A 55,449-nucleotide genomic window follows, 5' to 3' on the forward strand; every position below is an offset into this window, starting at 1 on the left:
CCGAACCAGCGCCAGAAAGTCCCATACGACCTGCCAGAGCATAAGACAAAGTCGGTCATGCGAACCCAGACCCACAAGGCCGACGGTTTCAATGAACTCAGGTTCGAAGATCAGGCGGGCGAGGAGGAGATCTTCGTGCATGCCCAGAAAGACAGAAATGAGAAGGTACTGCACAATCACACCGAGCGGATAGATAACAATTGGATCCAGTCCGTCGGTCACAATCGGGCTATGGAGGTGGACAACAATCGTGACGAGGTCGTTGGTGGAAACATGACTGTCAGCGTTGGCTCGCAATATCGTGGTGATGTTGTTGGCAGAGCGTCGCTTACCAACTGGCAGGGCATCACCAGGGTCGGCATGGACTATGGTGAACGGGGCCTCGCGCCGATGGGAGAAGGCAACCTTTCGTTCCGTGTACAAAGTAGCTGGGCCGCACAGGTTGATCGTCATGTGCTGTATTCCGTTGGCGGGCGCTGGGATCAGCAAATTACCAAGGATATGTCGCTGGATGTCGGAACCCATCTGGACGTCGCTGTGGCGGGCAACCACGTTGACAGTGCGGGCGAGCGCCGGGTTATCCAAGCGGCTCGCAAAGTGGAGCTCATTTGCGGAGAAGCCCGAATTTCCCTGCATTCCGATGGTCGCATCCAGCTTAGTGGCGAGACGATGAACCTGTCTTTCAGAAAACGGATTACGGCATTTACGGATGCAGTCAAGATAACAGCAAAGTCCGCATACAAAGTGGTTGCTGCTCGTATTGATTTGAATTGAGGGAAAGATGCCGCAGGATGGAATAGCATATAACGGCGATGTTTTGACCGGAGCCGGAGGTGGCGAGGACGAGGCGTTGGAGATCGAGATTCCTGACGACGATCCAAACTTCCTTGTTCAAGCTGCAAACAAAAACCCTCCATCGGCGTGGGAGCGGTTTAGGGCAATAGTTGGAGGTGCTGCAGAAGGTGCCTATTCATGGCCCTTCGACTATACTCTTTGTGTTCACTGGATAGTCGGCATGGCCGGCTTTTATGGACCACGCGTGCAACAAAACTGCATTTACCATCGAGACAGGATACTTGACGTACTCGATGCAGGGATTCGCCTGATCTACTATCTTGTTTTCCGAGGCTTGCTATGGCGTCTGTTAACAAACGAAACTGCACAAAATATCGCACGAGATCAACTCTCACAGTCTGACAGAGAAGCGTTTGACCAAGCGCTTGATCGTGCCATGCCCAATGAAGAAAGACGGGCTCAAATAGCTGGCCGTTTTGCATCTGGTCACTTCTTTACACGATGGATGAGAAGCAGGATTCGGCGGCGCGGTGGAGGTCAAATTGAGCAGAGAGGTATCGGGTGGACGAACTTCATAATGCTAACGTGGGGCTCTGCTATACATGCCTCGCATAATCATCCGTCGAACTTTGGTATCATTGAAATTTTCATTGCATGGATAACAGGTGACGCCGATGCAGGGTTGGACAACGAAACTTATGTGGCGCTCTTCCGCGCGGCCCAAACGTTGACAGAGAACGCAGCATTCATTGATGAGCTTGGTCCAGATTTTGAACTGTATCGAGAGTTTATACAAGCTTTGTTAGACTTTGGTTTAGGAGGAGGGCAAAACTAGTGGGTTTTTTGAAGTTCCTTTTTAACTCCTTGGTCAACATCCTTGCTGAAATCGTTACCGGTGTTGGTTTTATTTTTCTTTTGGGAGGAGTCGTATCACAAATATGGGTTATTGCATTGGCTGGTGCCGCAATGATGATTGTGGGTTTCTTTCTTATTAGAACTAGAGATTAACAGCTTCACCATTTCAACGGCATCATGAAAATATCAAATAGATTCGACGCCAATCTGGCATGGGTTGTGAAAAAGACGATGGGATTCAGGATATATGAATTGATCGCGGTGAAATCACCGAAGAAACTTGGAATGTTTTTATCCGGCAGATGGCTCAGCAATGAACTGGTTTAGTTCACTTTAATACGTTGGAGTGGCATCTCAGCTTGTCGCCGCTCGTATCGCTATATTCGATCTGAGCCGAGGATCAGGATCCGAAAGCTACAACATAGAGATGGAGGGCGCTACCTCTACTGGAACTGCCCCGCTTGCCCCGCAGATGCAGGATCAGATCAGAACCGGATTTGGCCGGTTCCAAAATCTTTGTTCACTACCGCAATCGCTGTCCTCAATATCCATGGACACTGAGGATGCCCAAGGAGCGACTGTAACAATGGAGGATATCGCCGACTATCTTCTTTTTGAATGTCGTTTGAGCCGGCTGAGCATTGATTGCTGCAATCGCCTTGATAGCTTACCTGACTACGGCGAGGTAACCGGTTTTACCGTTGATCAGTTTAGCAACGAGCTTATTGAGCGGTATTTCTGAAAATGGGTGAGCCTAGCACATCAACTGCGAAATGGATTATCATTTTATGGAGTATATGGCATTGCGTCATCCTTGGGGCTGTCACGGAACTGACCTTTACACAGATGGGCAATCTTGCAGTTGAGGTTGCGGTTTTTGTTGCGGTTATCGGCCTGGCAGCTGGCGCGCAGATGTTTGTGGGAGCCAAGGTTGAAAGCTTGACCCGTGTGCTGGGCGCGACATGGACACTGTTGCTGCCGCACATGCTCCTCAGAATGCCGACTTCCTATTTCTTATCGCATTTTCTCTCGATCATCGCCTTACTGGTTCTCATGGGGGCCTTCCTGTATGCTCCTACTGGCTGGTTTCTGGCTGCGGGATATCTTCCGCATACCATCCTGAGTATAGTTTCTTTAAGCTTGCTGATCCGGTCCATCGGGAGATAACAATCCCCGCTACGCCCCGCAAATCCGACAGCTGCTCCGGCCACAGCTGCTTTCCTTCTTCCCCGGCCTTCGGTGGCAGTCCAAATGTCGCGATCAACTGCATCCCCGCGCTTCGACAGGGCGACACAGTTGCACCCCGTGGCTGCGGCAAGTGCAAGCCACATGGTCGCAGTGTATTCGGCGGATCGCCGACCGTGTATGTGAACGGATGCCCTCTCGCGCGGATCGGCGACGGGATGAACGCTGCTCGGCGCCGCGGCCTTGTCGTGGTGCGCCGGTGCCGATCTCGGCCAGGTCCGCCGTCACTAGGAAAGCATTGCGCCTGTCCTTGAGGTCGACGCAGCGCAATGTCGCCCGGCCTGGCTGCCCTCGCCGGCGATACTGGTGACACCACGCAAGGGCTGCCGTCGATTGTCTGATATGGCCCCGTCAGGTGAAGGAAATAACTTGCAAATGTGCCTCCAGATCGCACACAAGCCAGCCGCCGTGCTGATCGAGCTGCCCGACGGCACCCTCGCCACTGCAGACCTCCATCTCACCCGCCACTTCCTGCATGCGGCCGAAACCGGCGCCGAACCAAAGGAACGCGCAGACGAGATCGTCAAAGCGCTTACAAAAGCAGTTGGTTGATCGAGGTTGATATTGATGATGAGGTTTCTCCTTCGGATCAGTCGGCAACTAACGACATGCCCGCCAAAGCAACTGGCTCCGGAGCCCTCGAGAGCTTTCGCCGGAAACCTACGTTGGAGGATGGTCAAGGACTCGTCTAGACTCAAGCCAGGAGCGTGAACGTATCAGATCCGAAGCTGATTTGGCAGCGAGGTTACAAGCAGAGTTCTTCTTTCCAACGGAGGACTATTGTAAGTTTCGCAAGCGCGTGTTCCGCGTTTTGGAACAGCGCGAAGCACTTATGTCGCGCGGCGTCTTGAAAGCTCAGGGCGCTGCCATCGTCGGAGCTTCGGGGCCGGGAAATTCCGTTTGGTCAAAGAAATTGCCAAGGATTTCGAAGACGTTGTCGGTGCAACCGGAGAGCGGGAATATGGACATACTATTTTCACTGCAGTCATCCCCGGCCGTGCATCGAAAAAAGCGAACCTCAAAGAGATACTGAAACAATTGGGTCATCCAATCAGGGGCAACCCAAGTCAACCAGACCTTCAAGCGCGGCTTCAATTCTAATTGGTGGAGCAACGTATCGCAGCCATCCATCTTGATGAGATCCAAGATGTTGGTCGCTACAAAACGGATGACTCTAACGAGCAATTCGCGAAGAAATTCCGAAACCTGATGCATGACTCTGTCTGGCCAGTTTGCCTTATTTTGGCTGGTACACGGGACGCCAAGTGTTGGCTGAAAAGTGATAAAACTCTCCACAGTCCGTTAAAATCGTGCGAGATGTGTCCTGCCAAGTTAGAAAAGCCTGACAGGTTGGGCAAAGCAGTGCGTATATTGGCTTCCGTGGCTGGTTTGTCGGATAACGGGCTATTCGAGGTCGATAAGTTTTTCATGATCCTTATCCACGCCAGTGCAGACTGTTTCGGGCCAGCGATTGAATTCGTTATTCAAGCGGTATCGGAAGCAAAGGCGAATGGTGACACAGTGGTTTATCCCGATCACTTCGCAGATGTCTTTGAAGACCGGATCGACTGTGCGGAGGACCAGAATCCGTTCCTTGTTACGGAATGGCACCTGATCGACACCAAAAAAATGATGACGCGAGCCCGCAAGGAACAAGGCGCTCCGAACAGACTCACTGGCTAAAAAACGACTGAAACGACCTAGACTGAACGCTGTCCGGCTTAGGCGGCATTTTTTGCAGCAAGTCGCAGTGAGGAACCAGTTTGACACTTCGTGAGACCAGTTTGATGCTTCTGCAGGTCATTCTCAGGTTTCGTTGAAGATTTTCAGTGCTCTGATAACAAGAGATAACGTTTTGATTTAGGACCAGAGTTCGGTTTTGGTCACCAGTAAATCAACGGCCGTGTTTGACGACAATACGACTGTGCCCATCACTCGTGTGGAATGCTGCCATGTCGAAGAAGTTGATCGCCGGGTTTTCGGGCGCGATGGCGTCCAATGATTTCACGTATGCAAGCATGTGGCTGCATCCCGATTTTGAGTACTACATGCCGCAGACGGGTGAGTATTTGCGAGGGCGCGAAGGCTTTGCTGCCATGAATAACGCTTACTCGACTGAGGGCACATGGGCTTTTTCGGTCCGCTCTATCATTGGGGATGATGACGCGGTCGTATCCGATGTGGAAGTGATGGATGGTACACTCGAGGCACGCGCCATCACGTTTCACACCATCAAGGACGATTTGATTTTGCGGCAAAAGGAGTTTTGGCCGGACAGCTATCCCGCGCCGACCTGGCGGGCGCCGTGGCGGCGTATCTTGGATGCGCCGCCGTTCTAGCAGACAAGACGCTTCATACTTCGAAAACCCGTTGCAACGGCCGCATCTTTGGGCTGTGCGCGTAACTGTCGCCGTCTGCGTACGCTTTTTTACGGCCTCAGCTTGGTTTTATTGGAGTGCTGAAAGACGGTTACTTGGAGGACGTCCAGAGGTCGTAGAAGTGGTGCACTGGACCGTGGCCGTGGCCGACGGATAGCATATCTGCGGCTGCGATTGCTCCGGTGACATACGTCTTTGCAGCGGCTATAGCGTCTGGCAAGGCAACGCCATGCGCCAGTTGTGCGGCCAAAGCTGACGATAGCGTGCACCCGGTGCCGTGCGTGTTTTTGCCGGGGGTTCGGGCACTGTTGAACCAGTGCTGTTCGCCGTGCACGCACAGCACGTCCGGACTGTCCAAACCATCAAGATGCCCGCCTTTGATCAATGCCGCCTTCGGTCCCAGGTCGGTCAGGGCTTTCGCCTGGGCCGCCATCTCGTCCCGCGTGGTTGCCACTGGCTGGTCGAGCAGATGGGCCGCTTCGGGCAGGTTGGGCGTGATGACCGTGGCGCGTGGCACCAGCTTGGTCCGGAGCGTGTCCATGGCGTCTGGCTGCAAAAGCGGCGCGCCGCCCTTGGCGATCATCACGGGGTCGAGGACCACGGGGGTATCCGGGTGCTTTTCCAACGCGTCCGCCACCGCGTCCGCAATCTTGGCATTGGCGATCATGCCGATCTTCACCGCGTCGACACGGACGTCGGCAAAGACTGCCTTGATCTGGGCTGTCACAAAGGCGGGCGAGATGGTTTCCACACCGGTGACGCCTTGCGTGTTCTGCGCGGTGAGTGCGGTGAGGGCCGCCATGCCGTAGGCGCGGTTGGCGGCAATGGCCTTGAGATCGGCCTGAATACCAGCCCCGCCGGACGGGTCGGAGCCTGCGATGGACAAGACATTGGGGATCATTGGATTTCCTTCAGTTCGGTGCGCAACGCGCGGACAGCAACACATGGGTCAGGCTGGCCGCAGATGGCAGAGACGACGGCGATGCCGTCGCAACCCGCCGCCAGAACATCGGCGCACTGTCCCGGTTTCAGACCGCGGATGGCGACGGTTGGGCAAGGGGCGAGGGCCGTGAGTTGTGCAAGGGCGTCAAAGCCGATGGCCGGTTTGTGGTTGGATGTGGTGTCAGTCCGGGATATGCCGCGCTGGCCAATATGCAGCCCGTCCACATCCGCGGCGCAGGCCGAGTCGAGATCGTAGGCGCTTGTCAGCGTGGTTAGCGAACAGCCGAGGGCAGAAACGCCGTGCACGCGCTGGGTCTTTTGGCGCAAGGCATCAAGGGTAGGATTTGGCGTCATCGCGTCGGTCCACTTCTAGCGAGGACAGGACGCACCAAAGTGTTTCTCTTCGGTTCAACCTCCCTCCGCCAGCATTATCCGGGTCAGGTTCGAAGGGTACGTCTCAGCCTTGCGGCGCCCCTGGCTATGCGCAACAGATAGGGAAGATGTCGCTGCTGTCCAAGTGGAAAATTCCGCTGGTCTAAAGCCCATCCTTAGCAATGCGTGTTGCGAGGTCCACCAGCAGTTGCGCACGGGCCTGCGCGACGGAGGTCGGAGCGCCATCCGTCACTGGTGTGGACAATTCAAACAGATACGCGTGATCGCGGCCTCGCCCGTCGAGGTCCACAACGTAGTACTGACCCGACATACGCAGCCGGTCTGCGACGACGCTCAGATCCTCAACCCGCACCTCGACCCGCCCCGATGCGAAACCGTCAAAGGGCCAGGGTTCGGACGCCACACGCCTGCCAGTGATTTCCGACAGGTGCCGGGTCAGCGCAAGCGTCATGGCGCGCGTCGGTGTATCCGCCCAAAGCGTGTCGGACAGGACCAGCAGGTCGCCTTCATTCGCCGTGATTTCGTCTCGCGCGGCGTATGCGGGCAGCGAGATGTCAGCCACTTCGATGCTGGCAAAGCGGGATGGGATACGGTCCTGTGCCACCAGTTTGGGCGAGGCTACGAACTGATCCGGCGTGCCGCAGGCCCACAGGAGGCTCAGGGCGAGAAAGGCAAAGGCGTGGCGCATGGGTTACCGTCCAAGGATCAGGGAATTGGGATTGCGTTGAATAGTGCGTGCCAGGTCGGTCAGGGCCTTGGCTGCCCGCTCGATCTCATTCAGAGCGCGGAGTGTTTCGCGTGAGAATGCAGAGCCTTCCTCGTACCCGCGCAGCGTGCCCTGCGCTTGTGCCAATGTGCTGTTCAGGCGACCTGCGAGAGCGGGCAGTTCGTCGGCTGCCGTTTCGATGGCTGCGGCCGCCTCGCGCGCGGATGTCATGGTGGCGTTTGCGCTGTTGATCAGCCCGCCTGCGCGCAGTTCGGCCAAGGCAGCCTCCGCTTCTTCCAGGGCGCCCGCCAGGGCGTCCGGCAGATTTGCATCGCTTGCGTCGCCAAACAGGCGGCTGGCGGTGGCCAGAACGCTCTCAAGCTCGGCGGCAAGTGTGTCGAGTTCGACGTCTTCCGCGCCTGCCGCGATGCGGTCCAGCCGCTCAACCACCGACGGTAGGCCTGCCACTGCCTCTTCGACGGCGGTTGCGGCGTCGCTGGCGTCGGTAAGCGCGGCGCTGAGTTGGTCGGCGGTGTTTGCTTCGGTGATGTCGTTAAGAACCACGGAAAGCTCGTCAAAGGCTTGGACAACTGCGCCCGGCGCTGCACGGATGTCGTCAGAACTCAGCAGGCTTTGCGCTTCGCGGGCGAAATCCATGGCTTGCGCGACCAGATCGTCAAGCGGCAGCGCGTTGGCGCCATCAACAAAGGTTGCGATCCGCCCTGTCAGGTCCGGCACCTCCGCCAATGCTGTATCCGCCCGCTCGGCGGCAAGGCCGACCCGGTCCACGGCGGCGAGCAAGCGGTCCACGGCTTGCGCGTCGCGGACATCGGACAACAGGCCGCGCACATCGGCGCTGGCGGATTGCAGGTCTTCGATCAGGATGCGCAGGTCTTCTGGCAGGGCCTGTACCTCGTCTGAACCGATCACACCGCGCGCGTCCGACAAAAGGCCGAGGATCTCGCCCGGCGTTTCGCGGATTTCCTCGCTCGCAACGAGGGCGGAGGCGTTGTCGAGAAAGCGGATCGCACTGTCGAGCAGTTCTTCGACCGGAAGGGCGTTGACGCGCTCCAATACGCCTTCGGCGGACACGGCGACATCGGATACCTCGCTGTCGGTGGCGGGGAAAATGGGAAACGGGTCGCCATCGCGGTCGATGGTGGCCGCCGGTGCATCGGTGTCCGTGATCAGTTCAATCTTCAGCCCACCGGCCAGCAGGGACGCCGACACCAGCCGCGCCCGAAGGCCTTCAGCCACCCGCGCGTCCAGAAAATCGACGACTTCTGCACGGCTCAGATCATCGTCGATGCCAAGGCGGGAGGTGTTGATTTCTATCGTGGACAAGAGCCGCACGCGGGAATCGCCAAATGCGTCCGGGTCCACGATGCCCGATACGTTTGCCACGCGCCCGATGCGCAGGCCGCGCCACTCGACATCGGCGTCTGCCGTCAGTCCGCTGACATTGTCATCAAAGATCACGGTTAGGCGCACAATTGCCCCGCCGCTGCCTTCAAACACGGAATTGCGGGCAGCGGCCTCATTCGGGTGCACTTCATAGACCAGACCGGCGCGCAGTGGTTCGCCCCCCGACACAAGGGTGCGGAACGTGATGCCGCCCGAGATAAGCGAGGCCAGCGAGGAAAAATCCAGCGATGCGCCGGATGCACCCACGGACAGGCTGAAGCCGGAGGTGTCCCAGAACCGCGTCGCGGTGGTCACCAACTGGTCGTGCGGTTCATAGATGATGGCAGGCGCTGACACCCATTGACCGTTGACGGAGATTGCAGGCTTGCCGAGGCGGCCCACCTCGATCCCTTTGAATAGGATCGGCGTGTTTTCGGACAGCCCCGCGGCGCGGGTCGATCGCAACTCGATCACCGTGCCCTGCTGGTAGGTCGTGATCAGGGGCGCGCGTTCATTGGCCTGATGTTCATTGACCAACCCGCCCGGAACGCTGTCCCATGTCCCTTCGATGTAGACCCCCGACAGCACGGTCTCGAGCCCGGTGACGCCGCTGGTTGTCACTTGCGGGCGGACGATCCAGAAGACAGCTTCGGTGTCCACGAACGGCGCCACCGTCTTGTCGAGGCGCACGTCCACCAGAACTTGCGACAGATCCTCGTTGAACTGCACATCCTCGACAATCCCAACGGGCACGTTGCGAAAGCGCAGTTCGGTTTCGTTGGGCAGAATGCCCGCCGCGTCGTCAAAGGTGATCTGCACCAGCGGACCCTGATCGTTGTAGGCCTGCAAGGTCACCCAAACTGCCGTCAGGACGGCCGCAATGGGCACCAGCCAGACCCAGTGGGCCCCGGCAAAGAATCCACGTCGCGGCTCCTGGTGTTGCGAGATGTCGGGGATGTCTGAACTCACACCGGGTCTTTCGTGTCTTTTGTCTCAATCCGGTCCCAGATCAGGCGCGGGTCCAGACTTTGTGCGGATAGCATGGTGAAAATCACGGAAAGTGCAAATGTCAGCGCCGCGATGCCGGGCGTGATGGAGGCTGCGACGTTCAGTTGCACCAGCGAGCAGAGGATCGCCACGACAAAGACGTCGATCATGGACCAGCGACCGATGTATTCGACCACTTCGTATAGGATGTATTGCCGCCCCGGCGGCCAGGTCGCGCCGCTTCGCACAGCGAGGGCGAGATAGGCAATGGCAAAGAACTTGCCTAGCGGGATTGCGACGGATGCAATCAGGATGATTATGGCGACACTCCAGGACCCGTGCGACGCCAACTCAAGTGCGCCTGCGATGATCGTGTCTTCGGAGGTTTGGAAAAGGGTGCGCGTTTTCAGCATCGGGTACAGGTTGGCGGGGATGTAGGCGAGGACACCCGCAATCCACCATGCCCAGACCTTTTGCAGGCTTTGCGTGTCGCGGGACCGGATGGTGTTGCCGCAAACGCTGCAATGCGTGTGATCCGCTGGCCAGACCCGCGCGCATTCACGGCAGGCCACCAAACCCTTTTCCCTTGCGGTGACCGTCACCTGTCCAGCGCCTTCCAAACGGACCAGCGGCACATCACGACGTTCTGCACTGCCATCAGCACCACCACAGCCACGAACATCCAGAAGGCGGGTCCAATCTCGACCCGCGCCAGATCGGTCAGCTTGATGAGCGATACCGCACACCCCACGACAAAGATCTCGGCCATGGACCAGGGCCGCATCGCCTCGCTGAAGCGAAAGGCGCGCTTTGCGCCGGGCCATGGTTTGCGGTCAAGCACCAGCGGTGTCAGCGTGTAGATGGTGAGCACAAGTCGGGCCAGCGGCAGCGCGATGATCAGCGCCAGCACGGCCAGGGACAGGGCAAAGAGTGGTCCACCATAGAACGCAAGTGCGGCGTCAACGATGGTGGCGGCGTTGCTGAAGCCAAGGCGCCGGATCTCGATGAACGGCAGGAACAGCGCAGCGATGACCAGAACTGTGGATGCAAAGGCCGTCGCGATGATGACCAGCCCTGCGTCCCGCCGTCTCGTGAATAACCGGGTGTGGCACCTTTCGCATCTGCCCTGATCCCCCTTGTTCACCACGCCCACACGATAGAGTGCGTCGCATTTCGGGCATGCGATCAGGGTGTCGAGGTCAAGCTGCGCCACATCTTTCATGACGCAAGAATAGGGAAGACGTCCCTCGCGGCAACTGGATATCCTGGATCAAGCTTTTGCTTCAGTCGGGTGTCATACGGTTCGGTGTTCGCACCGCCCCCGCGCCCGTCCGGGTTTTCGATGGGTGATCCTTGAGCGGAAACGGATCGCGCGCGACGGCGTCGCGGCTCCACTCACGACCTGAGCCTGCCGCATCGCCGATTGCTGATGCAGCGAGTCTGGCGACCTGTGGGCTGGCGACGCTGGTGCCTGCGAGGCGCACCCAGGACCCGCTGCGCGACCCGGCTGATATGACGCCACGGCGCACAAAGCTGTCGTCGCCTCTGGCTGCGAGGTCGGGACCATCGCGCGGCGGCTGAGGACCTTGGGGCGACGGGGCCAGAGGACCTGCGGCTGAATAGTCGGACAATACGGCTTCCTGTTCCGTGCAGGCTGCCACGACAATGGGTGCCGGGTCGCAGGCAAAGCCGCTGAGCGTTCCCGCCCGTTGGACTGGGCAGGTCGTATCTCGCGGGTCTACGGGGAGCGGAGCACCGTAGCGGTCGAACCGTTTGTAATGCAGATTGTCAAAAAACGCCTGTCGCCCACCCGAGGTTTGGCCTGGCAACGTCTCGTCCCGGCGCACCCACAGATGGATGGGTTCCTTGGACGCGCCAGCGTTCCGTCGGATCGTCACGGTCCATTGGCCTGCAGGCCCCAGGTCAGAGGTTTCAAGCAGATTGGCCGTTGGGTTGCTCGATAGCGTGACAAGACCGCGCTGTGTCTGGCCGCCGATGTACTGATAGGCGAGCCATGCAATCTGTTCGCCCGCCTTGTTGACGAGGGCCGCGTGCTGACCGGGTTGGGTCACGATGGTCCCTTCGTCCATGCCAAACGGTGTGCGCACCGAAATCGTAGCGATGTTCGGTTGTTCATCTTCGGGGCTGACCGGCAGCCAGATTTGCAGATGCGTCGGTGTGCGGTCGTCCGGCAGGACAGTCAGATCAAGGGTCGTGGTCCCGTCAACCTCTGTCCGTTCGTCGGACACCGCATGCAGCCGTTCAAGATTGGCATTGCCTGCTGGAAGGGTGAGCCATGCTTTCTGCTCTGTTTCGGCGTCTTTTCCGAAATAGTGGTCAAACAGCCGCGCAAAGATCCCGGTCCCGTCATGTGGGCCGCCCGTATTGCCGTAGGAAAAGTTGAAGACGACCGGAACGGGAGCGCCAGCGCGCGTGCGAAAACGGCGCGCCTGCTTCACCAGGATGTGGAAGGCCAGATACAGCACCGGCACCATTTCAAGCCCGGTTGTGTCGTTGACGATACGCGACGGAAGGGCCGCGCAGATGATCGGGTGTTTTTGCGCCGCATCGCTCATTGGCTCACCAGCGGCGAGGGCCATGATGTGCGTCCCGTGTGATCGGCGCAGCGCAACGGTCGAAAAGACCCCCTTGCCAAAGTCCACCTGACCCGAGCGGGCATAAAACAGATCCTCGTCCAACATGTCGTCGAATGCGCAGTTCTGCAGAAGTCCGTCGATATCTGCACGGTCCAGCCCGCGGCCCACGCTGGTCTTGCCGTCGGCAAGCGGCTCGGCCTCGAATATGCGGGCGTGGTGGATGCGTGTTGCCGTGGCGCTGCTGCGGAAGAGTTCGTGCGCAATGCCGATGCCATCATCGATGATCGCCTGAAGCACCGCGTCATCGTCCACGATCACCTCGGGAAGCTCGCGCGGCTGCGCATCGCGGTCAAGAAACCTGTCCGGAGCTGATGCGCCAAGCAGGACAGTTGCGACCCCTACTTCGCTGCGACGGTCATTGATATGCCGGATCAGCGGCGCGCGGGCATAGATCGCGATGGGTTGTCGCCCGTGGACTGCGCGGCGGTCCGCTGCGTCGTAGGCTGCTGGGATCAGCAAGTCGTCGGCGAAAGCTGCGACGCGGTCCTGGAACTGGTCGATGCTGATGCCTTCAACTTCCACGAGGACCGACCACCAGACCGCGTCAGGATCATCTGCATAGTGATGATCCGCCCGTGACAGCCGGAAAAAGGTCACATGATCAACGACATGTATCGCATCAGGGTCGGGATTGGGGAGCCACTTTTCCATTCGCTCCGCCCTCAGTTGTCGCAATCGTCGCCGAGGTCGCGCCACTCTGCCAGGGCTTTCGTCCAAAGCCAGGAGAGAGCGGGGGCAGGCGTGTCATCGCCACGTTCTTTGTGTTGCCTCGTCTTGGCCCAGGTGCCGCGATCTGATTGGGCCTTGCGCCTCATGTCGTCGCCTTCGGCGTTGTACAGCTTATGCCAGTCGAAATCCTCTTCCGGGTCGAATTTGGGCGCATCGAACATGGCAGATGTCCAGGTCCCGCCGCGACACATCGCGTGCAAGTGGTCGGCCAGTGTGAGTCCCAACATCGCCCCCGCCACGCTGTCGATTGGGAAGTGCACACCTGCAACCGTCCGGTTCGTGGCAATTCGCGACGCCTGCCGCATCAACATCGCGCCCCAATAGGCCCGATCATTGTACTGCGGCGCCTTGCTTTCGATCAGCAGTTTCCACAGCAGACGCCCGATGAGAAAGGCTTCGGTCGCGTGTCCGCTGGGCAGCGAGCCGTGCGTCGGTGTTTCGATCATCGGCTGCACCTGAGGCGAAAATTCGATGGGCCGTTTGACGGCCAGCGCGTATTTCGTCCGCTGGATCAGCAGTGAAGAGAAGTTGAGCGCGGTGTAGATCAGTTCGATCGTGTGCGGCGTCCGGGCCGGGTCCATAAACCCGATGGAGGCGAAGAAAGCGGTTGGCACGCCCACCTGCGTCGTGATTTCGGCGGCGCGATCCGGGCGGATGCGGGCATACCCCGCCACGTGTTTGAGCTGCGTGGCGAGTTGGTCGGTTGTCGGGCCGGTCATCTCCACCATTTCGTGGAAAGACACCTTGCGCGCCCGTCCATCCCGTTCCGACGTTCGGCGCCACAGGGTGGCCACAGGCAGACCGGCATCGCTGTCGACAGTGATGTCCACACTTGAGCCAAGTTCCGCCTGAAAGATCGCCGCGCGCACCTGCAGCGCGAGGCGAGGCAGGTTGTGGGGGCTATCTGGTACGCCCGGCGCGACGTCGGCGATATGGTCGATATGCGTGCCGACAATCCCGTCTCGGTTGGTGATCAGGGCTTCGGTCAGCATTGGATTTAGGCCGTTTGGCACACCGTACGAACTGTAGGAACTGTACGAGCTATATGAGCTGTAAGAGCTGTAGGAACTATAAGAGCTTTCCGGACCAATGCTCATCGTGATCTCCCCGATTTATTTGTGTTGATGTTTACTTCGGTATGCCTGCGGCACGTAGCAGCTCGGCGAAACGCCGACCGTTTTGGAAGTTGGCGCTGGGTGCCGAACGGAGCCATTTGCTCACGCGCAAGTCGGGCTGAAGTCGCATCAGTTCACCTGATGTCTGCCGCGCATCCTCAAGCATTCCAGCGGCTTGCTGCGCCGCAGCCAGTACGCGCAGGGTTGATGCATGTGTCCGATTGAGACGCCAAGACTCCTTGGCCAGTGCAACGGCACGCGGGTAGTCTTCTGCCGAAAGGTTCGCGCCTGCGGCGAGCGCCAAGTAGAAGAAGCGATGAGGATCGTTTGGCGTAAGGTGAAGCGCACGCTCCGTGTCACGTTTGCCTTCGGCGCCGCGATCCTGAAAAGACGCAAGCGTGCCGCGCAATGCGCGCCCCTGTGCGTCACTGGGATTTATGGCAAGCGCTGCGTCATATCTTGACCCGGCCTCGTCTAGACGGTGCGCGAGATGCGCAAGCACCTGTCCCTCGCACACAAGGGCAAGCGTATGGTCCGGGTCAATGTCCAGTGCGCGGCTCGTCAAATTCAACGCTGCTTGTGCCTCGATTTGCGCATCGTCGGCCCAACCTTGCACAGTGCGCAGGACATGCCAGCGCGCCATCCATGCCAACGGTGTCGGGTGGTCGGGGACCTTGGACGTCACATACTCAAGATAGTTCCGCGCGAGGTTGAAGTCCCGCGGCGCAAACCTGTGCATCAGGCCGACTGCGCCGTGCAGCACGCTGAACAGTTTAAGGTCTGTCAGTGGCCTTGAGCGGGCGCGCTGCACCTCGTTCACCATAATGGCGCGCCTGATATGGGTGATAATCTGATCGACGCACTCTGTTTCGTGCATCCAGCCGCTCGCTGACAGACCGATCCGATCTGACCACAACACCAGTTGCGTGTCGGTCTCTGAAAACTCAACAAGCAGCAATACGGTGTCGTCCCGCTCAAAGATGCTGCCAGACACGATGAAGTCTGCGTTCAGCATCCGCCCGAAATCCTGCATGGAGCCGTGGCTTTGCCCCGGGTCCATGGTTGAGAGGCGCGAGATAACGTTCATGTCTTCGGAGTGGCTTATGGCCGTCGCGATTTCATCGCCCAAAAAGGTGCTGATCAAGGCACCAGTTCCGCTGTCCCGTTGGGAGCGGAATGGCAAAACCGCGAGTGTCGGCAAGACATCACGCGGGTCAAGTTGCGGTGCGATGTTGTGCGGAGCCCGATCATCCGAGGGCGGCAGGGCCACTGCTGCGTTGCGCACTGGCGGGGTGAGGACTTCAATACGCGCGCTTGTGTGTTCGGTGTTTACTTGCGTTCCGTACAGAACGAACCCGCGTTTCGGAACGGTTTTGAGAACGGCCCTGTCCCGATCCCCGATCGCGCGTCTGATGTCGAGAATGCACTGCGTGAGGCTGTCGTCTGTCACCATGACATCGGGCCAGACAATCTCGACCAGTTCTTCCCGGGATGTCAGTATGCCCAGCCGCGATACAAGGTGCCGAAGTACGAGGGCGGATTGCGACCGGAGCATAATTTCATCACCGGAGGCCGTCGCAATACGGTCCGTCGCCACGCAATAGGTCGCGTCGCCAAGTCGAATATGCCCCGACGGTGCATTCATGTAACGTTTCGCCGACGACGTCCCCCAGATGCCGCCAGCCGCCAGCCTGTTCACCGCTCTGCGCCGGTAACGCGCGTTTGCGGCGTTGGTATAGCGCGTGTCCCATGGCGTTCGGTCACTGAACACCTGACGGTCCACAGGCAAAGGCTGCGACTGGTTGCGTAACCTACAGTAGTGGTCAATCGGCGTTTGGGATAGACTAAACATCAGTCGTCCAACCGCAAAAACAGTGCCTCGTCACTGGTGCTTATGCACGTCAGCGCGTCGAGAGAGATCGATTGAGTTGTTCGAACAGAGCGTGCGGACAGGACAATGTCCCTCGATCCTTGCGTTATCCCCGATGGCAGGATGGGCGCCTTCACCAGAATGCCGATCATGTGTGGGCATCCGATGCGCGTCATGACCAGCCAACCGGTCCTACCGATCTGCGCCTGTGAAAGACTGGTTGAGCCTGCGGCGCTCGGGAACACGGCAACGATGTCGGTCAGCTCTTCGAGATGGACCAGTATCGTATCCATGTCGGGCAACACGGCGAAAAAGCTGTTCGGGTTGCTCCAGTGCTTGCTGATCCCGAACTTTGGTGACGGCGCCAGAGCAGTGCAGAACAGCCAGTGCGTCTTCAGAGGACGTTTGTCTGGCCCGATGGCAGTGCAGGTGTATGTCGCGCCGACATGCAGATCATGCGCAGCCAATGGTTCGATCAGATCGAGCGTGTAGTAGGATTGACCGGCAATAAAGCCGGACACGTAGGATCCCCTGCGAGCCTGCGCCACGGCATCAACCTCAAGCGGAACCCCACGGTAGTACGGGTATATGCTGATGTCTTCGAGGGTCTCGGTCTGCGCCATCATCATTCTATTGTTTTGCGCTTTCCTGTTGTGGTCGTGACGCGGGCCCGCATCGTCGGGGAGGCATCCGCAGATTGTCCAAGCGCGTTCGGAAAAGACTGAAATTCTTCCGAAATCTTTCCGAAATCGGCGGTCAAGCAAATCTCGGTTCTTTTTCAGATGGGTTTCAGGACTTTGACGGCCCCGGACTGCGAGCCTGTCCTCGGCACTTCTGCCAACCAAGACATGCTTCCGGGGGAAACTGATCAACCAAGCATGTGAGTCTGATAGGATCAAGAGGATAGCAACATGACCCAAGATATCGCACCAATCAAAAAGGCCTACTACGACAGTCTGGCCAAAAAGGCGGACGGCCCCGTTCAAAAGGCCCTGAACATCCAGAACTGGAGCCCGGTGGACAGCGCCGGCATGGGTGATCTGTTCTGGTACTGGAACAACGCCGCGATCTTCAACACGGACACGTGGAACCAGTTCAACAACGTGATGCAGTACAATGAAGACGGCTACCTGCAGACCACGGACGGTGCCGCGCTGAACACGGGCCTGTTCAACCTGTATATGGCCATGGCCTACAAACTGACGGACGCGGATCAGGCGACGCTGAACAAGGCCAACATGAACGCCGCCGGTATTCTGAACACCGTGGTGGGTGACTACACATCCATGTTCGGCGCAATTCCGGCCGACCACAGCGCCACGGCCACAGCCAAGCTGATCTATATCACAGAACAGATCCTGGGGTGGGGCGCGGATGGCTTGACCCTGGCGGAGTTCCGGACTTCGACGAACCCCACATCGCTTTTGCCCAACGCGCCTTTGGGGTCGGCCAAGCTGATCAGCGACTTTATGACATATCTGTCCCAGACGGATGCCGCTGCAACGGTTCAGAACGCCGTCAACAGCTACAACAGCCAGATCGCTCAATGTGCCAAGAACCTGAGCCCGACACCGGCGCAGGTGAAACCCGGCTGGATGTCGGCGGCGGACGTGACGGGTAAGACGGCGATCCTGCCGTACCTCAACATCGCCGAACCGACGAGCACCATCCAGAATGGCCTGAACGGCAGTCAGGGTTTTGACATCGCCATGTCAGTGACCAAGGTCGACCAGTCGACGTCCCAGGTCTCTGTCGAAGGGGGTGCGGGTGTGTCCGGCTGGATTGACTGGTTCCATATCGGTGCGGGCGCCAGCGCAAGCTACAATGCGTTCTCGTTCGACAGCAACGTGACGCAGGTTGATCTGAGCCTGAGCTTCAAGGGTGTGACCAAGTTTACCCCGCAGCTGTCGGCCAGTGCCTACAACATCGGTACCGGTACGGGCTGGTGGAACCCGACGCTGATCAAGTCGGCCGCCAACCACGATCCGAGCGTGAGCGGTGTCGCATTCACCACACCCCAGTCCTACAATTTTGCCGAGGATGGCAACTTCGGTGTGCTGGATGTGCTGGCGATCTGTGACCTGCCGACCATAACTATGGTGTTCCACAACGCGAGCGAGCAGGAGTTCAAGTCGCACTTCTCGCAAGAAGCGCATTGGAGCGTCAGCTTCCTCGGCATTCCGCTCGGCGGCGGATCTGAAAGCTACGAGAGCTCGGTCTACAAGTACGACGCGACCAGCGGTACCGTGACTGTCACCATGACACCCCCGCCCGCTGTGATCCCGGGCAACATCCTGACTTCGCAGGCCTACGTCATCGGCGCAGACTGCGCATGGCCGGGCGCGAAGTAAGGGCGCCAGCTACGGTTCCACCCGGCGATCAGTGATGATTGCCGGGTGGTTTTTTTTGACGCTATTCGTGGTTCCAATGATTTCGTAACGCGAGGTGGGCAGATGCATGACCCGTACAACGCTTTGCGGCGGCCTCTTGCTTTATCCTTGAGGCTTTCGTCACCGGCGGCCCAACACATCCAAGGCGGTCCGCAGAATGGCAAACAGAAAAAAACGGCCCCGACACCGCCCGAGTTCATGCCCGTCGATACCTCAGGTGTTGGAGAATTCCCCTGGCAATGGAACAACATGGGCACCTTCAATGCCCAGACATGGGCGTTTCTGAACACCTTTGCAGCGCGCGCGCCCAGCGGCATGCTGCGCCTGATCCCGGGGTTGACGACCTGGTACTACAACCTGATCAGCGCGACAGCTTATGTCTGGACGAAAGACGATCGGGCCCGGATCGATACGCATTTAAAGGACGCACGTGCCGCCCAGTCCCAGTTGATCCAGGCATATCAGTCTATGGTGTCGCCGATCAGTCCGGCAGACAAGCAAACCGCCGCAACGGCCCTTGGTCTGAACGCGGCAAGCACCCTCATTTACGTGGTCGATTACCAAATCGCCTATATCTGGAGTGGTCGCAAGGACAGCGGCCTCGCGCCGCTCACTGTGTCCGAGATTAGGGCGACGCCCATGGACAGTCTGTTTACAGGCGCGCCAGCGGCAGTCCGCAAGGTTCTAAAGCCCTTGCTGGAGGCCGCGTTCCAAAATGAAGAGGCGTGGGCGGCCGAGATTGACAGTCTGTGGAATATGGGACGGGCCATTCGCCATGCCGCAGACAACACCTTTGCGCCCGGGGTCGCAAACGACAGCGGAATGTATACCATTGATCGAAGCGGGGTGACGGATGTGCGTCACAGTTTCACCGTTGCACCATCAACAGTAGAGATCGAAAACACCCTGTCTTCATCAAAGACAATCACCCAGTCGTTGTCGATGCGTGACGCTGGCAGCGGCAGCGCTCTTGTTTCGGTCGATGGGGCGCAGGCCGCACGTGTTCCGCAATCTGTGGTGAAGCTGCGCGCGCATAAGGGGGCTCCAAAGGATGTCCTGGCGCATGACGGGGCAGGTGATCGTGCCGAGGTGCGCATCACCTATCACGGACCTGCAGAAATCACGGTGTCGGCACAAGCGTTTGCCCCGACGCATGGGACCGGCTGGTATCTCGAAGCGCCGATCACCCAGGCGGCCCGGAACCAGTCGGGGACCACCAAAACGGGGTACCAGTTTCAGCTTCCGGTCGACACCGCCCAGCTTCAGGCGGCCGAGATGAGCCTTCTGCAAAGGCTGCTGGTCTGTCGCGCTATCACGTTCGAGGTCGTTTATCCCAACGGGGATCCTACGCGCCTGGCCAAAAGCATTCCGACCGGTCCAGGCTCCAGTGCGACGCTCATGGGTGATGTGCACGTTTCGGCAAATTCCAAACATGCAGCGAAAGCCGCGATGCAGACCGATACACAGACCGGCGCGCCCAGTCTCGTTCTCAAGCTGGGCGAGGACGCGGCGGGAGGAGCGCCCGGTCCCTTGGCCTTTGTCATTGGGGCGCAGGTCCATCGCCCCTTTCCCACTTTGGACCCTGCGATGCGACGGAAGGCAAAGTTTCAACAGCTATTGGCGCTGCCGCCAAACGCTGCTCCGGTTGCGACCGAACACACTTCGCCCGGGGACGCTCTTGTGGCCGTTTACGAAGGTATCTTCGGCACGATCACGTCTGCGCAGTTGCAACATGCAGGGGTCAAGACGGCGCTCGACTATGTGCTCACCTATGTCCTCGGCACCCAATGGAGCGGGACGGCTGCGCGCCACGCTCCCCCGCTGACCGTTGCACAGATGCGGTCCGCGCTTATGCTGCGCGCCCTGTTTCCAGAAATGCCGCTTGAAGGCGCGGATTTGTTGACTGAACTGCACGCCTTTCTCATGCAATTGCCCGCGCGCTCGTCCTAGTCAGCTGCTTTAAGACCACTGCTTCATCGGTGTCAGCACCGCGACGGAAAAATACGCCTGATCATCGACATATTGCCTGTTCACATCCCATCCCGAACTGCGCGCCAAAGCGGCAAGCATTTGGGGGTCGTACTTGCGCGCAGCACTGACGTGGATCGCTTCTCCGTCGGCAAAGCTGATCACTTCGTTAGCCAAGGTCACGTGCTGGTCACGTTTCGACACCAGGTGCATGTCGATCCGCGCCAACGCTGCATTCCAGGTTGCGCGATAGTCGAAGGTGGAGGGGTCAAAGTCCGCATCCGCTTCCCGGTTCAGGCGGATCAGGATGTTGCCGATAAACTCTGCCGTCACACCCTGCGCGTCGTCATATGCGGCGACCAGTGTTGTGGTCTCCTTGATCATGTCAGCGCCAAGGACAAAGGCCCGGATGTCTGACCAGTCGCGCACGGCAGACAGTAGCGCTTGGGCGCGGGATGGCTCCAGATTTCCAATGGTCGAGCCGGGAAAGAAGGCAACCTTTGGCACCGCTGTCAGCGCAGCTGTGAGCGCAACAGGCGCTGTGAAATCCGCAACGACCGGCACAATGTCGAGCGTGGGGTAGCGATGGCGCAAGTCCTCAGCCGTCTCGAAAAGGAAGTCGCGCGAGATGTCGATGGGGGCATATGTCCCGATATGTCCACCAGCATCCAGAAGCGTCCGTGTCTTGACAGACGCGCCTGACCCAAGCTCCAGCAGCGCGCCGCCCGTGGGCACTGTTGCTGCGAGTGCGTCGGCATTGTCCCGCAGGATGCCCGCCTCGGTCCGTGTGGGATAGTATTCGGGCAGGCGGGTGATCTCTTCAAACAGGGCACTGCCGCGATGATCATAAAGCCACTTGGGGCTCAGCGTCTTTTGCCGGGCGGTCAGGCCAGCCAGCGCATCTGCAACCAGTGCGTCGTTGCGGTCCTGAATTCGGGTTCCACCGTCCATCATGCAACGTCCCGTGCAAGGCGCAGGCCCATCATCTGCCAGCGTTGATGCGGGTAGAAGAACGTGCGGTATGTCGCCCGCATCTGTTCACGCGGTGTCGCGCAGGATCCGCCGCGCAAGACGCGCTGGTTGACCATGAACTTGCCGTTGTATTCGCCCAACGCACCTTCCGGCGGTCTGAAGCCAGGGTAGGGCGCAAAGTCCGACGCCGTCCATTCCCAGACATCCCCCCAGATCCCTGACCCCGGCAAGGGGCGCAGCGCACCGGTGGTGTCCGCATCGCCCATCAGGTTACCTGTGATCGGGATGTCGCGGAATGCAACTTCGTGTTCGGCTTCTGTTGGCAAACGGCACCCGGCCCAGCGGGCAAAGGCATCCGCCTCGTAGTAGCTGACATGGACCACCGGCGCGTCCAGCGCGACGGGTTGCGGTCCGCGCAATGTATAGGTCCACCATTCACTATCCTGCTGCCACCAGTAGAGCGGGTGTTCCCACCCCTCGCGCAGGGCAACGGCGTGCCCTTCCATCAGCCAGTGCCGGGTATCCTCATAGGCACCGTCCTGCATGAAGGCGATCCATTCCCGGTTGGTGACAGGGCGGTCGGCAATCTCGAATGGGTGCAGGTAGGTTTTGTGCCGCGGCCCTTCACAATCGTAGGCAAAGCCGGGGCTATCATGGCCGATGTCTACCAGACCACCCCCGTGGCGGCTAAAGGCCAGCGGCACTTCCTGGGTCACGGGAAGCGGTTCGGGGTCCTTGTAGACCGGCAGCAACGGATTGAAGCTGAGGCCGTGCAGAAGGTCGGTGACCAGCAACTCCTGATGCTGCATTTCGTGATGGCACCCCAGCTCCACAAGCGCCGCAATGTCGTCGCCATCGTCGCGCCCTGCATTCAGCAGATCGGTCAGACTGTTCTCCACATGCTTGCGATAGGACCGCACCGCCTCTCCACCCGGGCGCGAGACAAGCCCACGGCGATCACGCGCGTGTCTGGGCCCGGCTTGCGTGTAGTAGGAGTTGAACAGAAAAGCGAAACGGTCGTCAGGCGAAGTATATTCCGGCAGGCGCGGTTTCAGGATGAACTCCTCGAAAAACCACGTGGTGTGCGCAAGGTGCCACTTGGCGGGCGAGGCATCTTCCATGCTTTGCAGCATTGTGTCCTCGGGGCTGAGCGGTGCAGCCAGCGCGTCGGTGCGTGCGCGGGTGCGCTCGAAAAGATCCATGGCTTGGGGTGGGGCCAGGGGGGCCGTGAGTGCTGACATGGCGGGACGTTCCTGTTGTGGCGGCATCGGTCTTTTGTCGCACCAACAGATGACAGGAATTGGCGGCAGAGCCACCGGGTCACACGCAAACGTGTATTTGGTTAATCTCTTGCGCAACAAGATGCTGAGCATCCGCCGCACATTCGCAACGGCCCGCGTATCAAGGCGCCAAACGAGCTGTCTCGGGACGCGGAGCCTTATACTTTGTTCCGACGGGTCCTAGCGGGTTGGCACGCTGCGTGCTTGATCACCAGACAGGTAGTCTGCGCTCGACCTGCCATCGCCGGGCCGCAAAAGCGATGCACGCTGTCCCTGCATTTCGGGCAGCAGGACGGCCCGTCGGGCGACAAAGCGGCCCGTGTAGGGCCCAAAGTAAACGGCGCGCGTGTTGGCAAAGCCGCCCAGTTGCAGGCGCTGGTCAAAGCTGTGCCCCAGACCGGCCAAGCGGAAACCCGGTGCCGAGGCGACCGGCTCAAGATATCCCTCGACAGACAGTTGCCGTAGCGTGTTGCCGCCTTCGCGGAAGCGCCCAAAGCGCAGGGATGTCACCTGCAGACGACCATGGGTGAATTCACCCCGCGCGACGACAAATTGCCCGGAGATCAGGCTTCTGCCGCGCGGCGGTGCCAGCGGTGTCTGCCCAATGCGCCATCCTTCACCGGCGGAGCCTTCCAGCACACCAGCGACGACATCATCGGTTTCGGCACTCTGCTGCAAGAGGCTGGCGCGGACCGAGCCGTCCTCTTGCCAGATGCCGCCGATGGTCACGCGGTCGCCTGCATGTGCGGCCAATCCCGCAACGCCCTCAACGGGTGTGCTGTTGACGGTAAAGCCTATGCCCTGGCGCAGCAGAACCCCTGTCAGCGGATCGTCAATATCTATCCGCTGCGCCTCGAACCGGCCAAGGCGCGCGCGGGCCAGCATGGTAAGCGTGCGTCCCGGCACCAGCAGGCTCTCGTTGGCACGTCGGTTGGCAGCAAAGACACGGGTTGTCGATGTCACCTCGACCCGCAAACCGTTGATCAGGACACTGCCGCTGCCCGTCATAAGGCCGACAATCCCCGTCCCGCCGATACCGCCCTCGAACGGGTCGTCGCCAAGTTGTGCAGATGGAATGGCCGGGGCACAAGCGCCAAGCGCACCCGCACCCAAGAGCCCAAGCGTGTGCCGTCTGGTCAGTTGTGTCACTGGTCCTAGGCCTTTTCGTCTGTGTCGGCGTCTGCCGCGTCTTCTCGGTAGAAGTAAATGCCCAGCCGGTAGCGTTGTCGAGGGCCCTCTGCATCCTGCGTCTCACGACGCAGCTCGCTGGATTGCCGATTGAGGTCTTCCAGCAACTCTTGCGCCTTGGCCCGCGCCGCCGCCTCGACGGCGTCTACAGCATCTGGCGGCAATTGGTTGTAGAACACGGCCCGCTCGAAAAAGGGGGGCGTATCGGCCAGCAGGTTCTCGGTTGCGGCCGCGAGGTGGTCACCGACATTGGCGGCAAAGAACGCCTCCTTGGCGTGCGTCGACCCTGTTCCAACGACCGCTTCCGTTTTAAGCTTAAGCATCCCGTCCGCCGTCTCGCGCACAAGTTCCGCATGCAGCAACTCGTCCAAAACAGTTCGGGGCCGCACGTCGCGATTGACCGAGCGCACCAGCGTTTCAAAGTCGGGGCTGTCAGTGGCCTGCCGTGGTAACAGTCGGGGCGTGCCGTTGTCGCTGAATTCCGGCGCAGACATCCACTGCCCGACAACGGTTGCCAACAGTGCGCTCTTGCGGCGGCTTTGACCCGTCTCATCAGGCCCTTCGGCCTTGATCGTGCGAATATCCTTGCGGTGTACCCCGGTCAGCAGGGCGATGCGGCTGTCGGTCAAAGGTTTGTCATCAAGCCGAAATGACTCCTCCGCCACCTCGACATAGACCCGTTTCAGCAGCCCGTAGACCACCGGCGCGGTCAGACCGCGCGCAATCATCGTGCGCACCAATGGGCGTAATAACCCCCTGAGAACACGCAGAAATGCATCTGATGCACTGGTTTGCTCGCTTCTTGCCATACATCGAGAATATCGCGCGTGGAATTTTTTTCCACGCAAATCCTTGAAATCTGCGGGGGCTGCGTCATTTCGCCATGTGTGGGAAATATTCCCACATGCAATGACCAGCCCCGCGCCACCATCAGGAGATCAACCATGAAACGCCGTTCCTTTATGAAGATGACCGCCGTCGGCGCGGCCCTTGCCACCCTTGGCGCCTGTGCCGAGATGAACACGCAGCCCGACATCGTCGATACGGCGATTGCCGCAGGCTCGTTCAACACGCTCGTTGCGGCCGTGCAAGCCGCCGACCTTGTCGATACGCTGAAAAGTCCCGGCCCCTTCACCGTCTTCGCCCCGACAGATGAAGCTTTTGCCGCATTGCCCGCAGGCACCGTGGAAAACCTGCTCAAGCCCGAAAACAAGGACCAGTTGGTCAGCATCCTGACCTATCACGTCCTGCCCGGGCAGACGTTGTCCTCTGATCTGGCCGGTCAGCGCCTGAGCGTGGCGACCGTCAACGGCGCCAACGTCCATATCGACGGACGCAACGGTGTGAAGGTCGAGAAATCGAACGTAATCCAGGCAGACATCCTGACCTCAAACGGCGTGATCCACGTGATCGACCGCGTTCTCATTCCCTGATCGCCCCCCAGGTTCTCAGGGTGGATGCCGCGCCTTTTCCGCAAACGGGCGCTGGCATCGCAGGCGGCGGCTTTGGTGTGAAACCGAAGCCGTCGTTTTGCTTTTGCATCCCGCGTCGTGGCGTAGGACGGTGTCCATGAACACAGGACAAAGGGTGCATCATGCGTTTCACGACACGACCGGAACTTTGCGGCACATTTGGCATGGTCGCATCGACCCACTGGATTGCCTCTGCCGTAGGGATGAAGCTGCTCGAAGCGGGCGGCAGCGCCTTTGATGCCGCCGCCGGTATGGGCTTCACCCTGAACGTCGTCGAACCGCATCTGAACGGGCCTTTGGGCGATATGCCCGCCATCATCCGAGTTGCAGGAGAGGATCCAACCGTGGTGTGCGGTCAAGGCATCGCCCCGGCAGGCGCAACCATCGAACACTACCGACAGCAAGGGCTCGACATGGTCCCCGGCGCAGGGCTGCTTGCCACAGTTGTACCCGGCGCGTTCGACGCCTGGATGCTGATGTTGCGCGATCACGGGCGGCTCACCTTGCGGCAGGTGATGGAGCCCGCCATTCACTATGCGCGCCATGGTCACCCACTCTTGCCCCGCGTCGCGGCAACCATCGCCGGACAGGCCGATTTCTTTGCGTCTGAATGGCCGACATCCGCAGCCGTTTGGGCCCCGAATGGCCGCGCCCCACAGCCGGGATCGTTGTTCCGCAATCCGGACCTCGCCGCATTCTGGGATCGCCTGGTAACCGAGGCAGAGGCTGAATCGGGCCGCATCGCCCAGATTGACGCCGCCCGCCGCATCTTTGCCGAAGGGTTTGTGGCAGAGACAATCGACCGATTTGTCGCAAAGGCCGAGCTGATGGATGGCCTCGGCGCCCGCCGCCTTGGCGTGTTGACGGGGCAAGACATGGCCGATTGGCGCGCACGCTATGAGCCGACGGTTTCCGTGTCCCACCACGGCTGGCAGGTGCACAAATGCGGTGCATGGAGCCAGGGGCCGGTGCTGCTGCAATGCCTGCAAATGCTGCGAAACGACCCGCTGGCCGATCTGGACCCGCTTGGTGGCGACTTCGTACATCTGACGACCGAAGCGCTGAAACGCGCCTTCGCTGATCGCGATACATATTACGGGGACCCGCTGCACGCGGATATCCCCTTGAACACGCTGTTGTCTGATGACCACGCGGCGGCACATCGCGCGGACATCTCTGACCTGGCAACTACGGATGACCGTCCGGGCCGTATCCCCGGCTTTGACGCGCAGATCGATGCCTATCACCAACGGATCGCACGCGGTGCGGCAACCACAGCAGGTGTGGGCGGGGGCGAGCCGACCATGGCGCATCTGTCGAACCGCCGTGGCGACACGGTGCATATCGATGTGACGGATCGCTGGGGCAACGTGGTATCGGCCACACCGTCGGGCGGGTGGTTGCAATCGAACCCGGTGGTGCCGGGCCTTGGCGTGCCCCTGAACACGCGCGCGCAGATGTTCTGGTTGGATGAAGGGCTGCCAACCTCCCTCGCCCCGGGCCGCCGCCCGCGTACAACCCTGTCTCCGTCGCTCGCCATACATGAGGATGGCCGTGCGTTCGCCTTCGGCACGCCCGGTGGCGACCAGCAAGACCAATGGCAATTGGCGTTCTTCCTGCGCCACGTGCATCACGGTCTGAATCTGCAGGAAGCCATCGACGCGCCGCTGTTCCATACAGGCCACCTGCAATCGAGCTTCTACCCAAGGGACCTGCGCCGGGCGCATCTCATGGCCGAACCGCACTTTCCGGAAGCCACGTTGGATGCGCTGCGCGACAAGGGCCACGCGGTCGAGGTTGCAGAACCTTGGACCGTCGGGCGGCTCAGCGCGGCGCAACATCAGCCGGGCGGGCTGATGAAAGCGGCTGCCACGCCGCGCTTGATGCAGGCCTATGCCATCGGCAGATGAGGATGCCGCGCCTTCGCGTCCATGTCCTGTTGGTTAGGCCACCTGCCGACCCTGGCTGAACACCTCGCGGGCCACGGCAGTCTCGTTCGTATAGGCAAAGCGCACCAGATCGGCCCGCTGACCGATTTCGACCGTGCCTCGGTCGGTCAAACCCACCGAGCGTGCGGGCGTGCTCGTGACTGTTGCAAGTCCGCGCGCCATGTCGCCCCACATCTCGCCAAGCTGCGCCGCCGACAAGAGCAAGGCGGCAGGCACGTAGTCTGATGACAGGATGTCCAGCAGATCCCGCTCGGCCAGATCCCGCGCCGCGACATTGCCCGAATGCGACCCACCCCGAACGAGGTTGGGCGCGCCCATGATGATGGCGATCTCGTTCGCACGGCAGGCCTCTGCCGCCTCGACCGTGGTCGGGAACTCTGCAACAGCAACGCCATGGTCTGCTGAGACACCAACTTGTTCGGTCGTGGTGTCATCGTGGCTCGCCAGAACGGCCCCCAACCGCCGTGCCTCTTCCACCGCTGCTGCCTCGTGCCGGGCCCCCAGCCGGTCCTGCAGCCCCTGCAACTTCGCCACATGCTGCGCGAACTCGTTTTCGGTCAGGTTGTTCTTGCCCATCACATAGGCCTTCATCTTCTCGATGTCGCGGAACTGGCGCTGACCCGGCGTGTGGTCCATCAGGCTGACGATGCCCACGCGATCATCGGCGGTGAACTCGGCCAACTCCTCCGTCAGGGTTTCCGAACAGATCTCTGCCCGCAGGTGCAAGAAATGGCTGATCTTCAGCAACTCTTGGGCACGCAGCGCTAGCATCTCGGTCGATAGCTCCCGCGCGTACTTTGTGTAGCGCGCGCGCCCCGAGGGGATCGACCCAACGCGCATCGCGTCGAACACGGTGGTGATCCCGGTGCCCGCCAATTCCCGATCATGGGCAAGGATTGCGGGTCCGTGCGGCCAGGGCACATTGGGCCTGGGCGAGATATGGCGTTCAAGGTTGTCAGTGTGCAACTCGATCAGACCGGGGGCAAGGTAGTCGCCCTCACAATCCAGACCGCCCGTTGGCACAGCCGCCCCTGTCCCGATCTCGGCAATCACACCGTCGCGCAGCACCACATGGCCGGTGAACACCTCATCCGGTAGAACAAGCCGGGCGTTGGCGAGGATCGTGTCTTGTGTCATGTGGCTGTCATCTCACAATGGAATTGGGGTGAATATGTTCAAACGCTATGCCGTCTACTACACACCCGAACCCGGAACACCGCTTGCAGACTTCGGTGCCGCATGGCTGGGCTGGGACAGTGCGAATGGGCGTGCGTGCCAGCAGCCCGACATAGCCGGGCTCGACGTGGCGGCCCTGACTGACACACCGCGCAAATACGGCTTTCACGGCACTATCAAGCCGCCCTTCAGGCTGGCGGACGGGCACACAGCCGAAGGCTTGCAAGAGGCACTGGCCGCCTTCTGCACAAGGTCCGCGCCAGTCACCCTTGAAGGGCTGCAGCTTACCCGCCTGGGTCGCTTTCTTGCGCTCGTGCCGCAGGGGGATGCAAGCAGCCTCGCGCAGCTTGCCGCCCGCGCGGTGCAAGAGCTTGACCCGTTTCGCGCCCCGCTGACTGAGGCGGACCTGACCAAACGCAGGGCTGCGCGCCTGACGCCCGCGCAGGACGCGCATCTGGTCCGCTGGGGGTATCCTTATGTGCTCGATCAATTCCGGTTCCACCTCACGCTCAGCGGCAAGCTGGACACTCCCACCATTGAGCGCGCCGAAGCCGCGCTTGCCCTGATGCCGTCGCAACTCGACCTCGCGCCCTACCGGCTGACCGGCCTGACCCTGCTGGGTGAGGATGATGCAGGCATGTTTCACCAGATCCACCGCTACGCCCTCACCGGATAAAGCGCCCCGAGGGCCGCGCGCACGGTGCCTTTTAATTCGCCAGAGTTGTCGATGACCGTTGCCTGCGTCCCATCCGGCAGATCGGTACCGGCGCGCGACAGGCGTTTTGCAATATCATCTGCCGTCTCGCGCCCCCGCGCGCCTAGGCGTTCAGCCAGCGTTTCGGCATCAGCCATCAGCGCAATGACCCGCAATCCCGGAAACCGCGCGCGCGCCTGCCCGAGCACACCGCGCGACAGATTCGCCAGCATGTCCCGACCGCTGCCAAGCGCTGCATCAACCGAAACCGGAATGCCGTAATGTAACCCATGCGCGGCCCACGACAGCGCAAAGGCGCCCTCCCGCGCCATCGCCTGAAAGACCGGAACCGTCACACCGTCAAATACCTCGCCCCCTGCACCAGTGGGCCGCGTGATCACGCGGCGGACCAGGCCCAGACGCGGCTCAGCCTCGGCCATGGCCTCCATCACCGTGTCCTTGCCCACGCCCGAGGGGCCGACAACAGCGATCAGGCGCCCACTCACGCTGCCCGCTCCGGTGTGAAGTGGCTGACATCCACCTCCCGATCGCAGACCTGCGCACGCGCCGCCTCGTCATGGAAGATGCCAGCGATGGACGCTCCCCGCGCCTTGGCCGCTTCGATCAGTTCCAGCACGACGGCCCGGTTCGTGGCATCCAGACTCGCCGTCGGCTCATCCAGCAGAAGCGCCGGATAGTCATGGGCAAAGCCGCGCGCGATGTTCACCCGCTGCTGCTCACCGCCCGAAAAGGTCGTCGGGCTTAGCGACCACAAGCGCTCCGGAATGTTGAGCATCGCCAGCAAGTCCCGCGCCCGCGCCTCGGCCCGCGCGGCATCAACGCCAACGGCACGCAAAGGCTCCGCCACAACTTCCAGTGTCGGCACACGCGGCACCACGCGCAGGAATTGGCTGACATAACCCAGCGTCTCGCGCCGCAACCGCAAGAGGTCCCGCGGCGGGGCCGTTGCCACATCGACATCCCCCACCATGATCCGCCCGGCCTGCGCGGTGTAGTTGCCGTAGATCATGCGCATCAGCGTCGACTTGCCCGCCCCCGACGCCCCAACAAGGGCGACACACTCGCCCGGCGCCACAGCCAGCGCAGCCCTCTGCATCACGGGGATCACCGCACTGCCCTGATTGTGCAGAACAAAGGATTTCGCAACTCCACTGACGTCAATCATGCCCAGATCTTCTTCTGACTAAAAATACGACGGGGTCCGGGGCAGAGCCCCGGGTCTCACACCTGCAACACACTCGACACCAACAACTGAGAATAAGCGTGCTGCGGATCATCCAGCACCTGATCGGTCAGGCCTGTTTCAACCACATGCCCGTCCTTCATCACCATCAACCGATCTGCCAGTAACCGGACGACGGCCAGATCGTGGGTCACGATGATCGCACTCAGTCCCATCTCCCGTACCAACCCGCGCAACAGATCCAGCAGCCGCGCCTGCACCGATACATCGAGCCCGCCGGTCGGCTCATCCATGAACACAAGCCGCGGCCCGGTCACGAGGTTGCGCGCGATCTGCAACCGCTGCTGCATCCCGCCGGAAAACTGCCGGGGCCGGTCGTCAATGCGGTCTTCCGCAATCTCGACCCGGCCCAGCCAGTCAATGGCCTGTCCTCGAATGTCGCCGTAGTGCCGCGCGCCCACGGCCATCAACCGCTCACCCACATTGCCGCCCGCGCTCACATTCATGCGGAGCCCGTCGCGGGCATGCTGGTGGACAAAGGCCCAGTCGGTCCGCCCCAGCATCCGCCGCTCCGGCTCGCTCATGGTGACGGTGTCGCGCATGCCGTCGGCACGGGTGTTGAACATCACCCGGCCCGTGTCGGGGGGCAAATGCCCCGCCAGACAGTTCAGCAAGGTGGACTTGCCCGACCCGCTTTCACCCACGATGCCCATCACCTCACCGGGATAAAGGTCAAAGCTCACATCGGCACAGCCGATCCGCTGCCCGTAGAACTTCGACAGCCCCTCGACCTGCAAAAGCGGGGTCATGGGGCATCTCCGATTGCGGCACTGAAGTCGGTCGGGATGAGCACCATCTCCTCGATCCCCAACACGAAATCCCCATACTGAGCCGAGGTCTCGGCCTTGATCCGCTTCCACTCTTCATCGGCCATGAAGGCTGCCCATTTGTCGCCCATCTCGGCCTCGTCTTCCCACGCCAGCAGATAGACAAAGCGCACGCGCCGCTCACGCTCATCCGTCCACATGGCCTGAATGCGAAACCCATGGTCAGCCATCAGGCGGGCGGCATGATCTCGAAAGCGATCCAGAAACGGGCCCCGGTTTCCCGGCGGGACCTCGTATATGCGCAGCTGGTTGATCATGCTGCGTCCTCCTTGAATGGGGTTCCTTGCGCACCGACATGCCCGGCGGCTCGGCGGGACCGGCAGTAATCGGTGTCGGAACACATGAACATGCGCGTGCCGGCGTCATCCACGATCAGCTCATCCAGATAGCTGTCGGTCGCCCCGCACAGCGCGCAGGCATGCTCGGCCTTCGAAGCTTCGAACGGATAATCGTCAAAGTCGAGGCTCACGACCCGCGTATAGGGTGGCAGCGCATAAATCCGCTGCTCGCGCCCCGCCCCAAAAAGCTGAATGGCCGCCATGCTCAGCTTCGGATTGTCGAATTTCGGAATGGGCGAGGGATCCATCACATAACGCCCCTCGACCTCCACCGGATAAGCATAGGAGGTGGCAATCGCCCCATGCGCGCTGATGTCCTCATAAAGCTTCACATGCATAAGCCCGTATTCCTCAAGCGCATGCATTTTGCGGGTCTCCACCTCCGACGGTTCAAGAAAGCGCAAAGGCTCCGGAATCGGCACCTGGTAGACGAGGATCTGGTCGTCCGTCAGCGGTTCTTCGGGAATGCGGTGGCGGGTCTGGATGACCGTGGCATCGCCGGTCGCCTCGGTCGTCTCCACCCCCGCCGTGCGCTCGAAAAAGCGGCGGATGGAGACGGCATTGGTCGTGTCATCCGCCCCTTGATCAATCACCTTGAACACGTCGCCTGCGGTCATCACAGCCGCCGACACCTGCACCCCACCCGTGCCCCAACCATAGGGCATCGGCATCTCGCGGCTCGCAAAGGGAACCTGATAGCCGGGAATGGCGAGCCCCTTCAGGATCGCGCGCCGGATCATCCGCTTGGTCTGTTCGTCCAGATAGGCAAAGTTATAGTCCGTCATCGCACAACGCTCCTTAGGTCTGTCGGCCCTGCGTCGCGATGATCGCCTGCCAAGGCGTGAAGAGCACTCATTCCGCCGCCTCCTTGTGCGCCCGTCGCCCCATCGCCTCGCGGCGTAGCTTGCGGATCAGCTCCAGCTCGGACTGGAAATCGACGTAATGCGGCAGCTTGATGTGCTCCAGAAACCCCGTCGCCTGGATGTTGTCCGCATGATACAGCACGAACTCCTCGTCCTGCGCCGGTGCGCCCACATTGTCCTCGCCCAACTCCTTCCACCGCAGCGCCCGGTCGACCAGCGCCATGGAAATCGCCTTGCGCTCTGACATGCCGAACACCAGCCCGTAGCCGCGCGTAAACTGCGGCGGCTCGGTCTTCGACCCCTGAAACTGGTTCACCGTCTCGCATTCGGTCAGCTCGACCTCGCCCACCTCAATGGCAAACCCAAGCTCGGGAATGTCCATCTCGACCGCGCAGGCACCGATGCGCAACTCGGCCACAAAGGCGTGGTTGCGGGCGTATCCGCGCTGGGTCGAGTATGCCATCCCAAGGATAAACCCCTCATCCCCCCGCGTCAGCGATTGCAAACGCAGCGGGCGCTCGGCGGGCAATTCCAACGGCTCGCGGGTCAGGTCCGGCGGCGTCTCCGCCCCCTCCGGTTCCGGCTGGATCAGGTCCTCGCGGTCGAGGAATGACATGATGTGCGGCTTGCTCTCCGGCGTCTCCGCCCGCTCAGGCGCGCTGGGCGCCTCTCCGTCCGCGGCCAGTTTGAAATCCAAAAGCCGGTGCGTGTAGTCAAAGGTCGGGCCCAGAACCTGCCCACCCGGCGCGTCCTTGAACGTGGCCGACACGCGGCGGTCGCAGGCCATCTCCTCGGTATCAACCGGTTCCGATCCACCAAACCGGGGCAGGGTGGTACGGTAGGCCCGGATCAGAAAAATCGCCTCGATCAGATCCCCGCGCGCCTGCTTGATGGCCAGCGCGGCAAGGTCCGGATCGTAAAGCGACCCCTCGGCCATCACCCGGTTCACGGCCAGCTTCAACTGCCCCTTGATCTGATCCACCGACAGCTCGGCCACATCCTCCGGCCCGCGCCGTTCTTCGGCCAGCCAGGCATGGGCGGCGTCAATCGCCTTCTCACCGCCTTTTACCGCGACATACATCAGATCACCTTCGTGCTGCGGGGCAGGGCGGCCATCTGCGCTCCGCACGTGAACATGAAATCCAGCCCCAACGGGAACAGCGCCGCATTGCGCTGGAATACGGCCAAATCCGGCAGGTTGAGCACCGCGCGCTCCTTGATCCCCGGCCCGGTCAGCGTCGCACCCTCTGCCCGCAACTCCGACATCTCGACAATCACGGTGGCAGAGCGGTCCGGGTACTCCGGCGTCCCGGTCTGCAGCACAGACAGGTCAATGTCGCCCCAGCCCCCGACTACGAAATCAGCCGCCTCTGCCGCGACAAGCGGCGCGCCGGTCTGAAACGTGATCCAGTCGCGCACGCCTTTCGTGTCCCAAGCCCCGGCAAGATGCACACCCGTGTCTGGGTCACAAAGGGTCAGCAAAGCAGTGCCCGCCGCAACCGACAGTGGCGCTGGGGCCACGGCCCCCGCCACCTCGCAAATCGAACCGGGCCGGGCCATGGCCTGCATGATACCGCGAAAGGCCACGGCGCTTTGCTGTGGCGGGTCCGTAAACCCGCCGGACAGGCTTGCGTGATCCATCAATCCTCTCCCCGCACCATGGTAAAGAAATCAACCTTGGTTGCCGCTGCCTTGGCCGCGCGTGTCGTGCGCCGCGCCTCAGCGGCCTCGCGCAAGGGCGCGATGATTGCCACCTCGACCGCAGGCGCGTCGACCGTCTGCATCAGCGCATCCGTCAGCGCCGCCTGTATCGCGTGATCCTTGCCGCGCCCTTGCACATACCCATGCCCAACCTCGCCCGAACCCAAGCGCACCGAACACCGCGTCACCGTCATCTCACCCAGATTGAACGGCGCACCCACGGCCCCTGCACGCCCACGTACCATGACGGCACCAATCTCCGGCGCGCGCAGCAATTCGTGGTCCGGCGCATATCCCGCCTTGGCCCACAGCGCAGCGACATCCGCCGCTTGTGCTTTGGCCAGCACCGACAGCCACGCTTTGCGGGCTGCATTCGGGTCGCCTGATCCGTCCATCTATACACCTTGCGAAGTTGTCGAGATTACTATACAACTAGACAAATAATAGGCGAGTCGGCGCATCCCGTCCATCCGCTTGTTGTGAAAGTTTCGTGACACGAACAGGGGGCCGCCCGTGGCACGCACACCCATCTGGAAATCCATCGCCGCCACCCTGTCCTCCGAGATCGCGGATGGCGCCTACCGCCCCGGCGACAAGCTCCCGACCGAGGCGCAGATGGCGTCCCGCTTTGGCGTGAACCGGCACACGGTGCGCCACGCCCTGTCGGCGCTGGTCGAGGCGGGCACTGTCCACACAAGACGCGGGGCAGGGGCCTTCGTTGCGCAAACGCCCACCGACTATCCCATCGGCAAGCGGGTGCGCTTCCACCAGAACCTGCGCGCGGCGGGCCGCATTCCGGCCAAAGAGGTGCTGTCTGTCACAACCCGCCTCGCCAACAGCAAGGAACGCGAGGCACTGGGCCTTGGCACAAATGACCAAGTCCACACCTACGAGGGGCTCAGCCTCGCCGACAACCAACCCATCGCGCTCTTCCGCTCGGTCTTTCCAGCCGCTCCCTTTCCGGACCTGCCCGGTGCACTGAACCAATCCGGATCAGTCACGGCAGCCCTGCACACTGGGGGCGTCACCGACTACACCCGCGCCTGGACCCGCCTCACGGCCAAGTCGGCAACGGCGACCCAGGCCCTGCACCTGCGCATTGCCGAAGGCGCGCCGATCCTGCGCAGTGACAGCCTCAACATCGACACCACAGGGCGACCCATCGAATTGGGCCGTACGTGGTTCGCGGGCGACCGGGTCAGCCTCACGCTGGCCGAGGACATGTGAAAGATTTGTGACGTCACCGCGCTGACATATCCACAGGCTACCATCACGGGAAACACGTTTCGCGCTATACCCTGATCGAGCCCACAGATGCCCCGACCCTTTCCCGCCTTTTGCATGACCGGCGCCCGTATCCTGCGCGATGGAACGCTGTTGGACGCTCCGCTCAGCGTGGCCGAGGGGCAGGTGGTCGACGCCGCGCAACCCCAGCTCGACCTCTCCGGCTACCTCGTCCTGCCCGGCATCATCGACCTGCACGGCGACGCTTTCGAACACCACATGGCGCCGCGTCCCTCCGCCCCGTTCCCGTTTGAAACGGGCCTCGTCGGCACCGACCGTGACGCTGCCGCAAACGGTGTCACGACGGCCTGGATGGCCCAAAGCTGGAGTTGGGAGGGCGGGCATCGTGGCCCCGACTATGCGGAAGGATTCCTCGCGGCCCACGCCGCCTACCGCCCCCGGATGCAGACGGACCTGCGCATCCAGATCCGGTGCGAAACGCACACCGTCGATCAGAAAGACCGGCTGATCACCGCGATCCGCGACCATGGCATCGACTATGTGATCTTCAACAATCACCTGGACGAGGCACTGGACCTCGCCCGCACCAAACCCGAAGAGATCGTCTATTGGGCTCGCAAATCCGGGCGTACGGCGGACGAGCACATGGCGCGCGTGCATGCCGCTCAAGCACAGGATAAAGACGTACCGCGCTATCTCTGCGACCTCGCTGCCGCCTTCGACCGGATGGGCGTCACTTATGGCAGCCACGACGACCACGATGCAGCGACGCGCGAACACTACTCGATGATCGGGGCCAAGATCTGCGAATTCCCTACCTCGATGAAGGCCGCACTGGTCGCGCGCGCATGGGGTGACCCGATCCTGATGGGTGCGCCAAACGTGGTGCGCGGCGGCAGCCAGTCGGGCAACATCGCGGCCTCCGTTCTGGTTGCCGAAGGAGCCTGCGACGCGCTGGTATCGGACTACTACTACCCCGCCCTGTCCCAGGCCGCGTTCAAGCTGGCGGACAATGGCGTCCTGACCTTCGCCAAGGCGTGGGAGATGATCTCCACCCGCCCGGCGGCCATCATGGGCCTCGCTGACCGCGGCACGCTGGACACCGGCAAACGCGCCGATCTGACCATCATCAACGCCGACACCCGCCAGATCGAGGCGACCATGGCCGGTGGCCGCTGGACGCATCTCTGCGGAGAGGTCGCCGCCCGTGTCAGCGACGCACCGGCACGGTTGTCAGTGGCCGCCGAATAGGGCGGATCATGATCCGCCTTACGTAAGGCGCACCCGTGGTGCGCCACCGTCACGCGTACTTTTCAAGAAACGCCTCTGCGCTCAGCGCGCGAAAGTCGTCCAACCGCGCCCGCAGCGTTGCGTGGTCCCAATCCCACCAGGCCAGCGCCATCATCCGGTCCGCCACCCCGGGGGCATAGCGGTCCCGGATCTTCGTCGCCGTCACCCCGCCCACGATGGTGTAGGGGGCCACATCCTTGGTCACGATGGCGCCGGATGCGACGACCGCCCCGTGGCCTACCGTCACCTCCGGCTTGATTTGCGCATTGTGACCAATCCAAGTGTCATGCCCGACAAAGGCGCGTCGGGACGCGCGATGCTCAAACCAATCGGCGTCATCCTCTGCATCCTCCCAATACCCTGCCGACCGGTACATGAAATGATGCAGCGACGCGCGCTCCAGCGGGTGATCGGTGGCCCCAATCCGCACAAAGCTCGCCAGATTGGAGAACTTGCCGATTGTCACGTTGGCCAGATCGCAAAACCGATCACAATAGCTGTAGTCACCCATCTCGACCTGCGCCAGACGTGTGCCCGTTGCGATCACGGTATAACGCCCGAGGGTCGTGTTCACATGATCGACCCCGTCGTGAATGAGGGGGTCACCCGAAGCGTTTGCCATCAATGCCCGCCGTCGTCGCCCTTGATCAGCTTGCGGCGCAAGAGGCCGGAAAGCCAGTCCATGAACACCACCATAACGATGATCAGCAGGATGTAGTAGCTGACCTCTTCCCAGTCCTTCTGGGTGATAATGGCCTGCGTCAGCAGCAGGCCAATGCCACCCCCGGTGATGGCCCCGATGACGGTGGCTGAGCGGGTGTTGGATTCCAGGAAGTACAGGATCTGACTGATCAGAACCGGCGTGATCTGGGGGATGACGCCAAAGCGGTAGCGTTGCAGCGGTTTGGCCCCGGTCGATTGCACGCCCTCGATCTGCTTCTTGTCCACATTCTCCAGGGCCTCCGAGAACAGCTTGCCAAAGGTGCCGGTGTCGGTGATCAGGATCGCCAGCGCGCCGGTCAGTGGGCCAAGGCCAAAGGCGCGGCTCAGGATGATCGTCCAGATCAGCGCATCGACGCCGCGGATAAAGTCGAAAAGCCGCCGTGTCGCCATGCGGACCGCCACCAGCGGCGCAAAGTTCCGCGCGGCGAGGAAGGCCAGCGGCAGTGCAACGATGGCACCGCCCATGGTACCGAGAAAGGCCATCAGGATCGTCTCGAATATGGCCCAGGCGACATCGCCATGCCGCCACATGGCATTGTTCCAGAAGTCGTGGGCAATTGTGCCCGCCTCACCGTTGACGGCGCGGCCCACCACCTCACCAAAGCTCATCCCGTGATAGGGGCTGTCGAGGGTGAAAAAGAACAGCTCCCACCCGACGAAGTACCGAAACACCTCCGTCCGGTTGCGGGTGACGGACAGGCGGCCCGCCTCGGTCGTGATCGCCACGCGGTTTTTCGAGGCGCTGATCCAGTCCGGCAACTCTTCGGTGGGATAGTTTTGAAACACACCCTGCGACCGGGACACCTCGAACGTCATCAGCCCGTAACCCGGCACGTCATAGGTCACACCGTTGTTCTCGGGCAGGTAGGTGATGATGTGACCGTCGCCCAGATCAATCACCGTCTCTTCACCAAGCGAGACCCAATCGGGGGCCTCACCGTTAGGATAGGCACCCTTGTTCTCGCCCTCGATGGCGACGCGCACATCGCCCGAGCGGTTGTCGCGGGTCACGTGGACCTTGTGGCTGTAGGTGTCAGCCACCAGCGCGTGGGCATTGGTCCCGCTCGCCTTCTGGATCAGCTCCGGCACGCCAAAGGCAAAGAAGACGTAAGTCAGGTATGCCAGCACAAGCGCGGGCAGGCCGAAGCCCACCAGCCGTTTGCGCGCCATCACGCGGTCGGCGGACCCTTTCAGGTCGGCGGTATCAAGCATGGTCATCAGCGGCGCTCCGATTTGGACCCGTGGGTCAGGCGGTCACGGTAGTGGCTCGACGTCTGGTCGATCACCACGATGGTCAGGAACAACAGCAGGAAGATGGCCGCCGCCTCGTCATAGCGGCCCTGGCCCCAGGAAATCGCGTTCTTCAACTCGTAGCCTAGACCACCCGCGCCGACGAAGCCAAGGATGGCCGAGGCGCGCACGTTGATCTCGAACCTGAGCAGCGCATAGCTCAACCAGTTGGGCGCGACCTGCGGCACCACGCCCAGAAACATCTTCTGACCCCACGTGGCCCCGACGGAGGCAAGCCCATCAACGGGCTTCAGGTCGGCATTCTCGTTCACCTCGGAAAACAGCTTGCCCAGGGCGCCTGCGGTGTGGATCGCGATGGCGATCATCGCGGGCACCGGCCCGCCGCCAAGGATAAAGATCAGGACCAGCGCCACCACGATCTCAGGGATGGCGCGGCTGATATCCATGATGCGGCGAAAGACCGGGATGAGCATCGGAAAGCGGGCCATGCCGCGCGTGGACAAAAGCGACAAGAAGATGGCCGCCAGCGCGCCCAGCAGCGTGGCAGCAGCAGCGATGTTCACCGTCTCGATCAGCGCTGGAAAAAAGGTCACGAAGTGATCGGGAAACTCAGACAGCTTCCCGCTCGCCTCAATCACCAGTTCAGACGGGTAGTCAAAGAAATTGTCGATCCCACCCCAGAACGAACCGGCATTGCGCCCGCCTGCCACCGAAAACCCGGCGACCATTAGCGCGATAAAAATGATGAGCAGAACAAGGGAGTAAAGACGCTTCTGCCGCGTCAATGCCATGTAATCGTCGTGGATGCCGCCCAGATCGCGCGGGCTTGCTGTGGTCTCTGCCATACCCTTGTCCCCCAATAAATTACCGGGCCCTCAGAAGCTGAGGACCCGGCAGACGCGCGCTTAAATCAGTTGGATTTGGCTTTACGTGCTTCAATCACGGACACATACGCCTCGTGGGTGATCGGGTCGAAACCCAGGCTCTCACCGGCCGAGATGGAGTATGTGCAGTCTTTGTCAGTGTCGAACATGTTGTCGACCAGCGCGGTCATCGTGGCCTTCACGTCCGCGGGCAGATCCTTGCGCAGAACGATGGGACCTTCGGGGATCGGCTTTGACTTCCAGATCTCGACCAGATCGTTCATGTCAACGAGGCCCGCATCGACAGCCTTGCGCAGCGCGCCCGAGTTGTAGCCGTCTTCCCACGCGCCCTGGCCGTCGGCCCAGGTCACACCGGCGTCGATGTCACCGTTGTTGACGGCAACGATGGTCTGTTCGTGACCGCCGGTGAACTTGACCTCACCAAAGTAGTCGCCCGACTCCATGGTGATGCCGTCTTTGTACTGCGGCACCTCGATGGAGGGGATCAGGTAGCCAGAGGTAGAGTTCGGATCACCGAAACCGAACACCTTGCCTTCCATATCGTCGAGCGAGGCGATGGCGCTGTCGGCGCGGGCAAAACCGATGGAGTGATAGCCATAGGAGCCATCGAGGTTGATCTTGACCAGCACAGGCTCAACCGCATCGGGGTTCTGCAGGTAGGTAGCGGCATAGGCCGACGCACCCAGCCACGCCATATCCAGTGTGCCGCCAACAAGGCCCTGGATCACACCGGCATAGTCGGCGGGCGCGAACAGCTTGGTCTCAACACCCAGCGCCTCTTCGGTATAGGCGCGCAGGCACTCGTTCGAGTTCAGGCGGTCCTGGGCATTCTCCCCCCCGAGGATGCCGATGCGGAACTCGGTGATGCCTTCGGCGCTTGCAGTGCCCACCAGGGCAGTTGTTGCCAAAGCGGCAGCGATGATCGTTTTCATGTCTCTCTCCGTTGGAACGAAAAAACCCCGACGTAGATCGCATCGGGGGTGAAGGTCAGACGTAGGCCTCGGCCTCCATCTTGGCTTTCTCCGTAGCGTCCAGTGTCTCGATCTCGGTCGAGGTGGCGCTTTCGGAAAACTCGGCACCCGCGCCGTAAATTTCGCGGGCCATGGATGTGGTCAGCTTGGACGGGTCGGCATCAAAAACGATGCGGCCCGCACGCATCCCGATCACCCGGTCGCAATAGCGGCGGGCGGTATCAAGGGTGTGCAGGTTGGCGATGACCATCCGGCCATCTTCCTCGTGAATGCGGCGCAGCGCCTGCATCACGACCTGCGCGTTCATCGGGTCGAGCGAGGCAATGGGCTCATCCGCCAGAATGATCCGTGGGTTTTGCATCAGCGCGCGCGCGATGGCCACGCGCTGCTGCTGGCCGCCCGACAGGGCCTCCGCCCGCTTGGGGGCGTGTTCGGCAATGCCCAGACGGTCCAGAATGTCGATGGCGCGGTGGATGTCTTCGGTCGGGTAGAGGTTGAACAGCGTCGCCAAGGTCGAGCGGCGATTGAGCGTGCCGTGCAGCACGTTCGACACCACGTCCATACGGGGGACAAGGTTGAACTGCTGGAAAATCATCGCGCACTGGCTCTGCCATTCGCGCTTTGCCGCGCCTTTGAGGGCAGTAATCTCCTGCCCCTCGAAATGGATCGCGCCGGATGTGTGGTCGGTCAGCCGGTTCAGCATCCTCAGCAGCGTGGATTTGCCCGCACCCGACCGCCCGATAATCCCGATCATCTGCGGCTTGTCGACCTCGACGTTCGCCGCATCTACTGCCACGTTCTGCCCAAACGCCTTTGTCAGTTTTTCGATCCTGAGCATTCCATCCCCCGGCTTGCACAGGCGGCGGTATGAAGCGGATAGGATTCGGAAATGTATCAGTTTCGCGAAGATTTTGTGAACGCATGCATCGCCGTCCCGCGGTCTTGCGCATGATGCGTGATACGACTGCGTTGGCGTTGCGAAGCCTTCAGGCTGTGTGCGGTTTCAGCGACATAATGATTTCTGGGCTGGTCCGTGACACAGGCGAACCATCCCAATTGCCCAACATCTCGTCCACAGCCAAACCCGCATTGTGCGCCAATGCCTCAATTCTGTCCGCTGGCATAAAGCGCAGTTGGCTGCGTGATTGATCTGATGCCTGCCCATGGCTGAACGTATAGCGTTCGGAAAAAGTCACGATCTCACCTTCAACATGGGTTAATTCTTGTATGACCTGCACGCAGCCGCCGCCTGGCAAATCTATGGGTGGCTGGGCCCGTTCAGGGGCCCATCTCTCCCAGGCACGCGCACAGGGATTGCGTGTCTCGAACCAGAATCTGCCGTCGCGGGTCAAGCGTGCGGCGACAGCTTCAAACAGTTCAGCGACGTCCTCGTCGGTCAGCAGATACTGAAACGCATGACCGGTCATCACAATGGCATCAAAGCGTCGACCTGCGCCAAGATCCGACACCCGACCGATATGCCAATCCACGCGGTGTGCTTCAGGTTTCGATCTGGCAAAGGCGATCATCTCCGGTGCCGGATCAATGCCGGTGACATCGTAGCCTGCGTGCGCCAGATCTAGTGTGAACAGACCTGTACCGCAGCTTATATCTAAAATACGCGCGGGCGGTGGTGGCAAGCGCGCAGTATAAAAATCAAAATCGGACCGGTCGGAATTCAGCGCGTCGTAGATACGGACCAGGCGCGGCACATCATAAAGCTCATCCATTCACTTTGAATGCCACTTGCGCCCGATCCCTGCCAGGACCGCTTTTCAACACCCCGAAGATCGGCTGATCGCAGCCGTTGGCGGCAGATGACACAACGGGCTCTGCGGAGGCGCAGCACTCAGAATATTCCCGGCCATTTCAAACGTGTACCACTACCGTCAGAATTGAAGTCGGTCAGACCAGTTCCGTCCCGACATCTGCCATATCGTAGGCGCACAACTGCTTAGTGTGGCACCCGATCAGCTTGATTGGCACGAAGCCACTGACCTTGTGATGCTGGACGCCACAGACATGCGCATTGCCGCCCGCATGCGGCGTCCCGGGTATGCTGAGTGCTTTCCCGATCAGTTTATAACTCGAACCGAGTCACGCTTTGCCAGCGAAACAGAACTCGCCAAGACAGTGAACAGCAAAGGCGACTGGATGTTCTATGGGCACGCCCTACGGTCAAAACACGGCTTGGCAAGTTGGTGTCTACTGGAGCCTAGAGTCATCAGTGCTAGCCTGATCCGGAAGACACTGAATGGTTATCCGATCCGCTGGGGTGACAAGCGCAACGCAGATGGCACAGCTTTTAAGTGGTTTGATATCAGGAGCTCTCCGAAGGACCCGCCGTTGGTGGTGGCGCGGAGCCACATGGTTTGAACTGGCAAAGCACTTGTCTTTATGTTGCACCGTCTCACAAGCGTTTAAAACACAGTTTTCTCACCCACTTTCTAAGTAAACAGGAAAACATCACCATCAGCGAGCCCCACCCGCCATTCCTGACGCAACAGAAATGGTTGACTAGATTTCTGCGGCGCACGTTTTTCCTGTTTCAAAAGCCAGAATAAGAGTTGTCTGCGCTTAGAGACTTCGTCAGCGCTCATCTCGATGCCGGTTTGCGCGAGACCTGCCAATTCGGCTGTGCTCGCGTAGAAAGCTGTTGATCCGCTCAGATCCATTTGTCGCCCCCAAACTCGCAATGGTTCGACAGTGGTTATCCACGGCAATGGTTAGGAAATGCTGAAGTGCTCTTTCCCCCATCGGGTGCCAACGCGACTATGCGCGGCTGCCCGCAAGATCACTCGAACTCAAACCAAGGAAAGTGGGTGTCCGGGTGGACTAAGAAGTGCGGTTTTACTGAAGCTTTTGACAAATAAAGAAAAATACCAAGCATATGGTGCACCGGAGGGGAACAACCTAGAACCCTTTTCGGCACCTGAACTACTTGAACAGTTAGAGAACTGGGCGGATATTCTCAAGGCTGAGCCGGAAGTTATCCACAGGCTGGAAAAGATCGCAGCGCACGACCACGAAGAAGAGGTTGAGGGTGATGCGGTGCGCCACACGCCTGCACCCGAGGAGCCTTCGCCATGACGAAGCCTTCTCAGAGCACAGCGCGGGCTTTCCAGGATGCTGCGCTGACATCACCATCAGCTAAACCAAAGCGCAGCGTACGTCGCTCGGTTTCGCCCTTGGTCATTCGCTTGACCGAGGAAGAGCGGGCGCGCCTGGAAGAGTTGGCAGCAGGTATGACGTTGTCGGCCTATGTGCGCGCCTGTGTGTTTGGTCAGGAAGCCAAGCGACGCAAGCGACGGCCCAAAGATGCCGTTGCCGACAAGAAAGCGGCGGCTGAGGCGCTTGCACCGTTGGGGCAGTCAAGATCGCACAGGTCGTTGAACTGACGAGCGCTAACCGCGACACAGTGAAAAAACATCTTGGAGAACTGGTTGCAAACCGTCATTTAACAAAACATGGCATTGGAAAAGGCACTGTCTACACAGCATAAGCGAAACTTTTCTAAGCTAAACCAGGGATGCGGTATTAACTTGATACCCAGTCTCTTGGTACGAGAGCGTTCTGGCCGCGCCATTCTTCAATGATGCATGCTTCAAACCAATCATTGGCAAGGTGGGCATGGTCCAAAACAATGAGTTGAAACGGCGATTCAATCTGCTTGCAACCCTCATACATAAGTTTGAACAACGCCAGTACGGCTTGTCTGTCTTCATCTTTCTCGATCTGGTCCAGCCCGCCTTCCGTTCTGTCGGATGGATAGTAGGCCTGCGTCGGTTGATCCAAGATGAGAAACGCTGGTACTGGTCGATCCCTTTTTCTAAACCACCAGTGTAGAGCCAAATGAGCAAGGACGTGATATCCGACCCAGTTCTCGCCACTTCCCATTCTGTTCAAAGGAATGGGACCATCCTCTGTGTCCGCCACTATGGACAGCTTTTTGATATCCAAACGCAGTGAACTTCCACTGTGCTCCAGATCAAGTTGAGAGGAATACTCGGTCATCTTTTGGCTGATGAGGCTTAGGAACGTGTCCATTCGAGAGGAGGTCTCGTCAGAGTTTAGGTGTGACTTTACAGCGGAAATTTGTTCTCTGAGGCCTTCGATTTCCTCTTTTGTATCCTCGTCTCCCTGATCCGGTTGAACGGACTCTAGGAAATCACGGAGTTTGCCTAGGTAGAGCGGGCGCGCCTGGAAGAGTTGGCAGCAGGTATGACGTTGTCGGCCTATGTCCGTGCCTGTGTGTTTGGTCAGGAATCCAAGCGGCGCAAGCGACGGCCCAAAGATGCCGTGGCCGACAAGAAAGCGGCGGCTGAGGCGCTTGCATTGTTGGGGCAGTCGCGGATTGCAAACAATCTCAATCAGCTTGCCTATCATGCCAATACGTCGCCATGACCCGGCATAGCGAAGAGATGCGGTTGTTCACGAGTGCCGAAGACAGACCGAACTGGGCAAGGCACTATGGGCGGGACATGGCGCAGAAACAGGTCAGGAACAGAGATGGACCGTCCCGGGGGTGATCAGACTAAAGCGGGCGTTCGCGCATACCAGAGGATAATGCCCAAGCAGTACTTTGGTAGCTGATTTGCTTTATCTAGACATAGGACTCGCAAACGAGGATATATGAGCTTTTCGCGGCGCTACGCGAAGCTCACACCGGTGCTTTAGGTGAGGTAAACTCTGACAAAAGCTTGAAAACTGCCGCGCACTGGGATCTGGTTCACCTTATCGTCCACGTGGTCCGCCGCTCGCTTTCTTTTGCGTCTAGCGCTAGTCAGAAGGATGCTGAGCGTTCACCGGTGCCGGCAACTACACTGCCGGGGCCGGTTTTGTGTCAACTGCACTCACTGGCAACCCGCTGTTCTTGGCTCCCAGCGCCATTGGCGGCGCGGCAAATGTGGCGAGCGATGCATCCGTACGCCGAAGTGTTGAACAAATCGCAGTGGTACTACGAAACGGGGCCCTCTTAGAGCGCAGCCAATATCATACGCGGCCAAAAGGATTGTTGCAGCTTTGATCGCATCCCAAGGTGCGCAAGGTCTGACGGCGAAATTCTGAACTTCTGCACTTTCTCGAAGCTCAAACCGCCGGATGAACCTGGTGCAATAGTGTCCTTTCTCAGCAGCTGTCCAACCGAGCCAACTAGCAAGATCCATTCTGCTTTGCCGTAAACAACCCTTGGACAAATGCCGTTGCCTGCTGGCCCAGTGGCTGTCAGTTTTACAGTTGATCTCCCGAAACGAGCAATACGTGTTCGAGAGCGCTCAAAACTCGAGTTACGTGCGCGAAATCTATGCACTAGTAGCAGCCGTTGTTCTTTCGGGGCCTGGAAGTCGGCGAACTCTCGCCTGCGTGAGATGAGTTTACCTGCACGTTAAGACCTCATTAAGGAACTTAGTGCGGAATTTACCTATCGTTTATGGAGGTAAAAAAAATGCCTACACAAGAATGGTTCGAAATGAGAGTGATGCTGGCCGCTGAGCAAGCACGCAAAGCCGGATTTGAGCAAACCTACCTAGCCCTCGTTGACGTGCTTCGCTCTTCGAGGCTGAGCCATGAGCGCATGATAGGTCACCTCTCAACCAGCCAACCCCATGTGTCGCTGCATGGCCATACGAAGAAGCAAGACAGCCACACACGTTTCGGATTTACCGAACATTAACCGTGACGCCTTCTGGTTGACTAGGGAGCAACCTGAGGATTCGTCAATGCATGACCACGATTGGATTATTGAAGTTTGCAATGACTTGAAAGACTACGCAAGAAAACACCACCTGAACCACCTTGTGCCGGGTCTGGATAACGCCTTGAACGCAGCAAGGCATGACGTGTTGTTGCAATCCTCTAGGTCAGCCCATGAACCGATCAGGGACTGCGCAATCCTTGGTGGCTCCATAGGTCTCTGTCAGCACTCAAGAGAAGGCACAGATGATGCCGAAAAAGGTTTCACTGCTCGTCACCAATGGTAAGTGCCGAATAGTTCCTGCATACCGTTACACCGGGACTCGCTGCTAGAAGGCAAAACCATCCTGTTCAATCAACTCTGGGCCGTCATTATCTCGACCAAACGGTTTTACATCGCGCACTGAAAACCTGTTTGTCCAACTCATGCCGTAGTTTGAAAGCACATGCGCATCATCATCCGACTGCTCTAGCCAACCGGTCACTTGCGCGCTGTCCAGAATTACGGGCATGCGGTGGTGGACCTGCTCTATTTCAGGCTCCGCCGGGCGCGTGATGATTGAACATGTTTCGGTTCCATCTCGCAGTACAGAGTGCACGCCTGCGAAAAAGAAGACGGGCGCGTTTTGCTCGACTGTGATGAAGTGAGGCCGTTTCCTTCCTTTTGATCCCGTCCACTCGTAGTAACCCGACGCTGGAATGATGCACCGCCCAGCCTTCCATGCTATCCGAAAGGTTGGTTTCTCTGCCGCAGTCTCAATCCGCGCGTTGAACGTGGTCTGCTTCCAGTCTTTCACATCGCCCTTGTGCCAATGCGGGACGAACCACCAGCGGGCCGTAGAAGCGACCGGAGCGCCATCTCGCATAGTGACGCAAGCAACATCCTGCGTCGGCTTGATATTGTAGCTGACGCGCGTTTCCGTCGGTCTGAGGATCGATAGAAACTCGTGGTACTCGTACCAGCTTAAAGTGCTAAGAATGAAGCGACCGCACACTAGCAGCGATCCAGTTTGTTAGGGTTGAAATTCATTGGTCAAAATCGGTTTCAGGACTTCGTTGGAAGTCTGCGCTTACTTGCTGGAAACGGTCAAGTATGGGCTGGGCTAGTCAACAAACACGGGTAATGGCTGCGTTGAGTGCACCGCAGAAGTCTTCGATAAATTAGCATACTTACTCATCGCAGAACCCGCTGGGCGTGCTCGGTTGCAGAAGCTGCTATGGGTTGGCGAAGCTAGTCGCTAGTTACTGCCGCAGCACAGATGGTTTAGTTGCCTCACAAGCGGAGCGACCCTACTTTAGAGTACGCCCATGGGCACAACCAAGAATAAAACACCCTGATCATAGCTACTCGAAAGACACTTTGCCTGCCAAGATTTCGAAACCTCATGAGGTAGTATCTAATGCCAATTTCAGCTGGAATAGATGAAACCGATATAGAGCATTACATTGCGCAGGTGGAAGCTTCGTCGGTGCTTGGCAGAAGTAAGCGTCGAGCGCGTCTTCTCTCGCATCTAATTCGGTCCGAGTACCTTGAGCAGGGCGATAGGTTGAAAGCCTATTCCATTGGTCTTGATATTTTTGGAAAACCTACCGAGTTTGACCCGGCGGCAGACAGCGTTGTTCGTGTTGAGATGGGTCGCTTACGCTCTGCACTTGCTCTATTTGAAGCAAGCGAGTTCAACGACACTAGAATAATTGTCGATATTCCGGTTGGTACGTATCGCCCAACCATCGAACTGCGTGAACCCGTGGCAGAAGACATAAGCTCAGATGCCGTAGAAGAGCGAGCATTAGTCTACACAAAAATACGGCTATTTGCACGCTACCTAGTCATTCCAGTTCTGGCGGTGATGGCAGTAATGCTTGTACTATGGCAGTCCTTATGGCCACCTGGGGAAGCTCAAACGATTGGGATTCAAGTCAGTGTCACTGACACAACTGACAAGCTAGCAATCGAGGCGAAATCATCACTGATAAGGGCGCTTTCACGAACGACGACCTTCAGTTTACTAGAGCCTAAAACACCAAATGAGTTAGCAACCGGAGCTAGCTTCAAGGTTGCCATATCAACTTCGAATTTAGACGAGATGTTCGCTGTCTCCATCGAGTTGGTAGATTTATCATCGGATCGTTTACTCTGGAGCAGCAAACTTAGCGCAGAGACACAAGCTCTGTTGATATCGGATGTTGAGACCCGATCCGCAAGTGAGCTGCGTGTCCGCCTGTTTGGCGCTTCAAAAGAAATCCTTGAGGGACTGGATCCTGAAGACCTATCCCCTGAGGCTCTATTTGTTCTAGCCACTTGGGTGCCAGGAGTAGCGCGGTCTGCAATCGAGTGGGAGCTCATGCGCGTTCACTACGCACGGCTCGCGTTATCAAAAGATCCAGATTTTGGGGCTGCACATTCGGTGCTTGCTGACAAACTTGGCTATCTTGCGAATGTTTACGAGCCTTCAGACAATCAGGAAACATACGCAGCCGCTTTGTTTCACTCCCAACGCGCGATGGAACTCTCACCACTCGATCCCGACGTTGTATTTAACGTGGCTCAGTCCCATTGGCACTTCGGTCGGCTTTCGCAGAGTAGAAACGCTATGGCTCGCGTATTGGAGCTTGACCCAAGGCATGATCTGGCTCGTTTCCTGCACTTGGTTATCCCGTACACATGTGCAGTTGCCCCACAACAGATACTGGCCGAAGCAATTGACTTTGATCAGACACTATCTGCTGACAATCCACTTCGGTGGATGACCTTAACCTGGATCGGCTGGCTGCATATGTTTCGCGAAGAATGGTCTGAAGCTTTGGCCGCAGAGGAGGCTGCGGCACTCATTTTCGAAACCCCGTATACCTTCATGCGCAGAGCAGCAATTCTTAACCAATTGGATCGTCGTGGAGATGCAATAGACGTCATCAATCGGCAATCTGATAACTGGAATGGGTTCGACCCGAGGCACTATGCTCGCTCAGTGGTTCCGCGTTTGTGCAGCGAATCGAGCCGACCGGAGAGGTTCATTCAGTACTACTCAGATTTGTCTGATGCAATCGACGGACGAATAAATAATTGATATATAAAGATTTTCTGAAGTGTAACCTGTGACAAACCTTTGAAACCTGTTCGTTTTTAACTGTGTCGCCCATGAGGTGGTCCACACGCAGGCTAATCGAAAGGTTGCTTCTATGGACAGCGACGCAAGCAGAGCGCAGCTCGACGACGAGGGTACCGATTTCACTCCCGAAGAACTGGCGGTCTTTGCCGAAGTCAGGGTCTGGATAAACACTCTGTGCTCGGCTCCAAATCCTGTTGGCACCCACCGCCTCTTGCTTGGGACCGCGAGTGAATTGATCGATGCGGCTGCCGACCTCGCGGCGACCCGAGCACCGGGAGTGCAGGTCGTACAACTGGGGCTTTTGGCGGAACGGGTCGCCCAACTAGCTTGCGCCTCAACTGAAAAAGACCGCGACTGACACCAGCTCGTCGCACCATATGGAGTTAAAAATGAGACCGACGTACCGAGGTGACCCGGCTCAAGGGATCCTTGTAGTTTCCTGTGTGCCTGTTGTGGCGGACGCCATAATGCGAATGGCGGAAGACTATAGCTTTTCTAAGAACGCAACAGATGCCGAAACCTTGTTTGCGAGAAACACGTTCGACTGCGTCGTCACGATTGTCGATCCCTCCAATGAAGACAGCTTCAAACAGTTAAGACGGGTCGTGAACGCGGCAAGGAACGGTGGTGTCCCCGTGGTGACAACCGCTGAATTCAATCCCGACTGGATCGACAATCTGGTGTCTCAGTTTGGGTCAACAGCTCACTTTCGGGAGTTTCCAACGACGGCGCAGTTGGATGAGTTTACTCGATCATTCAGTGCAGAGCGCCGGGCTGCAATGGAAAGGACATCGATATGAATTGCGACAATGTCGTGCCATTTCCCCCAAAGGGCACGCCGCCTTCTTCGGTGTGGACCCTTTTTGTGCTGGCAGACCTTCGCCAATTCTTTGTGACCGAAGGGCCCCCAAAAGCAGTAAGTGTCATCGAAGATGCGATACAAGAGTTGGAGAAGGTTCTTATCCCAGAAAGCTGCGATCAGTCTGCGGCTGAACTGAGCGCAAGTATTGCATGGGAAGGAGAAACATCTTCATGAACGTCTTGTTTGTAGGACCAGACGAGCTCTTTTCGCGTGTGGTTAGCCAAGCGGTTGGCCAGGATTGGGAGTTACACAGAGCACAGAGTGTGAACGATATGCTGGACTATCAAGGTACGCACTGCTTTCACGCCGCTTTGTTTGGAATGTGCGATAACGCGTTGAAAATGGCGCATGCAGCACGCGTCGCGAAGAACGAACTGAGTACGCCTATTACTATCGGCCTTGTACCTCGCAGCTTAGCTGATGGTTCCGCAAGTTCAGTCGCAGCTTATACCGATGCATTCATAGTCGACTGTGGGGATGATCGGCTCGCTAAGCTGCAGTGCGATGCAATACTGCGTATCGCGAACGGGCTGATCGCTCAAAACGTTACTTGCGGTGACGTCACATTCCACACCTCCGGCAATGCTTTTTCCGTAAATGGTGAATTGCTAAACCTAACGCGACGGCAATATCAGGTTCTTGAGCTTCTGTTCCTGGGGGCTGGCAAAACGATCACTGCAGACATGGTCTTTAACCACATCTACGGTTGGCAAGATACACCCAGCACCAAGGTGATCGATGTATGGGTTTGTCAACTTAGGCGAAAGCTGCGCGAGGCGGGATCAACATCAAACTGCATTCAAACAGTTTGGGGCGAGGGTTACGCATTGCGAGTACAATCGATCAGCGGTAAGCCTAAGGCAGCATAGCTGAAACCCAATTGCCGCTTAAAAGGAATTTCTCAGCACTAGTGTCACGAACTATGGTGCACTGCCGCAATCGAACGGTTCTCAGAATTTGAAAGCTCGAGTTATGACTGACAGTTGTTCGTGTCAAAATGCTCAGAACATTACATCGCACGTATTTTTAACGGCTTCTGAACAACAGTGTAACAGGTCTGATCGTGTTGATCAGACCTGTTTAGTTTTTGGCTTCGGAGGTTTGATAGGTTTATTGGGCGACTGCCACCGCCGGGTATTACGCTATGGCACAATCGAAAACACAGAGTTAATCATCGGATGTTTCTCATGGAGTTCGTCTGCCACGAGCGGTGATCGACTGATCACCTGTTCAGACGGTTCGAACTCACCGTCACTTTCCTGGGAAACATCTACAAAATACCGGCTTGTTTCAGGCAGCGCGCCATATCGATACACGTAGTCTGCGAGCAAACACTCTAAACGTACAATCTTCTCTTGGTCTGTCATGTGCTACTCGACTCAGCAAAATTAGCAGACAACTACCAAGAGACAACTGCGAGAAAAACTGACTAAAAATTCAAGGTTTCGATGACAGGATCGAACACTGATGGGTGATTTCTGTACCCTTGATGGTCAACTCACCTCCTCCGATTAGCCAGAAATCCTGCGAGCCCGTAGCCCAGCTATCGCAATCGATATCTACTGCTAAGCCAATCCATCGTTCCTTAGCGCAACACTTGGTCCGCGAGCGGTGTCATCGGCATCAAGGAACTGGATGCCTTGGGCTTCGAGGATTTATCGAACCGGGCGCCCAGTCATTGACTATCAGTCTTCACAGGTAAGCCGCGCACTTCGTTGGCCAGATCAATGGTTTTGCTCAACAAGGCCTTGCGCGTACTCAGTAGAGCCCGAACCCCGTGTGCCTCCCGGCTTTTCATATGAACGGGGCTGGACCAACCGGTCCGCAGGATCTGGGCAATGCTGCATGCGTGGTTCCGATCCGTCTTGTTGCGCATCGCTGACAAGGCAGCATTGACCTGGCGCGCCTCCAAGCAGACGACGTCAAATCCTTCGGCCTTCAAACCGTAGAACAGATGCTGGCTCAACGTGCCCGATTCAAAGCCAACGCGCTCGATCGGAAAGCGAAGCGCAATCAGATACCTGCTGATGTCCCGTGTTCTGCTAAAGGCTCTCGGCACTCTCGGGCTTGGCGGCTTTCTGTGGATCAGTCTCGACCTGCCAGAGAGATGATCCCGCCATCATATGCGCAGCTACAAGACGCAGAGCAATGCCACTGTTGTCCAGAAGATCAGCCCGGACAGCCGCGTGACGATGCAGATCAACGTAGTTCTGAGCCGCCTTGGTCAGTTCGGGCTTGGGTGCGGCGGTGGTGCGCTGTGCAGCCTTCTCGCGCCGCTTGGCTTCCGCGTTGGTGATGTAACCTTTGTGGAAGGTGACCTCTCCTTGCGTGGTGGTTGTGATGAACACTTTTCCGCCGTCTGCTTTGGATGCTTTGCGATGATCCCACGTGGCAAACCATGCGCCTTGCTCCATGACAATCACATCTGCCCAGCCCTCGGCTTTGAGGTCTTCGACAGCATGTGCGATGGCTGCGTTCTGCTGCGACCAAAACGCCTCCGCATCGGCAAAATACACCTCATCACCAAAGAGATCGGACACGATGGCAAGTCCAGACGCGTCCACATCAAAGAGCGCGTTGGTGACAGGGATATGTGCCCCACCAAAGAGCCAGTCTTTCAGGTGCTGGCCTGTGGGCACATAGGCGTTCTCGTCCTTCACCAATGCCCACCATGCTTTTTGCTGCTTGGGGGTCGCCATGGTCAGAACGCGGATGTCGCGGGCATGGATGTCGCCTTTGCGATAGGCTGTGAGGATGGGCCCATAGAGCCGCCCCAACGCCAGCCGCTGCGACACCATGCGTTCGGTGATCCCGAAGGTAGCGGCAATGTCCGCTGGCTCCCGCCCCTCTTTGACCAGCTTGGCAAAGGCTTTGTACTGATCCACCTCGTCCATGGGCAGGCGTTCGATGTTTTCCGCCAATGAGGCTTCAATTGCAGTTGCATCATCGCCCTCCACCATGATCAGGCACGGCAGCGGGTCAATGTCGCCATCCCCGATAAAGATTTGGAAGCGGCGGCACAGCCGCCTCAATAGATGCGTCAGGGGGCAATGCCCGCAGGGCGGAAACAAGCGCAGCGCAGGTTCCGTTCACGCGCACCCGGCCCGCAAGGGAGACGCCCAACTCTCACTGGATACCAAATGAACGCCTATATTGGCCGAGTGACCTGACACGAAATCAGAGTTGAGGCTTTGATCATCGCGCACTAGGGAGCCCAAAGACGAGAAGGAAGACAACATGACAGAGATCAATTGGGATGCGCTTTCGCTGGATGAGCTGAAAGACATTCAGAAGAAGGCCACCAAAGCCATCGACAGCTACAAAGCGCGCAAAAAGAAAGAAGCGCTCGCCGCAGCTCAAGCTGCCGCTGCCGAACTGGGCTTTTCACTGGGTGAACTGACGGGCGATGCCAAATCCAAAGGCACGAAGTCCGCACCAAAATACTGCCACCCTGAAAATCCTGCCAAAACTTGGACTGGCAAGGGTCGCCAACCCAATTGGGTAAAGGACGCTCTCGCCAACGGCAAGTCATTGGAAGACCTGCTGATCGCAAAGTAAACTCACCCAAAAACCTAAAAGAAAAGAGGCGTGCCTCTCAGCACGCCTCTTTCCCACACGCAGTTACGCAAACGCTAGGCGGGGCCATCCGTAGATGGCTCTACAACCTCATTGTTTGGCTGCTGATCGTCTTTGACGGTGCGCAGAACCAAGCGCCCGTCGACGGGTAAGGCATCCATGCGCACCTCATAGCCTTCCCCATCCTTGTGTGCCCAGGCGGCCGCAATCTTGCTCCAAACAGATTTTTGGCCATCACCAATTGGCGTGACGGTATAGCCCAACAAGAATGGCTTGTTGTTGACGGGTTTGGTTGCTGATCTGTGTTCGTTACTCATAAACATACTCCTTACTCAAAACGTTGAACGAATGAGAACATATAAAGAACAAACAGCAGCGCGAGCGCAAGAAAATTCAGCAAAAACATACGGGTGTATGTAGCGAACGCCAACGCGGAGGGCGGGAACCGGACCTGCGCTGCAGCTGCACACAGTTCAAGCTCAGCAGTGGAAGCTGCCACTCACTTCGCGCTCTAAATGACATTTTCTGGCAATTTCCCAAACAACTTGCCCGTAGATGCAAAGCGGTCAGTGGACAAGCATGACGCAAGCTATTGTTTGCGTGCTTAGTGCAACTAACGCTGGTCTTTTGTCGACTTTGCGTTCGGGCAGGCAACCGTGTGCGCGCAAGCTGCGGCAAGCAGACTGGCCACAAAAATCGCTCCAACGGAAACCCGCATATCGACATCGACAAGCGCCGTGACCATCAGGATACCACCCAGCCGCGCCGCGCTAATATCAATGCTGGTCGCAAGGGCCTCAAGGCCAGTGGGGGAAAACCGCAACACCATTTGTGTCGACGGTGAATTGCTGCAGGCTAGCCCAAATCCGACCAGACACGCTGACAGCATCAGAAGAAGGATTTCCGTGCTAAAAGCAAGTAACAAGCCGACTGAGATCAGTATTGGCGCAGACACCATGATGAGCCGAAGGCGATGGTTGTCGACCAGGTTGCGCAGCAGCGCGCTCAGGATGGAAAAGGACAGCCAGAGTGCAGACAGGACCAAGCCTACGCTAGCTGTGTCCTTGCCGCTTTCAACCAGCAACAGCGGGACACGAAACAGAAAATATGTAATCGCTCCATAGGTCGCAAAGACATATGCGAACGTTAACCACAGCTTCTTTGACCTGAAAATTGCGGTGTAGTCTGTTGAGGTTTTTGCCGAAGGTGTTGCTTTGCCGGTCCTTTGTGACAGAGTGACTAAAATTAAGGACAGACCCGCGACAAATGCGATGAACAGAAATGCCAAGTTCCAATTCGCTTCGGTCAGGAGTGTCCCATAAGCCAAAGGTGCAAAGGCTGCGATGTATCCCGCGGTGCTGCCCCACAAAATGAGCGTCCGACCGGGTTTGCGCGGCGCGGCTTGTGTCAGAAGCACCGGTATCAAGGGCGAAAACATTCCTGCGCCCAGACCTTGGCAGACCCGACCAATGATCAACGTAGAATTATCGGTCGCTGCATAAATGAAGACCGACCCCGCCAGAAACAGCACGACGCCCAAGGCGAAAACCTGTGACGAATTGAACCTATCCCCCCCTATCGCGCAGGCGACAATACCCGCAGCCATCGCGATGCTGTAAGCATTGAAAACCAAGGCTATTTCCAAGAGCGAAAGCCCAAGATCCGCCTGGATAGATGGCAACAGCACC

Annotated in this window: 60 protein-coding genes, 1 pseudogene and 1 riboswitch (1 of these 62 only partly in view); of the genes and pseudogenes, 23 read left to right on the top strand and 38 right to left on the bottom strand. The window is 59.0% G+C overall.

The genetic code is table 11. The annotated features are described in order from the left end of the window. The 5 genes and pseudogenes from RA29_RS16480 to RA29_RS22920 form a co-directional block, all read left to right on the top strand. Positions 1-774: pseudogene (locus RA29_RS16480) on the top strand (hypothetical protein); the annotation flags it as partial. 7 nt (positions 775-781) lie between these two features. Beyond that, positions 782-1,630 carry a hypothetical protein gene (locus tag RA29_RS16485; protein WP_039688033.1) on the top strand — a complete coding sequence of 283 codons (849 nt, stop codon included), beginning with the start codon at positions 782-784 and terminating at the stop codon, positions 1,628-1,630. A gap of 866 nt (positions 1,631-2,496) precedes the next feature. After that, positions 2,497-2,817 (top strand): hypothetical protein, encoded by a 321-nt coding sequence (locus RA29_RS23635; protein ID WP_241462631.1) that lies wholly within the window; start codon positions 2,497-2,499, stop codon positions 2,815-2,817. 2 nt (positions 2,818-2,819) lie between these two features. Continuing rightward, positions 2,820-3,149, top strand: coding sequence for a PAAR domain-containing protein (locus tag RA29_RS23850; protein ID WP_342666428.1), 330 nt, complete (start codon positions 2,820-2,822; stop codon positions 3,147-3,149). Positions 3,150-3,201: 52 nt separating this feature from the next. Continuing rightward, positions 3,202-3,447 carry a hypothetical protein gene (locus RA29_RS22920; RefSeq protein WP_152613047.1) on the top strand — a complete coding sequence of 82 codons (246 nt, stop codon included), beginning with the start codon at positions 3,202-3,204 and terminating at the stop codon, positions 3,445-3,447. A gap of 303 nt (positions 3,448-3,750) precedes the next feature. On the opposite strand, the gene RA29_RS23280 is transcribed toward RA29_RS22920, so the two are convergent. Then, the gene (locus RA29_RS23280; RefSeq protein ID WP_193743555.1) at positions 3,751-4,110 is read right to left on the bottom strand and encodes a hypothetical protein; all 360 of its coding nucleotides are present in this window, start codon (positions 4,108-4,110) and stop codon (positions 3,751-3,753) included. Between the two features lie 156 nt (positions 4,111-4,266). Here RA29_RS23280 and RA29_RS23285 point away from each other — a divergent pair, with 156 nt between their 5' ends. Then, entirely contained in the window at positions 4,267-4,578 is a 312-nt protein-coding gene (locus RA29_RS23285) for a hypothetical protein (protein ID WP_193743556.1), read from the top strand. A 269-nt stretch (positions 4,579-4,847) separates the two neighbouring features. Continuing rightward, positions 4,848-5,234, top strand: a complete 387-nt coding sequence (locus tag RA29_RS16510) for a nuclear transport factor 2 family protein (RefSeq protein WP_039688043.1) — start codon at positions 4,848-4,850, stop codon at positions 5,232-5,234. A gap of 130 nt (positions 5,235-5,364) precedes the next feature. Here RA29_RS16510 and thiD read toward each other — a convergent pair whose 3' ends face one another. The 10 genes from thiD to RA29_RS16560 all read right to left on the bottom strand — a co-directional run bounded on the left by thiD (position 5,365) and on the right by RA29_RS16560 (position 16,705). Next, positions 5,365-6,174 (bottom strand): bifunctional hydroxymethylpyrimidine kinase/phosphomethylpyrimidine kinase, encoded by an 810-nt coding sequence (gene thiD, locus RA29_RS16515; RefSeq protein ID WP_039688045.1) that lies wholly within the window; start codon positions 6,172-6,174, stop codon positions 5,365-5,367. Beyond that, positions 6,171-6,569 (bottom strand): thiamine phosphate synthase, encoded by a 399-nt coding sequence (locus RA29_RS22035; RefSeq protein WP_052249718.1) that lies wholly within the window; start codon positions 6,567-6,569, stop codon positions 6,171-6,173. The genes thiD and RA29_RS22035 overlap by 4 nt, the downstream gene beginning before the upstream one ends. Before the next feature lie 43 nt (positions 6,570-6,612). Next, positions 6,613-6,701: riboswitch (TPP riboswitch) on the bottom strand. A 49-nt stretch (positions 6,702-6,750) separates the two neighbouring features. Next, positions 6,751-7,296 (bottom strand): ABC-type transport auxiliary lipoprotein family protein, encoded by a 546-nt coding sequence (locus tag RA29_RS16525; RefSeq protein ID WP_039688047.1) that lies wholly within the window; start codon positions 7,294-7,296, stop codon positions 6,751-6,753. 3 nt (positions 7,297-7,299) lie between these two features. After that, positions 7,300-9,687, bottom strand: a complete 2,388-nt coding sequence (locus tag RA29_RS16530) for an MlaD family protein (RefSeq protein ID WP_052249719.1) — start codon at positions 9,685-9,687, stop codon at positions 7,300-7,302. After that, a complete protein-coding gene (locus RA29_RS16535; protein WP_039688049.1) occupies positions 9,684-10,307 on the bottom strand; it encodes a paraquat-inducible protein A in 624 nt (207 codons plus the stop codon). Before RA29_RS16535 ends, RA29_RS16530 begins: the two co-directional genes overlap by 4 nt. After that, the gene (locus RA29_RS23640; RefSeq protein ID WP_039688052.1) at positions 10,304-10,927 is read right to left on the bottom strand and encodes a paraquat-inducible protein A; all 624 of its coding nucleotides are present in this window, start codon (positions 10,925-10,927) and stop codon (positions 10,304-10,306) included. Before RA29_RS23640 ends, RA29_RS16535 begins: the two co-directional genes overlap by 4 nt. A 61-nt stretch (positions 10,928-10,988) precedes the next feature. Continuing rightward, positions 10,989-13,013 (bottom strand): S8 family serine peptidase, encoded by a 2,025-nt coding sequence (locus tag RA29_RS16545; RefSeq protein WP_039688053.1) that lies wholly within the window; start codon positions 13,011-13,013, stop codon positions 10,989-10,991. Between the two features lie 11 nt (positions 13,014-13,024). Then, positions 13,025-14,083 (bottom strand): phosphatase PAP2 family protein, encoded by a 1,059-nt coding sequence (locus tag RA29_RS16550; RefSeq protein WP_052249720.1) that lies wholly within the window; start codon positions 14,081-14,083, stop codon positions 13,025-13,027. 136 nt (positions 14,084-14,219) lie between these two features. After that, positions 14,220-15,977 (bottom strand): winged helix-turn-helix domain-containing protein, encoded by a 1,758-nt coding sequence (locus RA29_RS16555; RefSeq protein ID WP_193743558.1) that lies wholly within the window; start codon positions 15,975-15,977, stop codon positions 14,220-14,222. A gap of 80 nt (positions 15,978-16,057) precedes the next feature. Beyond that, positions 16,058-16,705 carry a hypothetical protein gene (locus RA29_RS16560; protein ID WP_039688055.1) on the bottom strand — a complete coding sequence of 216 codons (648 nt, stop codon included), beginning with the start codon at positions 16,703-16,705 and terminating at the stop codon, positions 16,058-16,060. 282 nt (positions 16,706-16,987) lie between these two features. Here RA29_RS16560 and RA29_RS16565 point away from each other — a divergent pair, with 282 nt between their 5' ends. Both RA29_RS16565 and RA29_RS16570 read left to right on the top strand, forming a co-directional pair. Further along, positions 16,988-18,427, top strand: a complete 1,440-nt coding sequence (locus RA29_RS16565; RefSeq protein ID WP_039688057.1) for a hypothetical protein — start codon at positions 16,988-16,990, stop codon at positions 18,425-18,427. A gap of 237 nt (positions 18,428-18,664) precedes the next feature. After that, positions 18,665-20,416, top strand: coding sequence for a hypothetical protein (locus tag RA29_RS16570; RefSeq protein ID WP_152613049.1), 1,752 nt, complete (start codon positions 18,665-18,667; stop codon positions 20,414-20,416). 9 nt (positions 20,417-20,425) lie between these two features. On the opposite strand, the gene egtD is transcribed toward RA29_RS16570, so the two are convergent. The 5 genes from egtD to RA29_RS23290 form a co-directional block, all read right to left on the bottom strand. Further along, entirely contained in the window at positions 20,426-21,388 is a 963-nt protein-coding gene (gene egtD / locus RA29_RS16575) for an L-histidine N(alpha)-methyltransferase (protein ID WP_193743560.1), read from the bottom strand. Further along, entirely contained in the window at positions 21,385-22,674 is a 1,290-nt protein-coding gene (gene egtB / locus RA29_RS16580; protein WP_039688063.1) for an ergothioneine biosynthesis protein EgtB, read from the bottom strand. Before egtB ends, egtD begins: the two co-directional genes overlap by 4 nt. A 192-nt stretch (positions 22,675-22,866) precedes the next feature. Then, entirely contained in the window at positions 22,867-23,835 is a 969-nt protein-coding gene (locus RA29_RS16585; RefSeq protein WP_152613050.1) for a hypothetical protein, read from the bottom strand. Positions 23,836-23,840: 5 nt separating this feature from the next. Further along, positions 23,841-24,602: a DUF6502 family protein gene (locus RA29_RS16590; RefSeq protein WP_241462633.1), complete on the bottom strand. Its 762-nt coding sequence runs from the start codon at positions 24,600-24,602 to the stop codon at positions 23,841-23,843. Continuing rightward, entirely contained in the window at positions 24,599-24,820 is a 222-nt protein-coding gene (locus RA29_RS23290; protein WP_193743568.1) for a hypothetical protein, read from the bottom strand. The genes RA29_RS16590 and RA29_RS23290 overlap by 4 nt, the downstream gene beginning before the upstream one ends. On the opposite strand from RA29_RS23290, the gene RA29_RS16595 reads away from it, so the two are divergent. After that, the gene (locus RA29_RS16595; RefSeq protein WP_039688067.1) at positions 24,819-25,307 is read left to right on the top strand and encodes a fasciclin domain-containing protein; all 489 of its coding nucleotides are present in this window, start codon (positions 24,819-24,821) and stop codon (positions 25,305-25,307) included. The two genes, RA29_RS23290 and RA29_RS16595, sit on opposite strands and share 2 nt — an antisense overlap. A 161-nt stretch (positions 25,308-25,468) precedes the next feature. Continuing rightward, complete coding sequence (locus RA29_RS16600; protein WP_039688069.1) at positions 25,469-27,256, top strand: gamma-glutamyltransferase family protein; 1,788 nt, start codon at positions 25,469-25,471, stop codon at positions 27,254-27,256. 33 nt (positions 27,257-27,289) lie between these two features. On the opposite strand, the gene RA29_RS16605 is transcribed toward RA29_RS16600, so the two are convergent. After that, complete coding sequence (locus tag RA29_RS16605; protein ID WP_039688071.1) at positions 27,290-28,432, bottom strand: alpha-D-ribose 1-methylphosphonate 5-triphosphate diphosphatase; 1,143 nt, start codon at positions 28,430-28,432, stop codon at positions 27,290-27,292. 34 nt (positions 28,433-28,466) lie between these two features. Here RA29_RS16605 and RA29_RS16610 point away from each other — a divergent pair, with 34 nt between their 5' ends. Beyond that, positions 28,467-29,147: a DUF1045 domain-containing protein gene (locus tag RA29_RS16610; RefSeq protein WP_039688073.1), complete on the top strand. Its 681-nt coding sequence runs from the start codon at positions 28,467-28,469 to the stop codon at positions 29,145-29,147. On the opposite strand, the gene phnN is transcribed toward RA29_RS16610, so the two are convergent. From phnN to phnG, 8 genes are all read right to left on the bottom strand, one after another. Further along, on the bottom strand, positions 29,129-29,671 hold the full coding sequence (phnN, locus tag RA29_RS16615; protein ID WP_039688074.1) for a phosphonate metabolism protein/1,5-bisphosphokinase (PRPP-forming) PhnN: 543 nt from the start codon (positions 29,669-29,671) through the stop codon (positions 29,129-29,131). The genes RA29_RS16610 and phnN overlap by 19 nt on opposite strands. Further along, positions 29,668-30,351, bottom strand: coding sequence for a phosphonate C-P lyase system protein PhnL (gene phnL / locus RA29_RS16620; RefSeq protein ID WP_039688076.1), 684 nt, complete (start codon positions 30,349-30,351; stop codon positions 29,668-29,670). Before phnL ends, phnN begins: the two co-directional genes overlap by 4 nt. 56 nt (positions 30,352-30,407) lie before the next feature. After that, positions 30,408-31,178: a phosphonate C-P lyase system protein PhnK gene (gene phnK / locus RA29_RS16625; protein WP_039688078.1), complete on the bottom strand. Its 771-nt coding sequence runs from the start codon at positions 31,176-31,178 to the stop codon at positions 30,408-30,410. After that, on the bottom strand, positions 31,175-31,513 hold the full coding sequence (locus RA29_RS16630; RefSeq protein WP_039688080.1) for an NIPSNAP family protein: 339 nt from the start codon (positions 31,511-31,513) through the stop codon (positions 31,175-31,177). Before RA29_RS16630 ends, phnK begins: the two co-directional genes overlap by 4 nt. Next, complete coding sequence (locus tag RA29_RS16635) at positions 31,510-32,379, bottom strand: alpha-D-ribose 1-methylphosphonate 5-phosphate C-P-lyase PhnJ (RefSeq protein ID WP_039688082.1); 870 nt, start codon at positions 32,377-32,379, stop codon at positions 31,510-31,512. The genes RA29_RS16630 and RA29_RS16635 overlap by 4 nt, the downstream gene beginning before the upstream one ends. 67 nt (positions 32,380-32,446) lie before the next feature. After that, on the bottom strand, positions 32,447-33,538 hold the full coding sequence (locus RA29_RS16640; RefSeq protein ID WP_039688084.1) for a carbon-phosphorus lyase complex subunit PhnI: 1,092 nt from the start codon (positions 33,536-33,538) through the stop codon (positions 32,447-32,449). Next, positions 33,538-34,098, bottom strand: coding sequence for a phosphonate C-P lyase system protein PhnH (phnH, locus tag RA29_RS16645; protein WP_039688086.1), 561 nt, complete (start codon positions 34,096-34,098; stop codon positions 33,538-33,540). Before phnH ends, RA29_RS16640 begins: the two co-directional genes overlap by 1 nt. After that, positions 34,098-34,553: a phosphonate C-P lyase system protein PhnG gene (gene phnG / locus RA29_RS16650; RefSeq protein WP_039688088.1), complete on the bottom strand. Its 456-nt coding sequence runs from the start codon at positions 34,551-34,553 to the stop codon at positions 34,098-34,100. The genes phnH and phnG overlap by 1 nt, the downstream gene beginning before the upstream one ends. A 118-nt stretch (positions 34,554-34,671) precedes the next feature. Here phnG and phnF point away from each other — a divergent pair, with 118 nt between their 5' ends. Both phnF and RA29_RS16660 read left to right on the top strand, forming a co-directional pair. Further along, positions 34,672-35,385 carry a phosphonate metabolism transcriptional regulator PhnF gene (gene phnF, locus RA29_RS16655; protein ID WP_039688090.1) on the top strand — a complete coding sequence of 238 codons (714 nt, stop codon included), beginning with the start codon at positions 34,672-34,674 and terminating at the stop codon, positions 35,383-35,385. Positions 35,386-35,472: 87 nt separating this feature from the next. Continuing rightward, positions 35,473-36,654, top strand: coding sequence for an alpha-D-ribose 1-methylphosphonate 5-triphosphate diphosphatase (locus tag RA29_RS16660; RefSeq protein WP_039688092.1), 1,182 nt, complete (start codon positions 35,473-35,475; stop codon positions 36,652-36,654). A gap of 49 nt (positions 36,655-36,703) precedes the next feature. On the opposite strand, the gene RA29_RS16665 is transcribed toward RA29_RS16660, so the two are convergent. The 6 genes from RA29_RS16665 to RA29_RS16690 all read right to left on the bottom strand — a co-directional run bounded on the left by RA29_RS16665 (position 36,704) and on the right by RA29_RS16690 (position 42,252). Further along, a complete protein-coding gene (locus tag RA29_RS16665; RefSeq protein WP_039688094.1) occupies positions 36,704-37,315 on the bottom strand; it encodes a chloramphenicol acetyltransferase in 612 nt (203 codons plus the stop codon). Beyond that, positions 37,315-38,634 (bottom strand): phosphonate ABC transporter, permease protein PhnE, encoded by a 1,320-nt coding sequence (gene phnE, locus RA29_RS16670; RefSeq protein WP_052249723.1) that lies wholly within the window; start codon positions 38,632-38,634, stop codon positions 37,315-37,317. The genes RA29_RS16665 and phnE (RA29_RS16670) overlap by 1 nt, the downstream gene beginning before the upstream one ends. Continuing rightward, on the bottom strand, positions 38,634-39,512 hold the full coding sequence (gene phnE / locus RA29_RS16675; protein ID WP_039688096.1) for a phosphonate ABC transporter, permease protein PhnE: 879 nt from the start codon (positions 39,510-39,512) through the stop codon (positions 38,634-38,636). Before phnE (RA29_RS16675) ends, phnE (RA29_RS16670) begins: the two co-directional genes overlap by 1 nt. A 65-nt stretch (positions 39,513-39,577) precedes the next feature. Continuing rightward, positions 39,578-40,483, bottom strand: coding sequence for a phosphonate ABC transporter substrate-binding protein (gene phnD / locus RA29_RS16680; RefSeq protein ID WP_039688098.1), 906 nt, complete (start codon positions 40,481-40,483; stop codon positions 39,578-39,580). 55 nt (positions 40,484-40,538) lie between these two features. Next, positions 40,539-41,360: a phosphonate ABC transporter ATP-binding protein gene (gene phnC, locus RA29_RS16685; RefSeq protein WP_039688099.1), complete on the bottom strand. Its 822-nt coding sequence runs from the start codon at positions 41,358-41,360 to the stop codon at positions 40,539-40,541. Between the two features lie 148 nt (positions 41,361-41,508). Beyond that, positions 41,509-42,252 (bottom strand): class I SAM-dependent methyltransferase, encoded by a 744-nt coding sequence (locus RA29_RS16690; RefSeq protein ID WP_039688101.1) that lies wholly within the window; start codon positions 42,250-42,252, stop codon positions 41,509-41,511. Between the two features lie 274 nt (positions 42,253-42,526). Here RA29_RS16690 and RA29_RS16695 point away from each other — a divergent pair, with 274 nt between their 5' ends. Then, entirely contained in the window at positions 42,527-42,898 is a 372-nt protein-coding gene (locus tag RA29_RS16695) for a hypothetical protein (protein ID WP_241462634.1), read from the top strand. A 71-nt stretch (positions 42,899-42,969) separates the two neighbouring features. Here RA29_RS16695 and RA29_RS16700 read toward each other — a convergent pair whose 3' ends face one another. Beyond that, complete coding sequence (locus tag RA29_RS16700) at positions 42,970-43,197, bottom strand: hypothetical protein (RefSeq protein WP_039688103.1); 228 nt, start codon at positions 43,195-43,197, stop codon at positions 42,970-42,972. 187 nt (positions 43,198-43,384) lie between these two features. Between RA29_RS16700 and RA29_RS22930 the strand changes: the two genes are divergently transcribed. Continuing rightward, positions 43,385-43,612 carry a hypothetical protein gene (locus tag RA29_RS22930; protein WP_152613053.1) on the top strand — a complete coding sequence of 76 codons (228 nt, stop codon included), beginning with the start codon at positions 43,385-43,387 and terminating at the stop codon, positions 43,610-43,612. Beyond that, positions 43,609-43,920 (top strand): hypothetical protein, encoded by a 312-nt coding sequence (locus tag RA29_RS22935; protein ID WP_152613054.1) that lies wholly within the window; start codon positions 43,609-43,611, stop codon positions 43,918-43,920. Before RA29_RS22930 ends, RA29_RS22935 begins: the two co-directional genes overlap by 4 nt. A 139-nt stretch (positions 43,921-44,059) precedes the next feature. Here the strand turns inward: RA29_RS22935 and RA29_RS22495 are convergent, their stop codons facing one another. Next, positions 44,060-44,908, bottom strand: coding sequence for a DUF3732 domain-containing protein (locus RA29_RS22495; RefSeq protein ID WP_082029580.1), 849 nt, complete (start codon positions 44,906-44,908; stop codon positions 44,060-44,062). A 1,634-nt stretch (positions 44,909-46,542) separates the two neighbouring features. After that, positions 46,543-47,208 carry an SOS response-associated peptidase gene (locus tag RA29_RS16730; RefSeq protein ID WP_039688111.1) on the bottom strand — a complete coding sequence of 222 codons (666 nt, stop codon included), beginning with the start codon at positions 47,206-47,208 and terminating at the stop codon, positions 46,543-46,545. Positions 47,209-47,613: 405 nt separating this feature from the next. On the opposite strand from RA29_RS16730, the gene RA29_RS22040 reads away from it, so the two are divergent. The 5 genes from RA29_RS22040 (at position 47,614) to RA29_RS22045 (ending at position 51,054) form a co-directional block, all read left to right on the top strand. After that, positions 47,614-49,281, top strand: coding sequence for a hypothetical protein (locus RA29_RS22040; protein WP_052249726.1), 1,668 nt, complete (start codon positions 47,614-47,616; stop codon positions 49,279-49,281). A 112-nt stretch (positions 49,282-49,393) separates the two neighbouring features. After that, a complete protein-coding gene (locus tag RA29_RS16740; protein WP_152613056.1) occupies positions 49,394-49,681 on the top strand; it encodes a hypothetical protein in 288 nt (95 codons plus the stop codon). A 115-nt stretch (positions 49,682-49,796) separates the two neighbouring features. Next, positions 49,797-50,123 (top strand): hypothetical protein, encoded by a 327-nt coding sequence (locus RA29_RS16745; RefSeq protein ID WP_039688115.1) that lies wholly within the window; start codon positions 49,797-49,799, stop codon positions 50,121-50,123. After that, positions 50,120-50,359: a hypothetical protein gene (locus tag RA29_RS23295; RefSeq protein WP_193743561.1), complete on the top strand. Its 240-nt coding sequence runs from the start codon at positions 50,120-50,122 to the stop codon at positions 50,357-50,359. Before RA29_RS16745 ends, RA29_RS23295 begins: the two co-directional genes overlap by 4 nt. Next, positions 50,356-51,054 carry a response regulator transcription factor gene (locus RA29_RS22045; RefSeq protein WP_052249727.1) on the top strand — a complete coding sequence of 233 codons (699 nt, stop codon included), beginning with the start codon at positions 50,356-50,358 and terminating at the stop codon, positions 51,052-51,054. Before RA29_RS23295 ends, RA29_RS22045 begins: the two co-directional genes overlap by 4 nt. 806 nt (positions 51,055-51,860) lie before the next feature. Here the strand turns inward: RA29_RS22045 and RA29_RS16765 are convergent. After that, positions 51,861-52,151 (bottom strand): transposase, encoded by a 291-nt coding sequence (locus tag RA29_RS16765; RefSeq protein WP_052249728.1) that lies wholly within the window; start codon positions 52,149-52,151, stop codon positions 51,861-51,863. A 76-nt stretch (positions 52,152-52,227) separates the two neighbouring features. Beyond that, entirely contained in the window at positions 52,228-53,217 is a 990-nt protein-coding gene (locus RA29_RS16770) for a hypothetical protein (RefSeq protein WP_052249729.1), read from the bottom strand. A 205-nt stretch (positions 53,218-53,422) separates the two neighbouring features. Between RA29_RS16770 and RA29_RS16775 the strand changes: the two genes are divergently transcribed. After that, complete coding sequence (locus RA29_RS16775; RefSeq protein WP_039688121.1) at positions 53,423-53,743, top strand: H-NS histone family protein; 321 nt, start codon at positions 53,423-53,425, stop codon at positions 53,741-53,743. A 74-nt stretch (positions 53,744-53,817) separates the two neighbouring features. On the opposite strand, the gene RA29_RS16780 is transcribed toward RA29_RS16775, so the two are convergent. Together RA29_RS16780 and RA29_RS16785 are read right to left on the bottom strand one after the other, a co-directional pair. After that, entirely contained in the window at positions 53,818-54,078 is a 261-nt protein-coding gene (locus RA29_RS16780) for a hypothetical protein (protein WP_052249739.1), read from the bottom strand. A gap of 296 nt (positions 54,079-54,374) precedes the next feature. After that, a protein-coding gene (locus RA29_RS16785) for an MFS transporter (protein WP_241462635.1) crosses the window boundary here: on the bottom strand, positions 54,375-55,449 show its 3' portion. 125 nt of this gene lie beyond the right edge of the window; only the last 1,075 of its 1,200 coding nucleotides appear in the window; its start codon lies beyond the right edge, outside the window — the gene reads right to left on this strand; its stop codon occupies positions 54,375-54,377.

This window comes from Tateyamaria sp. ANG-S1 (assembly GCF_000814025.1).
Classification (GTDB): domain Bacteria; phylum Pseudomonadota; class Alphaproteobacteria; order Rhodobacterales; family Rhodobacteraceae; genus Tateyamaria.

Excerpts from the sequence above, each read along its gene's own strand:
- RA29_RS16595 (WP_039688067.1), top strand. The coding sequence starts at position 24,819 with ATGAAACGCCGTTCCTTTATGAAGATGACCGCCGTCGGCGCGGCCCTT.
- RA29_RS16640 (WP_039688084.1), bottom strand. The coding sequence starts at position 33,538 with ATGTATGTCGCGGTAAAAGGCGGTGAGAAGGCGATTGACGCCGCCCAT.
- RA29_RS16565 (WP_039688057.1), top strand. The coding sequence starts at position 16,988 with ATGACCCAAGATATCGCACCAATCAAAAAGGCCTACTACGACAGTCTG.
- RA29_RS16560 (WP_039688055.1), bottom strand. The coding sequence starts at position 16,705 with ATGATGATGGCGCAGACCGAGACCCTCGAAGACATCAGCATATACCCG.
- RA29_RS16525 (WP_039688047.1), bottom strand. The coding sequence starts at position 7,296 with ATGCGCCACGCCTTTGCCTTTCTCGCCCTGAGCCTCCTGTGGGCCTGC.
- RA29_RS16635 (WP_039688082.1), bottom strand. The coding sequence starts at position 32,379 with ATGACGGACTATAACTTTGCCTATCTGGACGAACAGACCAAGCGGATG.
- RA29_RS16545 (WP_039688053.1), bottom strand. The coding sequence starts at position 13,013 with ATGGAAAAGTGGCTCCCCAATCCCGACCCTGATGCGATACATGTCGTT.
- RA29_RS16485 (WP_039688033.1), top strand. The coding sequence starts at position 782 with ATGCCGCAGGATGGAATAGCATATAACGGCGATGTTTTGACCGGAGCC.
- RA29_RS22935 (WP_152613054.1), top strand. The coding sequence starts at position 43,609 with ATGACGAAGCCTTCTCAGAGCACAGCGCGGGCTTTCCAGGATGCTGCG.
- RA29_RS23290 (WP_193743568.1), bottom strand. The coding sequence starts at position 24,820 with ATGGTTGATCTCCTGATGGTGGCGCGGGGCTGGTCATTGCATGTGGGA.
- thiD (WP_039688045.1), bottom strand. The coding sequence starts at position 6,174 with ATGATCCCCAATGTCTTGTCCATCGCAGGCTCCGACCCGTCCGGCGGG.
- RA29_RS23635 (WP_241462631.1), top strand. The coding sequence starts at position 2,497 with ATGGGCAATCTTGCAGTTGAGGTTGCGGTTTTTGTTGCGGTTATCGGC.
- RA29_RS16700 (WP_039688103.1), bottom strand. The coding sequence starts at position 43,197 with ATGGATCTGAGCGGATCAACAGCTTTCTACGCGAGCACAGCCGAATTG.
- phnG (WP_039688088.1), bottom strand. The coding sequence starts at position 34,553 with ATGGACGGATCAGGCGACCCGAATGCAGCCCGCAAAGCGTGGCTGTCG.
- RA29_RS16570 (WP_152613049.1), top strand. The coding sequence starts at position 18,665 with ATGCCCGTCGATACCTCAGGTGTTGGAGAATTCCCCTGGCAATGGAAC.
- RA29_RS16630 (WP_039688080.1), bottom strand. The coding sequence starts at position 31,513 with ATGATCAACCAGCTGCGCATATACGAGGTCCCGCCGGGAAACCGGGGC.
- RA29_RS16590 (WP_241462633.1), bottom strand. The coding sequence starts at position 24,602 with ATGATTGCGCGCGGTCTGACCGCGCCGGTGGTCTACGGGCTGCTGAAA.
- RA29_RS16695 (WP_241462634.1), top strand. The coding sequence starts at position 42,527 with ATGCTGGACGCCACAGACATGCGCATTGCCGCCCGCATGCGGCGTCCC.
- egtB (WP_039688063.1), bottom strand. The coding sequence starts at position 22,674 with ATGCCGCCACAACAGGAACGTCCCGCCATGTCAGCACTCACGGCCCCC.
- RA29_RS16745 (WP_039688115.1), top strand. The coding sequence starts at position 49,797 with ATGGCGGAAGACTATAGCTTTTCTAAGAACGCAACAGATGCCGAAACC.
- RA29_RS16550 (WP_052249720.1), bottom strand. The coding sequence starts at position 14,083 with ATGCTGACCGAAGCCCTGATCACCAACCGAGACGGGATTGTCGGCACG.
- RA29_RS22495 (WP_082029580.1), bottom strand. The coding sequence starts at position 44,908 with ATGATAGGCAAGCTGATTGAGATTGTTTGCAATCCGCGACTGCCCCAA.
- phnE (WP_039688096.1), bottom strand. The coding sequence starts at position 39,512 with ATGGCAGAGACCACAGCAAGCCCGCGCGATCTGGGCGGCATCCACGAC.
- RA29_RS16665 (WP_039688094.1), bottom strand. The coding sequence starts at position 37,315 with ATGGCAAACGCTTCGGGTGACCCCCTCATTCACGACGGGGTCGATCAT.
- RA29_RS23640 (WP_039688052.1), bottom strand. The coding sequence starts at position 10,927 with ATGAAAGATGTGGCGCAGCTTGACCTCGACACCCTGATCGCATGCCCG.
- phnC (WP_039688099.1), bottom strand. The coding sequence starts at position 41,360 with ATGCTCAGGATCGAAAAACTGACAAAGGCGTTTGGGCAGAACGTGGCA.
- RA29_RS16780 (WP_052249739.1), bottom strand. The coding sequence starts at position 54,078 with ATGAGTAACGAACACAGATCAGCAACCAAACCCGTCAACAACAAGCCA.
- phnE (WP_052249723.1), bottom strand. The coding sequence starts at position 38,634 with ATGACCATGCTTGATACCGCCGACCTGAAAGGGTCCGCCGACCGCGTG.
- egtD (WP_193743560.1), bottom strand. The coding sequence starts at position 21,388 with ATGATGGACGGTGGAACCCGAATTCAGGACCGCAACGACGCACTGGTT.
- RA29_RS22040 (WP_052249726.1), top strand. The coding sequence starts at position 47,614 with ATGCCAATTTCAGCTGGAATAGATGAAACCGATATAGAGCATTACATT.
- RA29_RS16610 (WP_039688073.1), top strand. The coding sequence starts at position 28,467 with ATGTTCAAACGCTATGCCGTCTACTACACACCCGAACCCGGAACACCG.
- RA29_RS23295 (WP_193743561.1), top strand. The coding sequence starts at position 50,120 with ATGAATTGCGACAATGTCGTGCCATTTCCCCCAAAGGGCACGCCGCCT.
- RA29_RS22045 (WP_052249727.1), top strand. The coding sequence starts at position 50,356 with ATGAACGTCTTGTTTGTAGGACCAGACGAGCTCTTTTCGCGTGTGGTT.
- RA29_RS16660 (WP_039688092.1), top strand. The coding sequence starts at position 35,473 with ATGCCCCGACCCTTTCCCGCCTTTTGCATGACCGGCGCCCGTATCCTG.
- phnD (WP_039688098.1), bottom strand. The coding sequence starts at position 40,483 with ATGAAAACGATCATCGCTGCCGCTTTGGCAACAACTGCCCTGGTGGGC.
- phnL (WP_039688076.1), bottom strand. The coding sequence starts at position 30,351 with ATGATTGACGTCAGTGGAGTTGCGAAATCCTTTGTTCTGCACAATCAG.
- RA29_RS16690 (WP_039688101.1), bottom strand. The coding sequence starts at position 42,252 with ATGGATGAGCTTTATGATGTGCCGCGCCTGGTCCGTATCTACGACGCG.
- phnK (WP_039688078.1), bottom strand. The coding sequence starts at position 31,178 with ATGACCCCGCTTTTGCAGGTCGAGGGGCTGTCGAAGTTCTACGGGCAG.
- phnH (WP_039688086.1), bottom strand. The coding sequence starts at position 34,098 with ATGGATCACGCAAGCCTGTCCGGCGGGTTTACGGACCCGCCACAGCAA.
- RA29_RS16605 (WP_039688071.1), bottom strand. The coding sequence starts at position 28,432 with ATGACACAAGACACGATCCTCGCCAACGCCCGGCTTGTTCTACCGGAT.
- RA29_RS16740 (WP_152613056.1), top strand. The coding sequence starts at position 49,394 with ATGGACAGCGACGCAAGCAGAGCGCAGCTCGACGACGAGGGTACCGAT.
- RA29_RS16775 (WP_039688121.1), top strand. The coding sequence starts at position 53,423 with ATGACAGAGATCAATTGGGATGCGCTTTCGCTGGATGAGCTGAAAGAC.
- RA29_RS16600 (WP_039688069.1), top strand. The coding sequence starts at position 25,469 with ATGCGTTTCACGACACGACCGGAACTTTGCGGCACATTTGGCATGGTC.
- RA29_RS16510 (WP_039688043.1), top strand. The coding sequence starts at position 4,848 with ATGTCGAAGAAGTTGATCGCCGGGTTTTCGGGCGCGATGGCGTCCAAT.
- RA29_RS23280 (WP_193743555.1), bottom strand. The coding sequence starts at position 4,110 with ATGCATCAGGTTTCGGAATTTCTTCGCGAATTGCTCGTTAGAGTCATC.
- RA29_RS22035 (WP_052249718.1), bottom strand. The coding sequence starts at position 6,569 with ATGACGCCAAATCCTACCCTTGATGCCTTGCGCCAAAAGACCCAGCGC.